The sequence below is a fragment of the Pseudomonas sp. NFPP28 genome (assembly GCF_900115535.1).
Lineage (GTDB): Bacteria > Pseudomonadota > Gammaproteobacteria > Pseudomonadales > Pseudomonadaceae > Aquipseudomonas > Aquipseudomonas extremorientalis.
Window position 1 is genome coordinate 230687 of record NZ_FOWT01000004.1, and the last position, 57671, is coordinate 288357.

A 57671-nucleotide genomic window follows, 5' to 3' on the forward strand; every position below is an offset into this window, starting at 1 on the left:
CACTCCGTGGCAGCCAAGTACGACTTGATGAACGACGTGCTGTCGGGCGGCATGCACCGCCTGTGGAAGCGGTTCACCATCGAGTTGTCGGGCGTTCGCCCCGGCAACCGCGTGCTGGACATCGCCGGCGGCACGGGCGATCTGGCGGCCAAGTTCTCCAAGCTCGTCGGCCCGACCGGCCAGGTGGTGCTGGCCGACATCAACAGTTCGATGCTCAAGGTCGGTCGCGATCGCCTGCTGGATAAAGGCGTGGCCGGCAATATCGAGTTCGTCCAGGCGGATGCCGAGAAGCTGCCATTCCCGGACAACCATTTCGACTGCGTGACTATCGCCTTCGGCCTGCGCAACGTGACCCATAAGGAAGACGCGATCCGCTCGATGCTGCGCGTACTCAAGCCGGGTGGCCGCCTGTTGGTGCTGGAGTTCTCCAAGCCGACCAATGCAGTGATGTCCAAGGTCTACGACACCTACTCGTTCGCCTTCATGCCACTGGTGGGCAAGCTGGTGCTCAATGACCCGGACAGCTATCGGTACCTGGCCGAATCGATCCGCATGCACCCCGACCAGGAAACCCTGAAGTCGATGATGGTAGAGGCCGGTTTCGACCGCGTGACCTACCACAACATGACCTCGGGTATCGTCGCCCTGCATCGCGGCATCAAGCCCTGATGCTGATCAAAGGCCTTCTCGCCAGCGTTGAACACGGCCTCAACCGTGTGCTGCGCCTGGACAGCACCGCCCTGGCACGGCTTGCGCACCTCAACGGTAAAGTCATTGCCGTCGATTGCCGCAGCCCCCGCTTGCAGCTGTTTATCCTGCCCAGCGATGAAGGCCTGATGCTTGCAACCCAGTGGGCCGCCGACGCCGACTGCACGCTGCGTGCGCCGGCATCGAGCCTGTTGCACCTGGCCCTGAGCCGCAACAAGACCGCCATCCTGCACAGCGCCGAAGTCGAGCTGGAAGGCGACAGCTCGGTGCTGATGGACCTCGCCGCCATCCTGCAGGACCTGGAACTGGACTGGGAATACGAACTGTCGCGCTGGATCGGCCCCGTCACCACCCAGTTGATCAGCGGGCACCTGCGCAGCCGTTCGCGCTGGTACCAGCAAGGGTTCGCCAGCCTCAACCAGAACCTCGCCGAATACCTGAGCGAAGAATCGCGCACCCTGGTCGGGGAGCGGGAAGCGCAAGCGCGCTTTCGTGAACTCGACAAGGCCAAAATCGACCTGGAACGCCTTGAGGCGCGCTTCGAGCGCCTGAGCCGTTCCCTTGATCCAAGCGATAACGCATGAAGCTGCTCGCCGTCCGCCGTTTGTTTCGTATCCAGCGCGTCGTAATCCGCTACCGCCTCGATGACCTGCTGTTCGCCCTGCCCCTGCCGTGGTTCCTGCTCGCCGTGCGCTATGTGCTGCCATGGCGCTGGTTCCCGCGCAAACAGCTGGAACTCAGCAGAGGCGCACGCCTGCGCCTGGCCTTGCAGGACCTGGGGCCGATCTTCATCAAGTTCGGGCAGATCCTCTCGACCCGCCGCGACCTGCTGCCCGAAGACATCGCCGACGAGCTGATGCTGCTGCAGGACCGCGTGCCGCCGTTCGACTCCCAGCAATCGATGAAGCTCATCGAAGAGCAACTGGGCAAGAAGATCAGCGACGTGTTCAGCCGTTTCGACGTCGACCCGCTGGCCTCGGCCTCGGTCGCCCAGGTGCACGCCGCGCAACTCAAGACCGGCGAAGAAGTGGTGGTGAAGGTGATCCGCCCCGGCCTCAAGCCGATCATCGGCCAGGACCTGGCGTGGCTGTTCATCCTCGCCCGCGCTGCCGAGCGCTTCAGCGCCGACGCACGCCTGCTGCACCCGGTGGACGTGGTCGCCGACTACGAAAAAACCATCTACGACGAACTCGACCTGCTGCGCGAAGCGGCCAACGCCAGCCAGCTCAAGCGCAACTTCGAAGGCTCGCCGTTGCTGTACGTGCCCCAGGTGTACTGGGACTGGTGCCGCCCGAAAGTACTGGTGATGGAGCGCATCTACGGCGTGCAGGTCACCGACCTCGCGACCCTGGCCGACCAGCGCACCGACATGAAGATGCTTGCCGAGCGTGGCGTGGAGATTTTCTTCACCCAGGTGTTCCGCGACAGTTTCTTCCACGCCGACATGCACCCGGGCAACATCTTCGTGAGCACGGTCAACCCGTGGAGCCCGCAGTACATCGCGATCGACTGCGGCATCGTCGGCAGCCTGACTCCGGAAGACCAGGACTACCTGGCGCGCAACCTGTTCGCCTTCTTCAAGCGCGACTACCGTCGTGTGGCGCAATTGCACATCGACTCGGGTTGGGTGCCGGCCGAGACCAAGCTCAACGAGTTCGAAGCGGCGATCCGCACGGTGTGCGAGCCAATCTTCGAAAAACCGTTAAAAGATATTTCCTTCGGCCAGGTGCTGATGCGCCTGTTCCAGACCGCGCGGCGCTTCAATATGGAAGTGCAGCCACAATTGGTGCTATTGCAGAAAACCCTGCTGAACATCGAAGGCCTGGGCCGCCAGCTGTACCCGGACCTCGACCTGTGGAACACCGCACAGCCGTTCCTCGAACGCTGGATGCGCGAGCGTATGAGCCCGAAAACCATGCTCGGCAACCTGCACAGCCAGATGGAGCAACTGCCGCATCTGGCCAACATGACCCGCGACCTGTTGGAGCGCATGTCCCAACCCCACGCCAAGGACCCGTCGCCGCCCTGGAAGAAGCCCAAGGACGACTGGTTCCTGCGCCTGCTGGGCGCCGCGCATCTGGTCGGCGGCGTCATGCTCGCCATTGGTGGCCCGCTGAACCCACTGGGCCACTGGCCGGCCGGCATCATGGTCGCCGTGGGTGTTTATCTGATCGTGCGTCGATAGCCAATCCGGTTATACACTGTCGCAAATTGCCGGAGCTGAACATGAAAGACTGGCTGGACGAGATCAAGTGGGACAGTGACGGCCTGGTGCCGGCCATTGCCCAGGACTACAAGACCGGGCGCGTGCTGATGATGGCCTGGATGAACCGCGAGGCCCTGAGCCTCACCGCCACTGAGCAGCGTGCCATCTACTGGTCACGCTCGCGTGGCAAACTGTGGCGCAAGGGCGAAGAGTCCGGGCACGTGCAGACCCTGCACGAGATGCGCATCGACTGCGACGCCGACGTGGTGATCCTGATGGTCGAGCAGATCGGCGACATCGCCTGCCACACCGGCCGTCACAGCTGCTTCTATCGCGTGTTCGAGAACGGCGAATGGAAAGTCGTGGAGCCGGTGCTCAAAGACCCGCACGCTATCTACTCGGCAGGACACTAGACATGAGCGATACCCTGAACCGTGTGGCCCAGGTGCTGGAAGACCGCAAAGGCGCGGACGCCGACAGCTCCTACGTCGCCAGCCTGTACCACAAGGGCCTGAACAAGATTCTGGAAAAACTCGGCGAAGAGTCCATCGAGACCATCATCGCCGCCAAGGATGCGCAGCTCAGCGGCGACTGCAGCGATGTCATCTACGAGACCGCCGACCTGTGGTTCCATAGCCTGGTCATGCTCGCCCAACTGGGGCAGCACCCACAGGCTGTGCTGGATGAACTGGACCGTCGCTTCGGCTTGTCCGGGCACGCCGAGAAGGCCTCGCGCCCGTCCACCTGAATAACCAAGACTAGAGGATACGCAGCATGGGCATTTTTGACTGGAAACACTGGATCGTCATTCTGGTGGTCGTGGTACTGGTATTCGGCACCAAGAAACTCAAGAACCTGGGCACCGATGTGGGCGAGTCGATCAAGGGCTTCCGTAAAGCCATGAACGACGACGAAAAGCCGGCCGACCCTGCCGTCAACCCCGTGCCTCCGGCGCAGCCTGTGCACCCGCAGGCGACCCAGCCAATCACCGAGCGTCGTACTTTCGACGTACAGGCTGAGAAAGTCGAAGAGCCGACCCGCAAAGACTCGTGAGCACTGACTAATGTTTGGTATCAGCTTCTCTGAACTGCTGCTCGTCGGCCTCGTGGCCCTGCTGGTATTGGGGCCGGAACGCCTGCCCGGTGCAGCGCGCACGGCCGGCCTGTGGATCGGGCGCCTGAAACGCAGTTTCAACGCCATCAAACAGGAAGTTGAACGGGAAATCGGCGCCGACGAGATCCGCCGGCAACTGCACAACGAGCACATCCTCTCGTTGGAGCAGGAAGCCCGCAAGATTCTGTCGCCCGTGCAGGAGCCTGCCAAACCGGTCGAACCTGCGGCTCATAACAGCATCGCGCCGACCGTTGAAGCCGCTCCCGTGGCACCCTCCGCGCCAACCGAGCCTGCGCCGACGCCTGCCGCGTCGCCCGCGCCCCATGACCCTACATTGCCGCCGCGAGCCCCATGAGCGCTGATAAACCGGAAAACGACCAGCACATGCCGCTGGTCTCGCACCTCACCGAGCTGCGTACCCGCCTGCTGCGTTGCGTAGCGGCCATCTTCATCATCTTTGCCGGGTTGTTCGCCTTTACCCAGCAGATCTACACCTTTGTCTCCACGCCGCTGCGCCAGTACCTGCCGGCCGGCGCGACGATGATCGCCACCGATGTGTCGTCGCCGTTCCTCACGCCGCTGAAGCTGACCATGATGGTCTCGCTGTTCCTGGCGATCCCGGTGATCCTGCACCAGATCTGGGGCTTCATCGCGCCGGGCCTGTACAAGCACGAGAAACGCATCGCGGTGCCGTTATTGGTGTCGAGCATCCTGCTGTTCTACACCGGCATGGCGTTCGCCTACTTCCTGGTGTTCCCGCTGATCTTCAAGTTCTTCGCCGCCGCCACCCCGGCCGGTGTGGAAATGATGACCGACATCACCAGCTACCTCGACTTCGTGATGACGTTGTTCTTCGCCTTTGGCGTGGCCTTCGAGATTCCGGTGGCCGTGGTGCTGCTGGTATGGATCGGCGTGGTCAACGTGGCGTACCTGAAGAAGATTCGCCCGTACGTGATCATCGGCTGCTTCGTGGTCGGCATGATCCTCACGCCGCCGGACATCTTCTCCCAGACCCTGCTGGCCGTGCCGATGTGGATGCTGTTCGAGATCGGCATCCTGTTCAGCAGCCTGATCAGCAAGCGCGGCGAACACCCGGACGACCAGCGCGACGACGACCAGCCGCCAGCGACCCAGCCGTGAACCTGTTGCTGCTGGAGGAGGCCGACTTCATCGCGGCCGACCGCGTGGTGCTGCGTGATCGGCGCCTGGTGCACATGCAGGAAGTCCACCGCGCCGCCGTAGGCGACAGCCTGCGCGTCGGCCGCATCGGCGGGTTGATGGGCAATGCCCAACTGCTGCGCCTGGAGGCCAGTGAAGCCGAGTTGCATGTGAGCTTCGACCAACCGCCGCCGGCCAAACTGCCGCTGACCCTGCTGCTGGCCCTGCCGCGCCCGAAGATGCTGCGCCGAGTGCTGCAGACCGTTGCGGCCATGGGCGTGCCCAAGGTGGTGCTGGTCAACAGTTACCGGGTCGAGAAGAGCTTCTGGCAAACGCCCTTCCTGGAGCCCGAGGCGATTCGCGAGCAATTGATCCTCGGCCTGGAACAGGCGCGGGACACGGTGCTGCCCGAGATCATTATCGAGAAGCGCTTCAAGCCGTTTGTCGAAGACCGCCTGCCGGCACTGGTTGAAGGTACCCTGGGCCTGGTCGGTCATCCTGGCGACTACCCAGCCTGCCCCCGCGGTCTCGACGAACCAGTGACTCTGGCGATTGGTCCCGAGGGCGGCTGGATTCCCTACGAAGTGGACCTGCTGGCCAAGGCCGGCTTGCAGCCGGTACAACTCGGCGCCCGCATCCTGCGCGTCGAAACCGCCGTCACCGCCCTGCTCGCCCGCCTCTTCTGACCGCCTAAGCAACCCTGTGGATTGCAGTGGGTCAGCTACAGATAAGCTGGATGACACACCGCTATCGGGGGCAAGCCCCCTCCCACATGGACACAGCTTCGCTACAGAATTGCGCGTGCTGGCCGATACCCTTTGAATAAGTCCAAGCCTTGTTCCAGGGGAGTTCGCAGCATGTATCGTTGGTTAGCCGAAAAGCTGGGGAATGTCAGCGTCAAAACCAAACTCGGCGTGGGCTTCGGCCTGGTATTGCTGCTCACGTTGATGATCACCTTCACCGGTTGGACCGGCTTGGGGGATGTCACCAGTCGCGGTGACAAGCTGGGTTATATCTCCAGCCTCAACGGGCTGACCAAGGACTTGCGCCTGGCGCGGCTGGACTTCGAAATGCGTCGCGGCGAACAAGGCACGGACGCGGTCAACGGCTTGATCGCCAAACTGGACAGCGGCCTCAAAACCGCCGCCGACCTGATCGAGCAACCCGCCGACAAGGCCCTGGTGGAACAGCAACAGGATGCCCTGAACCAATACAAAAAAGCCTTTGGCGCCATGGTCCAGGCCGGGCTCAAGCGTGAAGGTGCGCGCAGCAGGCTGGGCGACACCGCCGACAACGCCGTGGCCAAGGTCAGTGAGGTGGAAAAATCCCTGCTGCAAGGCGATAGCGTCACCCAGTTCAACAGCGTGGTCGACCTGAGCAAACTGATCCAGCAAGCGCGCTTCCAGGTGCGTGGCTACACCTACAGCGGCAAGGTCGAGGCCGAGCAACCGGCCCTGGATGCCATCGACAATGCCCTGAAGAAAATCACCGAACTCGAAGGACAACTGCCCGCGCAGTACCAGGCCAACCTGCAGGAGGCCAGCACTTCGCTGCAAGCCTACCGCGCTGCCGTCAGCCAGTACCGCGACTCCCAGACGGCCGCCGCTGCCGCGCTGAAAATCATGAGCGCCCAGGGCGACACTCTGCAGAGCCACAGCGAACAACTCACCACGTCGCAAACCGTGGTGCGCGACACCGACGCCGCACATGCCAAGCAACTGTTGCTGCTGGCGACCGTGCTGGCGCTGATCTTCGGCCTGGTGGCCGCCTGGGCCATCACCCGCCAGATCATTCTTCCGCTGAACCAGACGCTGCAGGTGGCCGAACGCGTGGCCTCCGGCGACCTCAGCCACAACCTCACTTCCGTGCGCCAGGATGAACTGGGCCAGTTGCAACGCGCCATGCAAAGCATGACCGTCGGCCTGCGGGAGCTGATCGGCGGGATCAGCGAAGGTGTCACCCAGATCGCCAGCGCCGCCGAGCAGCTGTCGGCCGTGACCGAACAGACCAGTGCCGGCGTCAACAGCCAGAAGGTCGAGACCGACCAGGTCGCCACCGCCATGAACGAAATGGCCGCCACCGTGCAGGAAGTCGCGCGCAACGCCGAGGAAGCCTCTGAAGCGGCCGTGGCTGCCGATCAACAGGCCCGTGAGGGTGACAAGGTAGTGGGTGAAGCCATCGCCCAGATCGAACGCCTGGCCACCGAGGTGGGCAACTCCACCGTTGCCATGGGCGACCTGAAGCGTGAAAGCGACAAAATCGGCAGCGTGCTTGATGTGATCAAGTCCGTTGCCCAGCAAACCAACCTGCTGGCCCTCAACGCCGCGATTGAGGCCGCACGTGCCGGGGAGGCCGGGCGAGGCTTCGCCGTGGTGGCGGATGAGGTGCGCAGCCTGGCCCAGCGCACCCAGAAGTCCACCGAAGAGATCGAAGAGCTGATCGTCGGCCTGCAGAGCGGCACCCAGCAGGTCGCGACCATCATGGACAACAGCCGTGGCCTCACTGACAGCAGCGTCGAGCTGACCCGTCGCGCCGGCAGCGCGTTGGCGAGCATCACGCGCACGGTCTCGACCATCCAGGCGATGAACTCGCAGATTGCCACTGCCGCAGAACAGCAAAGTGCGGTGGCTGAGGAGATCAACCGCAGCGTATTGAACGTGCGCGATGTGTCGGAACAAACCTCTTCGGCCAGTGAAGAAACCGCCGCCTCCAGTGCCGAGCTCGCACGCCTGGGCATTTACCTGCAGACACTGGTGGGGCGCTTCCGCATCTAATCAGCACCTTGTGAAATTTCCTACGCAGTTATCAGCCCAGCAATACTCCGAATCGAATTAGCGTTTCTTTTGTCGCGAAACGCTTTTTCAGATTTGGAGGTTCACCATGCTTCCTCTACTGACCCGTTGGCTGGTCAATGCCAGCGTCCGCCTCAAGCTCGCCCTGGGGTTTGGCCAGGTGCTCATGCTCAGCTTCGCCATCGCCGCGACCGGCTGGCAAGCCCTGAATGCGGTGTTGTTCCGCTCAGGCAACCTGACTGCCTTGAGCCAACTGTCGGTTGTCGCTGAAGCCATGCGTGCGGACCGTATCGTGTACCGGACCCTGGCGGACACGGCCAGCCTGGACAAAATGAAGAGGCAGGTCGTTCAGATCGATGAGCACCTCGGCTTCCTGTCAACCCATCTGAAAGACCCAGCCGACTTGCAGCGCGTCCAGGAAGCGGAACGCCTGTCGGCCAGCTTCAAGGCGGCGCTGGTGGAGCTGCCGCCGTTGATCCAGGCGCGCGAAAACTTACGCTCCCCCCTCCACGCGACAGCACTCCAGGCCAGCGACACGCTCGCACAACTGGCCAGCGAACTGCCTGACCAGCAGGACCAGCAGGCACTGGATGCCATCGAGAACCTGCGCCAGGCTATGGAGCAAGCCGAGGACCGCGCCCGAAGCCCCGCCTGGGCGGAGGAGTCGCTGCAAGCCTACGCCGAAGCCGTCGGCCAGGCCCTCGATGCCCTGGACATTGCCCAAGCGGCCGTGACAGACCTGCCGATCGATTCCACCTTGCTTAAAACCGACCTGGCGAACTATCGCGCGCAGTTGATCAAGCTCAAGGACGCTCAGCTCACCACCGAAACTGCGCAAGGGCGGTTTGAAACGCAGCTCAACCAGTTGCTTGAACACAGCGAAGCGGTGAGCAATGGCCAGATTCTCAAGCGCGGTAAGGAAGCCGACTACACCCGGACACTGCTCATCAGCGTCACGGTGGCTGCCCTGCTGCTCGGTGCCCTTGCAGCCTGGTGGATCGCCCGCCAGATCGCCGTGCCGCTACGCCAGGTGCTGGTGTCTGCCAACCGCATCTCCCAGGGCGATCTCAGCCATGAGATCCAAGTGGAACGCCGCGATGAGTTGGGGCAATTGCTGCGAACTATCAGCGACATGAACCGCAACCTGCGCAGCCTGATCAGCGGCATCGGCGACAGCGCCCGCCAGGTCGCCAGCGCCGCCACACAGCTGTCGGCCGTTACCGAACACAGTCACACCGGCATCAACCACCAAAAAGACGAAACCGATCAAGTGGCAACCGCCATGAACGAAATGCTCGCCACCACACAGGAAGTTGCCCGGCACGCCGAGCAAGCGTCGATCGCGGCGAACGAAGCCGATCTGCAAGCCAGCGCCGGGGAGAAAGTGGTGACCCAGGCCGTTGAGCAGATAAGCCAACTGGCAGATGAGATGGCCCTCGCGGGCCGGGCGATGCTGGCGTTACAGCAAGAAAGCCGGAAGATCGGCAGTGTGCTGGACGTGATCAAATCGGTGTCCCAGCAGACCAACCTGCTGGCGCTGAACGCCGCCATCGAAGCCGCACGCGCGGGCACGGCCGGCGAAGGCTTTGCGGTGGTGGCCGATGAAGTACGCAGCCTTGCACAGCGCACCCAGGAATCGGCCGAAGAAATCGAAGGACTGATCCAGGGGTTGCAGACCGGCACCCAGCAAGTCGCCGACATCATGGACAGCAGCCGCAGCCTGACCGACTACAGTGTCGGGCTGACCCGCGACGCAGGTGACGCCTTGGCGGCGATTGCGCGCACGGTCTCGGTGATCCAGGAAATGAACCCGCAGATTGCCGCAGCGGCCGAACAGCAAAGTGCAGTGGCCGAAGAGATCAATCGCAGTGTGTTGAAGGTGCGGGATGTGTCGGAACAGACCGCCGCCGCCAGCGAGGAAACGGCGGCGGCGAGTGTCCAACTGACCAAACTGAGCCTGGACTTGCAGACGCTGGTCGGCAAATTCAGGCTCTGAGTCTTACAGAACCTGGCGCAGGAACGCCTGGGCCCGTGGGTCTTTGGGTGCATCGAAGAACTCGGCCGGGGCGGCATCTTCGAGCAACTTGCCATGGTCGAAGAACAGCACGCGATCGGCCACCTCACGGGCAAAGCCCATTTCGTGGGTGACGCAGACCATGGTCATGCCTTCCAGGGCCAGGGTCTTCATCACGTCCAATACTTCGCCGACCATTTCCGGATCCAGCGCCGAAGTGGGTTCGTCGAACAGCATCACCTTGGGCTCCATCGCCAGGGCCCGGGCAATCGCAACCCGTTGCTGCTGGCCGCCGGACAGGCGTGACGGAAATTCATTGGCCTTCTGTGCAATGCCGACCTTTTCCAGCAGCGCCAGGGCCTTGGCCTCGCGCTCCTGCTTGCCGCGCTTGCGCACGACTTTTTGCGCCAGGCACAGGTTCTCCAGCACGGTCATGTGGGGGAACAGGTTGAAGTGCTGGAACACCATGCCGACTTCACGGCGATAGGCGTTCACATCGGTCTTCGGATCAGCCAATTGCAAGCCGTCGATGCTCACTGAGCCGGAATCGAACTCTTCCAGGCCGTTAAGGCAGCGCAGGAAGGTGGACTTGCCGGAGCCGGAGGGGCCGATCACCACCAGCACTTCGCCCTTGGCCACATGCGTGGTGACGTGGTCCACCGCGCGGACCACATGGCCGCGGGTGTCGAAGACTTTTACCAGATCGCGGACTTCAATCACTTTGTGCGAGCCTCCGCTCAAGCCGGCTGGCCATTTTCGACAGCGGCAGGTTGATCAGCAGGTACAGGCCTGCAACACAGAACAGGATTTCAAACGGTGAGAACGAGGTGGTGATGACTTCACGACCGCTCTTGAGCAGCTCGGTAATCGCGATCACCGACACCAGGGACGTGTCCTTCACCAGGCTGATAAATTGCCCGGCCAACGGCGGCAGCACACGCTTGAACGCCTGCGGCAACACCACGTGGCGCATCGACTGGCTGGCACTCAGGCCCAGGGAACGGGCAGCTTCGTTCTGGCCACGGGTGATGGACTGCACGCCGGCGCGGACGATTTCCGCCACGTAGGCACCGGTAAACAACGACAGCGCCGCGATGCCGGCAAACTCCCGGGACAGGTTGAGCACCGTGCCGATAAAGAAATAGAAAATGAAGATTTGCACCAACAGCGGCGTACCGCGTACCAGTTCGACGTAGATCGTCGACAGATCCCGCAGGGTCGGGTTGCTGGACAAGCGACACAAACCGGTGGCCAGCCCGATCGCCAAACCGAGGATGCCGGACACCACCGACAACCACAGCGTGGTCCACAAGCCCCACATCAACGGGCCCAACGCCCACTGCCGGGTCACGCCGACCACATCGCCTTCAGCCACATCGTCGCCACGGGCCACCTGCAGGCTGTTGTCGGCCACGGTCAGCTTTTGCTCGGCGCCCGCGTCGTTGCGCAGGGTCACCTCGGCCACATCGCCTTTGCGTACCAGCTCGACCACGGTGGAGATGTCAGCGGCGCGCTGGGACGTTTCGGCTTGGTAGGCGAAGTATTGCGGTACACGGTTCCAACGCCACTCGTAGGACATCAGCGAAGTGGCGTAGTACAAGGCGCCGGCCAGGCCGACCAGCACGACCACGGTCAGCAGGTGCCAGGGCCATTTGGCTTTTTTCTGTTTCATTTGACTTTCCGCGATTTGTGTTGCCTGTGAGGCCGCCATCGCGGGCAAGCCCCCTCCCACATGTTGATGTGTGAACACCGTCAAATGTGGGAGCTGGCTTGCCTGCGATACAGGCAACTCGGTCTGAAGCGTTATTCCATGTCCTTGAGCCACTCGGAGCTCTTGAACCACTTGTCATGGATGCGATCGTAGGTGCCGTCGTTACGGATCTGGTGCAGGAAGTTGTTGATGAAGTTGATGCTGTCGTAGTCGCCCTTCTTCAAACCAAACGCCAGCGGTTCGAAGGTGAAGGGTTCTTCCAGGAACACCAGCTTGCCGTTACCGACTTTCTTCTCGGCGACCACGTTGTACGGCGCGTCATACACAAAGGCATCGGCCTTGCCGTTGACCACGTCCAGCACGCCTTCCTGCTCGTTGTCGTAGCCGTGGTACTTGGCCTTGGAGATCAGCTTCTTGGCGACCATTTCGCCGGTGGTGCCCAGCTTGGAGGTGAGGCGGTATTTCTCGTCGTTCAGGTCTTTGTAGGACTTGACGGTGCCTTCCAGCTCCTTGCGGATCAGCAGGGTCTGGCCGACCACGATGAAGGGTTCGCTGAAGTTCAGGCGCAGGTTGCGTTCCTGGGTCAGGGTCATGCCGCTGCCGATCATGTCGAACTTGCCGGTCAGGAAGGCCGGGATGATGCCGTCGTAGCCGGTGGAGACCAGCTCCAGCTTGACGCCCATGGACTTGGCCATGGCCTTGAGGATGTCGACTTCGAAACCGATGATTTCGCCGCGTTTGTCTGTCATTTCGAACGGCATGTAGGTCGGGTCCATGCCGACCTTCAGCGTACCGCGCTTGACGGCATCGTCGATCGCGCCGGCCTGGGCCGCATTGGCCGCGACCAGCGCGGTGACGCCGAGCAGCAGCATCGAAAGATACTTTTTCATCATCAAGTCCCCTGAACCATTCTTATAAGGTCGGCGCGCAAAAGGGCTGCACCATTTCGGGGTGCGATCCTAACCCACTCGTCTGCCGTCACAAAGGTTTCACGGCTATTTGTTGTCGGCGTATGTCGGAAAAGCCCCACAACACTGCAGCAAAGCGCAGGGGTAGACACTCGCGAAGACAGCCCGGGCAACGGATTGATATGTAAGCAGTTATGACTTTCAGTCGATTTCCACCAGCCAGTCGGTGTCTTTAAACCACTTGTCGTGCAAGCGATCATAGGTCCCGTCCTGCGCTACCTGATTGAGGAAATGGTTGATCCAGTTGAGGCTGTCGAAATCACCCTTTTTCAAGCCGAACGCCAGGGGTTCGAAGGTGAAGGGTTGTTCCAGCGCCAACAGCGTGCGGTTTTCCGGGCGGCTCAGGGCGATCAGGTTGTAGGGGGCGTCATGAATAAAGGCGTCAGCCTTGCCCTGCACCACCTGGCGCACCCCTTCCTCGGGCGTGGCAAAACTGCTGATCCGAGCCGCCCCCAGAAACCGTCGGGCCGCAGCCTCGCCCGTGGTGCCTTCGGTGGCAGCAATTCGGTAGCTGGCGTCGTCAAGGTCTTCGACACCGTTGACCTTGCCCGCAAGGCTTGGGTGCAACAACACCGACTGGCCAACGACGATGAACGAATCGCTGAAATTCAACTTGAGGTTACGTTCCTGGGTGACGGTCATGCCGCTGCCGATCAGGTCGAATTTCTTCGCCAAGAGCCCCGTAACCAGTTCGGTGTAGGGCACCGCGACCAGCTCAAGCTCGACCCCGAGGGACTGGCTCATGACCTTGAGCAGGTCGATTTCAAAACCGACGATGCGCCCCTGTTTATCGGTCATTTCGAAGGGCACGTAAGTGGGTGTGGTGCCGACTTTCAGCACGCCGCGCCGAACGGCGTCATCGATTGCACCGGCCTGGGCCAGGCCCATGTGAATGAAAGCGACAGCGCCGATCAGCAGCGCCGAACCATACCGTTTGATCATGAATCCCCCCGCACCAAGTCAAATTCGGGGGCGATGCTAACGCAGCCACGCGCACGGCAATACGCCTCGAACGAGGGTCTTTTGTTTCGAAAAAACAAGGGGTTAACACAAAGAAGGAAGAACCGGGAAACGCTGTAGGATCAGCGCTTGAAGCACCCCCGAGGTGAGCCCTCGGGGGTATCCGAATCAGGCCGGTTGGGCCTGGGACGACAGCGGTTTCAGCGGCAGCAACGGTGCATGCGGATCTGCCTTGATCGAGTTCCGCCAGGCGGCGAGCCACTCGGCGTGACCTTCGCTCCAGACCTGCTCGTGCAGGCGAGCCAAGGCGACCGGGTCGCTGAGCAACGCCAGGCGCTCGCCGTTGTTGAGGCCGGCAGGGCCGACTTTCAACGCGTGGCGCACACGCTCGGTACGCAGGTACTCGATCGGCTCGGCCTGGGCGTGACGCGAGGTTGCCAGGGCGCAAGCCAAAGCGTTCTGCTGCGGATCGACCACCGAGCGCACAAAGCCGTCATTCAGCGCGTGCCAGCGGTTTTCGTGGGTGTACTTGTCGGTGGACAGCAAGGCTTGCGGCGGGTTGTATTCCTCAGGGATCAGGAACAGGCTCTCGTCGCGAGACTTGAGGCCCAGCCCGACACGGCTGGAAATCACCGACACCGGGATCGACAGCATCAGCGAACCGACGATCGGCACCAGCCACCACAGGAAGCTCGGGTTCAACCACACCACCAGCAGCGCCCACAGGAAGCCCAGCACGGTTTGCGGACCGTGGCGCTTGACCGCCTCGCTCCACGGGGTGGAGTCGTCGTCACGTTGCGGCGAGTTCCAGGTTGCCGCCCAGCCGAGGAATGCGGCGAGCACGAAGCGGGTGTGGAAGATCATCCGCACCGGCGCCAGCAGCATGGAAAACAGCATCTCCAGCAGCATCGACAAGGTCACCTTGAACTTGCCACCGAACTCTTTCGCGCCCTTGGCCCAGATCAGGATGATGCTCAGCAGTTTGGGCAGGAACAGCAGCACGATGGTGGTGGAGAACAGCGCTACCGCCTTGTCCGGATGCCATTGAGGCCACAGCGGGTACAACTGACGGGGTGCCATGAAGTACTGCGGCTCCATCAATGTGTTCACCGCCAGCAGGGCCGTGGACAGCACCAGGAACAGGAACCACAACGGCGCCGACAGGTAGGACATCACACCGGTCAGGAACACGGCACGGTGCACCGGGTGCATGCCTTTGACGAGGAACAGGCGGAAGTTCATCAGGTTACCGTGGCACCAGCGACGGTCACGCTTGAGTTCATCCAGCAGGTTCGGCGGCAGTTCTTCATAGCTGCCCGGCAGGTCGTAGGCAATCCACACGCCCCAGCCGGCACGGCGCATCAGCGCAGCTTCTACGAAGTCGTGGGACAGGATGGAACCGGCGAACGCGCCCTTGCCCGGCAATGGCGCCAGGGCGCAGTGCTCGATGAACGGCTTCATGCGGATGATCGCGTTGTGACCCCAGTAGTGGGATTCACCCAACTGCCAGAAGTGCAGGCCGGCGGTGAACAGCGGGCCGTACACACGGGTGGCGAACTGCTGCATGCGCGCATACAGGGTGTCCATGCCCGACGCACGCGGCGCGGTCTGGATAATCCCGGCATCCGGCGTGGCTTCCATCAGGCGCACCAGGCTGGTCAGGCATTCGCCGCTCATCACGCTGTCGGCGTCGAGCACGACCATGTATTTGTAGTCACCGCCCCAGCGACGGCAGAAGTCGTCGAGGTTGCCGCTTTTACGTTTGACGCGACGGCGACGACGGCGATAGAAGATCTTGCCGAAACCACCGGCTTCGCGGCACACGTCAAGCCAGGCTTGCTGTTCGGCGATGCAGATGTCGGCCTCGTTACTGTCGCTGAGCACGAAGAAGTCGAAGCGATCCAGGTCACCGGTGGCGGCGACTGACTCAAACGTGGCGCGCAGGCCTGCAAACACCCGGGGCACGTCTTCGTTGCAGATCGGCATCACCAGCGCGGTGCGGGCGTCTTTCGGGATCGGCTCGTCGCCGGCACTTTTACCGGAGATGCGGTATTTATCATGACCGGTGAGCAATTCCAGGAAGCCCATCAACGCAGTCCAGAAACCGGCCGACACCCAGCAGAACAAGATGCCGAACATGATCAGGATGCTGGTTTGCAGGGCGTACGGCAGTACCTGGGTCGCGGTTTGCAGCAGGGTCTGGTTGCGGATCTCGTCGAAGTCGACCAGCGACCAGCCCTGGTAAGGCATGATGCCTTTCATGTACCAGCCGGCCACGAGGGTCTGGCCGATCATCAGCACCAGCAGGATGTAGCGGCGGATCGAACCGACGGTACGCCAGCGGGCAGCCGGCAATACGCGCTCGTCCTTCGGCGGGGCCGGCGGGTTGCTGCGCCCGGTGATACGGCGCCAGCCACGCACCAGGATATTGGTACGCCACGGCTCCGGGACCACGCGAGTACGACGGATCGGCGGGGTGGCCTTGAGGCACACGCGGCCTTCGGCATCGAGGGCCAGCATTTCGGCGTCCTGCAGCTCTTCGGCGGTGCTGAGGGTCAACCGCGTGCCCACCGACGCCTGGGCGGCGTCGATGGGCGCGTCGAAGGTCTTCGACGACAAGCGCTCGTGCAACTCGCTGAAGGAGGTGCAGCCCGCCAGTTCGGCGCGCTGCTCAGCGGTCATGGGCAGATGCGCCAGATACTCGGAGAGGGTCTCTGGCTGGATTTGAGAATTACTCATCGGCAGGCAACTGATAGCTCCAGGTTTCGGTCAGGACTTGTTCGGTCTTGATCGGCTCCGGCGTGGCTGGGGCAGCTTCTGGCTGCTTGGCTTCCTTGTCTTTGGCGTCTTTCCTGGCCTGCTTCTCGTGTTGCTTGGCCAGGACCTTGTCGGCCTTGAGCACGTGGCTCGTGTCCTGCTCAGGGGCCGGAGGCGGAACGTCCTGCACCAGCGCTGCGCGCATTTCGGTCGGCTTGCCTGCGTCCTTGATCTTCATGCGCAGGGTCAGGCGCCAGCCTTTGGTGTGCTCGTTGTAGCGCACGCTGTTTTCAACCAGTTCGGCGTTGTCGCTGACGCTCACCTGGCTACGCACTGCGGCATCCGGCGGCAGGGCCTTGAGAGACGGGCCCTCGAAGTCCACCAGGTAGGCCACGCTGCCATCCGGCTGGCGGATCAGGTTCGATTGCTTCACGTCACCGGTGGAACGCAGGGTCTGCTTGACCCAGGCGCTGTCGGCCGGGTGCAGGGCTTTTTCGTCCATGGTCCAGTGCAGGCGGTACGAAACGTCCAGCGGCTGGCCCACTTCCGGCAGTTTTTCCGGGCTCCAGAACGCAACGATGTTGTCGTTGGTTTCATCGGCCGTCGGGATCTCTACCAGGTTGACAGTGCCTTTGCCCCAATCGCCTTCAGGCTCGATCCAGGCGCTTGGGCGCTTGTCGTAGTTGTCGTCCAGGTCTTCGTAGTGGCTGAAGTCGCGACCGCGTTGCAGCAGACCGAAACCTCTCGGGTTCTCGACGGTGAAGTTGCTGACCGACAGGTGTTTAGGGTTGTTCAGTGGGCGCCAGATCCACTCGCCGTTGCCGGCATGGATCGACAGGCCGCTGGAATCGTGCAGCTCACGACGGTAGTTGAGCACCTTGGACGGCTGGTTCGCACCGAACAGGTACATGCTGGTCAACGGGGCAACGCCCAGCTTGCTGACCTTGTCGCGCAGGAACATCTGGGATTTCACATCGACAATGGTGTCGGTGCCCGGACGCAGGATCAGACGGTAAGCACCGGTAGCCCGTGGGGAGTCCAACAGGGCAAAGATCACCAGTTGTTTTTCACCCGGTTTTGGACGTTCGATCCAGAACTCGGTGAAGCGCGGGAACTCTTCGCCGGACGGCAATGCCGTGTCGATCGCCATGCCACGGGCGGACAAGCCATAGGCCTGGCCCTTGCCGACCACGCGGAAGTAGCTCGCGCCCAGCATGGTCATGATTTCGTCTTGCTTGTCGGCCTTGTTGATCGGGTACAGCACACGGAAGCCGGCATAACCCAGCTGTTCGGTGGCCTTGGGATCAAACTTCACGTCGCCGAAATCGAAGCGCGTCGGGTCGTACTTGATTTCCTGGACGCTGTCGGCGGTGACTTCGTTGATTTTCACCGGTGTATCGAAATGCATACCCTGGTGATAGAAGGACAGCTTGAACGGGGTGTTCTGATCAGCCCACTCGGCTTTTTCGTTGCGGAAACGAATCTTCTGGTAGTCCGCGAATTTCATTTCGCGGAATTCATTCGGCAGATTGCTGCGCGGAGCTTCGTATTTCTGTTCGGCCAGCTCTTTTGCCTTGGCCGACACATCATCCAGACTGAATGCCCACAGTTGACCCGCGCCGAACAGGCAAAACAGGGCGGAGCCCGTCACCAGTGCGTTTCGTAACCGTTTGGCAGACAATTTTGGTGCATTACAGGGACTAACAATCACGAGCAACCCTCGCCGAAAACAGATCAAAAAACCAACGGCCAGCTATCTATATGCCAGGTTGGCGAGCATTGTTCCGACTCCCCGGGGGCAAAATGATTCCCCATTGGTTGTCGGACAAGTCTCTACCTAAGTCAAAAATGGACCAAACAACGCTGATCCCCGTAGCGCGCGATTATCTAGTAGCCCGCGAGACAACGCATCAGGGACAACGAAGTATTTGTAGCGAAACCCTGCGTTTTTAGGCATTAAAAGTCGTTTTTAATACATTCACGCCTGCAAGAGGAAGGTCACAGGGCCATCATTGACCAAATGCACCTGCATATCGGCGCCAAAACGCCCCGAGGCCACCCTGCCATGCAATTGTTGCGCTTGTAACAGCAAGTGATCAAAAAGCGCCGCTCCCAGGGCCGGCGGGGCCGCTGTGGAGAAGCTCGGCCGCAGCCCGCTCTTGGTATCCGCCGCCAGGGTGAACTGCGACACCAGCAACAAACCGCCGTCGATATCCTTCAACGACAGGTTCATCTTGTCTTGGTCATCGCTGAACACCCGGTAGTTCAGCAGCTTGTGCAGCAGTTTATCGGCACTCTGCGGCGTATCCGTAGGCTCGACGGCCACCAGCACCAGCAACCCCTGGTCGATGGCGCCGACGATTTCGCCCGCGACCTCCACCCGGGCGCCTCTCACCCGTTGCAACAGGCCCTTCATGCTTCTTCAGGCGGCAGATCGAGCAAGCGACGTGCCATTTGGCTGGTCGCACGCACCAAGGCATCGGTGATGCCGGGTTCGGACGCCGCATGGCCAGCTTCGCGGATCACCTGCAGCTCACTGTTGGGCCACGCCTGGTGCAACTCCCAGGCGTTATCCAATGGGCAGATCATATCGTAGCGCCCGTGAATGATTACGCCAGGCAGATGGGCGATCTTGTGCATATCGCGGATCAACTGGTTGGGCTCAAGGAACGAGTTGTTGGTGAAGTAGTGGCACTCGATTCGCGCAATGGACAGCGCGCGTTGCGGTTCGGAAAAGCGCTCCACATGTGCCGGGCTAGGGCACAGGCCCAGCATGCGCCCTTCCCAGCCGGACCAGGCCTTGGCCGCGTGCATCTGGGCGATCTGGTCGTTGCCGGTAAGACGCTTGTGGTAGGCCGCAATCATGTCGTGGCGCTCTTCCGCCGGGATCGGCGCAAGGTAGTCCTGCCAGTAATCCGGGAACAGGCGGCTCGCGCCCTCCTGGTAGAACCAATGGATGTCCTGCGGCCGAGCCAGGAAAATGCCGCGCACGATCAGGCCATGCACGCGTTCCGGGTGGGTTTGCGCGTAGGCGAGGGACAGGGTCGAGCCCCAGGAACCGCCGAACAGCACCCATTTGTCGATGCCCAGGTGCTCGCGGATGCGCTCAAGGTCGGCGACCAGGTCCCAGGTGGTGTTGTTTTCCAGGCTGGCGCGGGGAGTGGAGCGCCCGCAACCACGCTGGTCGAAGGTGACGATGCGGTACAGGTTCGGGTCGAAATAGCAGCGGCTCTGGGCATCGCAACCGGAACCAGGGCCACCATGGATGAATACGACGGGCAAGCCTTCGGGGGAGCCACTTTCATCGACGTACAGGGTGTGGGTGTCATCGACTGCCAGATCGTGCCGGGCGTAGGGTTTGATCTGCGGGTACCAAGTCTGCATTGCGCGCTCCGTAGGGGGTCGGGTTCATCCCTGGGGGGACGTCTTTTATTTTGCCGTCTGGCACTATAAACCCGAATTGTGCAATGAGCATGTCCTAGAGCGCTTAGACCTGTGTCAGCCCTTCGCTCCCCAGGTAATCCAGCAGGAAATCGTAGAGCCGATCCACCTCCGGCACGTGCCGCCGCGCCCTCAGGCAGCCGTGCACCAGGCCTTTGCCCGGATACAGCACGGTGCTCACACCCGCTGCTTGCAGACGCTCGGCGTAAAGCATGCCGTCATCGCGCAGCGGGTCGAACTGGGCCACGGCGATGAGCGCCCTGGGCAAACCGCTGAAGTCATTGGCCAGCAGCGGCATGGCATAGGCTATGGGCTTGCCACTGCCCTGCAGGTACAGCGCCAGATAACAGTCAGTGTCGGCGCTGCTGAGCAAGGGGGCATCCGCGCAGTCGCGTCTCGACGGCAAGTCAGGCGGGCCGCCCAGCCCCGGGTAAATCAGCACCTGGGCCAGCGGCAGTGGCTGCCGGTCGTCGCGCAACCCCAGGCACAACGCCGCGGCCAGGTTGCCGCCCGCGCTGTCGCCGATCACCACCAGACGTTGCCGGTTGATGGCATGCGGCCCCTGCCCCGCCTGGATCGCCTGCCACACGACGCGGCAATCCTGATAGGCAGCGGGGAACGGATGCTCCGGCGCCAGCCGGTAATCGATGGCGATCACCAGCACCTGCAAGGTACTGGCCAGTTCGAAACAGATGAAATCGTGGGAATCCAGCCCACCGACCACCCAACCACCACCGTGCATATAAAGGAGGCACGGCCAGCCATCCAGGGGCGTGGGGGCAGTGGGCAAATAGCTGCGCACACTCACGCCAGCCAGGGAAAAATCCGCAATCGTCAGCCCCTCGGGCACCGGCGGGGTAAACGCCTGGCACATGCGGTCATAGCCGTTGCGCAACCCAGCCAACGACGTGTCGTCGCTGGTGAAAGACTCGGTCCTCGCTACGAACGCTGCCAGTTCAGGCGAAATCGGGTATGGATTCATTTAAGGCTCGCCTGCACCGCCGCCACACCATCGCCGCCATCAAACGCCTTTACCCCGGCCAGCCAGCGCTGCAAATCCTCGGGATGGTCGCGCAGCCATTGTCTGGCCACGTCCTGCGGCGACTGGCGTTCCATGATCGGCACCATCAGTTGGCTTTCCTGGGCGGCGGTGAAGGTAAGGTTCTCCAACAGGCGGTTGGCGTTGGGGCAACGCTCGGCAAAGTCCGGCGCGGTGACGGTGGACACGGTGGCACGGCCTTCGTCGGGGCCGAACACGTCTTCGCTGCCGGTGAGGTAGGCCATTTTCATGTTGATGTTCATCGGGTGCGGGGTCCAACCGACGAACACCACGAACTCCTTGCGATTCACCGCGCGCTGCACGGCGGCCAGCATGCCCGCCTCACCCGAGGCCACCAACTTGAAGCCGCCCAGGCCGAAACGATTGGTGTCGATCATTTTCTGGATATCGGTATTCGCGCCGCTGCCCGGCTCGATGCCATAGATCTTGCCGCCCAGTTTGTCCTTGAAGCGGGCGATGTCGGCAAAGGTCTTCAAGCCTGCGTCGGCTACGTACTGCGGCACGGCCAGGGTGGCCTGGGCGTCGGCGAGGCTCGGGGTGTCGAAGACCTTGACCTGCCTGGCCGCCAGGAACGGCGCAATGTTGTTGTCCATCGCGGGTTTCCAGTAGCCGAGGAAGATGTCCAGGCGCTTGTCGCGGATGCCGGCGAAGATGATCTGCTGCACCGCGCTGGTCTGCTTGCTGTCGTAGCCCAGGCCATTGAGCAGCACGTCGGCCATGCCCGAGGTGGCGATCACGTCGGTCCAACTGACCACGCCCATGCGGATGCTTTTGCAGGAGGTCGGTTCGGCGGCCATGGCGTGTGCACTGAGCAGTGCGACACAGGTGAGGGGCAACAACAGTTTTTTCATGGGTGAGCACTCACTCGGCTGTTTTTATTAAACAACCTTACGCAGTGAGCATGCATTCAACACGAACTGTGGCGACCGGCAGTTGCACTGGGGCGACGGTGAGACCGCCATCGGGGGCAAGCCCCTTCCCACATTTGACTGGGTTCACCAATCAAAAGGTGGGAGGGGGGGCTTGCCCCCGATAGCTATTTCAGGAGCCCCCCAATTCACCGATAGCGCGCTTGCCCCCAGGCCAATACCCCCTCCAGCAATTGCTTCAACACCACCCGCGTCGGTTCGGCCAAATCAGGGCGATACCGAAACGGTTCAACCTCTTCCATATAAGTGCTCTGGCACAACTCCAACTGCACCGCGTGGACATCCTGAGCCGGATCGCCGTAATGCCGGGTGATGTGGCCGCCCTTGAAGCGCCCGTTCAGTACATGGGAGTACTGCGGGTGCGCGGCGCAAATGGCTTCCAATTGGCTGGCCAATTCGGGATCACACGCGGCGCCATTGAAAGTGCCAAGGTTGAAGTCCGGCAGCTTGCCGTCGAACAGGTGCGGGATCACCGAGCGGATCGAGTGCGCATCGAACAGCAAGGCATAGCCGAACTCGGCCTTGAGGCGCGCCAGTTCTTCTTGCAGGGCACGGTGGTACGGCCCCCAGATTTTCTGGAGGTAGCTGACGCGTTCCTCCGGGGACGGCTCCAGCCCTTCGCGGAACAACGGCACGCCGTCGAACAGCGTTGCCGGGTACAGCCCGGTGGTCGCGCCGGCGTACAGCGGCTTGTCGTCGGATGGCCGGTTCAGGTCGATGACAAACCGCGAGTATTCGGCGGCCAGGGTGCTGGCGCCCAGCTCTTCGGCGAAGTCATACAGCGCAGGAATGTGCCAATCGGTATCCGGCAGGCTTTGCGCCTCGGGGATCAACCCCGCTTCGACCGCAGGCGTCAGGCGCAGACCGGCATGGGGCATGCTGATCAGTAGCGGAACGCGGCCTTGTTTGAAGTTCAGAACCTTATCCACAAGCAGTACTCCTCACACAGTGACGTCGACGCCATGGCGCACGACGCGTTTATCCAGCTCGCCACCCAGCCAGTAGGCGAGGTCGGCGGGGCGATCGATTTGCCAGGCGACAAAATCCGCGACCTTGCCCACTTCCAGGGAGCCGTGGGTGTCGCCCATGCCTAATGCGGTAGCCGCATGTTGCGTGGCACCGGCCAGGGCTTCTTCCGGGGTCATGCGGAACAGGGTGCAGGCCATGTTCAGCATCAGGCGCACCGACAGCGCTGGCGAGGTGCCGGGGTTGAGGTCGCTGGCGATGGCGATCTTCACGCCGTGTTTGCGCAGGGCGTCCATCGGCGGCAACTGGGTTTCGCGCAGGAAGTAGAACGCGCCCGGCAGCAACACCGCGACGGTGCCGGAGGCGGCCATGGCGATGGCGTCTGCTTCGGTCATGAACTCCAGGTGATCCGCCGACAGCGCCTGGTAACGCGCGGCCAGGCTGGAGCCGTGCAGCGACGAAAGCTGCTCGGCGTGCAGCTTCACCGGCAAGCCCAGTTGCTGGGCGACCTTGAACACCCGCTCCACCTGCTCGGTGGAAAACGCCAGGTATTCACAGAACGCATCCACCGCGTCCACCAGCCCTTCCGCGGCCAGGGCCGGCAGCATCTCGGCGCAGATGTGCTCGATGTAATCGTCGGCGCGGTCCTTGTACTCCGGCGGCAACGCGTGGGCCGCCAGGCATGTGGCGCGCACGCTGACCGGCAGGGCTTCACCGAGGCGACGGGCCACACGCAGCATCTTGCGTTCGTTGGCCAGGTCCAGGCCGTAGCCGGACTTGATCTCCACGGTGGTGACACCGTCCCGTAGCAGACTGCGCAGGCGTTTTTCAGCACTGGCAAACAGCTCATCTTCGGTTGCGGAGCGAGTGGCGCGCACCGTGCTGGCAATACCGCCGCCCTTGGCCGCGATCTCGGCGTAGCTCACGCCTTCGAGACGCTGCTCGAATTCGCCGCTGCGGTTACCGCCGAACACCGTGTGGGTGTGGCAGTCGATCAGCCCGGGGGTGACCCATGCGCCACGCAGGTCATGCACCTGGGCGTAATCCGCCGCAGGGACTTGACTGCGCGGGCCGACCCACTCGATGAGCGAACCGGCGGTGACCAGGGCGGCATCCTCGATGATCGAGTATTTGCCCTGGGCCATGGTTGCAATGTGGCAGTGTTGCCATAGCGTTTTCATCAACGCCTCCGTCTGTGGTCGGTGAAACTAATCCCTGTGGGTGGCTTGCCTGCGAAAGCGGTGGTTCAGGCTCAACATCTCCATCGCCAGTGCTGCCGTCTTCGCAGCCTCGCTGGGGCTCGACAGCTCCCACATTGGATCGCGTGCGCAGTTACAGGCTCGGCAGCAACCGAGCTGGCAGCAGCTCGTTGAGGCAGCGAGTGGCGAGCAGTTCGCTGGCGGCATTGATGTCCGGGGCGAAGAAGCGGTCCTTGTCATAGAAGCCCACTTTGGCGCGCAGGATGCCACGCGCCTTTTCCAGCTTCGGCGAAGTTTTCAGGCCTTCGCGCAGGTCCAGGCCCTGGCACGCGGCCAGCCACTCAACCGCGAGAATGCCACGGGTGTTCTCAGCCATTTCCCACAGACGTTTGCCCGCAGCCGGGGCCATCGACACGTGGTCTTCCTGGTTGGCGGAGGTCGGCAGGCTATCGACGCTATGGGGATGAGACAACGCCTTGTTCTCGCTGGCGAGCGCGGCAGCGGTCACCTGGGCGATCATGAAACCGGAGTTCACACCGCCATTGCCCACCAGGAACGGCGGCAGTTGCGACATGTGCTTGTCCATCATCAACGAGATACGGCGCTCACTCAGGGAGCCGATTTCGGCGATGGCCAGCGCCATGTTGTCGGCCGCCATGGCCACCGGTTCGGCGTGGAAGTTGCCACCGGAAATCACGTCGGCTTCAGCGGCAAACACCAGTGGGTTGTCCGACACGGCATTGGCCTCGACCACCAGCACTTCAGCGGCCTGGCGGAACTGGGTCAGGCAGGCGCCCATGACTTGTGGCTGGCAGCGCAGCGAGTACGGGTCTTGCACCTTGTCGCAGTTCTGGTGCGACTGGGACACCTGGCTGCTTTCGCCGAGCAAGTCGCGGTAGGCCGCTGCCGCGTCGATCTGGCCGCGCTGGCCGCGAGCCGCGTGGATACGCGCGTCGAACGGCGAACGCGAACCCAGCACCGCTTCCACGGTGAGGCCGCCGCAGGCCAGGGCGCCGGCGAACAGGTCTTCACCTTCGAACAGGCCACGCAGTGCATAGGCCGTCGACACCTGCGTGCCGTTGAGCAACGCCAGGCCTTCTTTGGCGGCAAGGGTCAGCGGCGTGAGGCCGGCGACTTTCAGCGCGTCGATCGCTTCCAGCCACTCGCCTTTGTAGCGTGCCTTGCCTTCGCCCAGCAGCACCAGGGACATGTGCGCCAACGGCGCCAGGTCGCCGGAGGCACCCACCGAACCTTTCAGCGGAATATGCGGGTATACCTCCGCGTTGATCAGCGCGATCAGCGCGTCGATCACCTGGCGGCGGATGCCGGAGAATCCACGGCTCAGACTGTTGACCTTGAGCACCATGACCAGCCGCACCAGCGCATCGCTGATCGGCTCACCGACGCCGGCGGCGTGGGACAGCACCAGGGAACGCTGGAGGTTTTCCAGGTCTTCGCTGGCGATGCGGGTCGAGGCCAGCAGGCCGAAACCGGTGTTGATGCCGTAAGCGGTGCGGTTCTCGGCGAGAATCTGCTCCACGCAGGCCACACTGGCGTCGATCTGCGCCGTAGCGCTGTCATCCAGACTGAGGGTTACCGGCTGCTGGTAGATGGCTCGCAGCTGGGCAAGGCTCAGTTGGCCTGGAATCAGGTTTAGCGCAGTCACATTCATACTCCTTCTGAATTGTTCTTTTAAAAGTGCACATTCGGTAAATCGGTGTTTTTCAGCAGCTGAGCGGCGGCGGCAATGTCCGGCGCCAGCCAGCGGTCCTGTTCATAGGCCGGGACGACTTCACGCAACAACCGCCAGGCACGGTCGGTGCCGGCGCCGAAACGTTGTTCCTTGAGAAACTCGAACGCCTGGGCCGCCAACAAGTATTCGATGGCGAGAATCTGGGTCACGTTGGCCAGCACCTGGTGCAGCTTGAGCGCGGCATTGGTGCCCATGCTCAGGTGGTCTTCCTGCAGGCCCGAGGTGACGAAGTTGTCGAGCACCGCAGGTTGCGCCAGTTGACGGTTTTGCCCGCACAGGGAGGCGGCGACGTACTGCACGATCATCATCCCGGAGTTGACCCCGGGGTTGCTGACCAGGAACGCCGGCAAGCCGCTGACGTGCGGATTGATCAGGCGGTCCAGGCGACGTTCGGCCACCGAACCGATTTCGGCCATGGCGATCGCCAGCATGTCCGCCGCCAACGCCACGGACTGGCCGTGCGGGTTGGCCTGGGACACCACGCGGTAGTGTTCCGGCGTGCCGAGCACCAGCGGGTTATCGGTGGCGCTGTTGAGTTCGGTCTCGATCTGACGGGTGGCGTGCTCTACCTGGTCGCGGGCCGCGCCGTGGATCTGCGGGATCGAGCGAATGCTCAGGGCGTCCTGGGTACGGATGCCTTTGCTGCTGGCGATCACTTCACTGCCATCGAGCAAGGCGCGCAGATGGGTCCCCACGTGCTGCATGCCCGGGTGCGGCTTGAGCGCGATGATTTCTTCATCGAAGGCATCGATCTGCCCACGCTGGGCTTCGAAACTCATGGCGCCGATCACGTCAGCCCATTGCAGCAAGTGATGGGCGTCGGCCAGGGCCAGGCAGCTCAGGCCGGTCATGCACGGCGTGCCGTTGACCAGGCACAGGCCGTCCTTGGCGCCGAGCGCCACCGGCCGCAGGCCTTCCGCGCTCAATGCGTCTTGAGCCGGAACGACCCGACCTTGGTAACTCACGTTACCCACGCCCAGCACAGCCACACCAACATGGGCCATATGGGTCAGGTAACCCACCGAGCCCTGGGATGGCACTTGCGGCGTGATGCCGTGGTTGAGCAGCGCCAGCAGCGAATGCACCACCTGCGGATGCAGGCCGGATTTGCCGTGACTGTAGTTGATGATGGCGGCGCAGATGATCGCGCGGGTCTGCTCGTCGCTCAGCACCGGGCCGACGCCACAGGCGTGGCTGAGCAAGGTGTTGCGCGACAGTTGGCTGAGTTGCTCGCCCTTGAGCGACACATTGCACAGCGCGCCCAGGCCGGTGTTCACGCCATAGGCGCGCTCACCGCTGGTGACGATGCGCTGCACGATGGCCTGGGCATTGTCGATGCGCGCCCAGGCCTGGCCCGAGAGTTCGAGCACGGCGCCGTGGCGGGCGACGGCGACCACGTCCTGCCAGCGCAGCGGGGTGTCGGCGATGATGACTTTTGTTGCCTGGGGCATGTTCATACTCTCTTCAATTCTTGTGCAGCCTTACCGGCCTTATCGGGGGCAAGCCCCCTCCCACATTTGGAATGCACTCCCCTGTGGGAGGGGGCTTGCCCCCCGATGAGGCCATCAGCCTCACCAACACATCCAGATCAGACCACCGCCGCCCGCCGCTGGACAAACCGATCCACATACTCATCCGCCGGCGAATGCAGGATCTCCCGAGGCGTGCCGACCTGGATCAGCTTGCCGTCCTTGAGGATCGCAATGCGGTTGCCGATACGCACGGCCTCGTCGAGGTCGTGGGTGATGAACACGATGGTCTTGTGCAGGGTCTTTTGCAGTTCCAGCAACTGGTCCTGCATCTCGGCGCGGATCAGCGGGTCGAGTGCGCTGAAGGCTTCGTCCATCAGGATGATGTCGGTGTCGGCCGCCAAGGCGCGGGCCAGGCCGACACGCTGGCGCATGCCGCCGGAGAGCTGGTGCGGGTATTTGTTTTCGTAGCCCTTGAGGCCCACGGTTTCGATCCACTGCAACGCGCGCTCGGCGCAGACCTGCTTGGTTTCGCCACGCACCTTCAGGCCATAGGCGACGTTGTCGAGCACGCTCTTGTGGGGCAGCAGGCCGAAGCTCTGGAACACCATGCTGATCTTGTGCCGACGGAATTGGCGCAGGGCTTCCATGTCCAGTTGCAGGATGTCTTCGCCGTCCACCAGGATCGCGCCGCTGGTGGGGTCGATCAGGCGGTTGAAGTGACGCACCAGTGTGGACTTGCCGGAACCCGACAGCCCCATGATCACAAAGATCTCACCGGTGCCGATGCTCAGGGACAGGTCGTTCACACCGACCACGCAGCCGGTCTCGGCCAGCACCTGGTCCTTGGTCTTGCCCTGGCCGATCAACGACAGCGCATCCTTGGAACGCGCGCCGAAGATCTTGAAGACGTTTTTGACTTCGATTTTGCTGACAGTAGTCATTTGCTCGCCTCATGCCGTGGACGACCATAGGCCTGGGTAATGCGGTCGATGACCACTGCGAGAATCACGATGGCCAGGCCAGCTTCAAGGCCACGCCCGACGTTGAGGGTCTGGATGCCGACGAGTACGTCTTCACCCAAGCCACGGGCGCCGATCATCGAGGCGATCACCACCATCGACAGCGCCATCATGGTGGTCTGGTTGATACCGGCCATGATGCTCGGCAACGCCAGCGGCAGTTGCACACCGAACAGTTGCTGCCAGCGGTTGGCACCGAAGGCGTTGATGGCTTCCATGACTTCACCGTCGACCTGGCGAATGCCCAGGTCGGTGAGGCGAATCAGCGGTGGCGCGGCGTAGATCACCGTGGCGAAAATCGCCGGGACCTTGCCCAGGCCGAACAGCATCAGCACCGGGATCAGGTACACGAAGCTCGGCATGGTCTGCATGATGTCCAGCAGCGGCATCAATACCGAACGCAGGCGATTGCTGCGCGCCGATAGGATGCCCAGCGGAATGCCGATCAGCACCGAGATCACCGTAGCGACCATCATCAGGGCCAGGGTCTGCATCAACTTGTCCCACAGGCCAACCGCACCCACCAGGAACAGCAGGCCGACGATCACCGCCGTGGTCACCACCTTGCGGGTCGCGTGCCAGGCGACGGCGCCGACGATGGCCAGCATCAGCCACCAGGGCGCTGCGCGCAGCAAGCCTTCCAGGTTGACGATGGCCCACAGCAGGGTGTCGGAGATGTGCCGGAACACATCGCCGTAGTTGGTGACCAGTGAGTCCACCCAACCGTTGACCCAGTCGGCGATGGAAAACGTAAAACTCTCAGGAAACATATCGTGCTCTCGATCCAATGGGTTGTGGCCAGGCGCCCGGCCAGCCCCTCAGGGTAGCCGGGCACGCTTGACCTACAAGGCCGCGTCGATTTTCTTGGCTGCGTCGTCGCTCACCCAGGCGTGCCAGACTTCAGGATGTTCCTTGAGGAAAATTTTCGCCAGTTTTGGCGACTCAATTCGCTCCTTGGCCATGCGGCCCAGGTTCTGGTTCAGCAGGTCGATGGGCAGGTTGACCTTTTCCAGCACGGCCACCAATTCAGGGGCTTGCTCGTGGAAGGTCTTGGACAGGCCGACCTTGATGCTCACGCTTTTATCCACGCCGGGTTTTTCTTCCAGCTTGACCAAATCGACCTGGCCCATCAGCGGCGTGGGCGACCAGTAGTAGAACAGGATCGGCTCGCCACGCTTGTAGCTCGACAGCACCGCCGCATCCAGCGCCGGGCCGGTGCCGGGGCGGAAGTTGGTGTAGGTGCTTTCCAGCCCGTAGCTTTTCAGCATCTCGCTGTTGTCGAGCTCGCAGGTCCAGCCGGCCGGACAGTTGTAGAAACGGCCCTTGGAGGGCTCTTCCTGGTCCTTGAACACCGAGGCGTACTTGGCCAGGTCGGCGATGTTTTTCAGGTCCGGGGCCTTGGGTTCCAGCTTGCGCTTGGCGTCGCCTTCGATCACATAGCGCGGCACGTACCAGCCTTCGATAGCGCCCACTACAGGGGCACCGACGCCGACGACTTTGCCGGCCTTCTCGGCCTTGTTCCAGACCTCGCTGCGGCCGACCCACTCTTCGGCAAACACCTGGATGTCATTGCTGCTCAGGGCGTTTTCCATGGTGATGGAGTTGCCCGGCAGGCTGTCGGTTTTGCAGTCGTAGCCTTTTTCCAGCACGGTTTGCAGGATGTCAGTGAGCAACATGCCGCTCTCCCAGTTCAGCCCGGCGAATTTCACCGGTTTGCCGGATTCGCACCAACCGGCTGCCTGGGCGCCAGCGCTGGCCAGCAAGCCCGCAGAGAGCAAGGTAGCCATCAGGGTCTTATGCATTTTCATTGTTGTGACGCTCCCAATCTTGAAATGGATTACGGCAGTCAGTAGGCATCCTGCCCTGTCCACGTCCCATCAGGCCTGTGCAGCCAGCCCGTTTGTTGTGGGTATAGCGCCCTGCTCTGTTGGCAGGATCAGTTGATCGGGCACGGTGCCGTGCCATTTTTTCGCACACAGGTAATACAGCGCTGCGGGCAGTACCAGGCCGATGATCCAGGAGATATCCACATCACCCAGCGCGGCCACCAAGGGACCTGTGTAGAACTTGGTGGAGATGAACGGCAACTGCACCAGCACGCCGAACACGTAGACGCTGATTCCCAGCAGGTTCCAGCGGCCATAGCGACCGTTCGGGTCGGCCAGCGCCGGTACGTCATAGCGCTCGCGGGTGATGCAGTAGTAGTCCACCAGGTTGATCGCGCTCCAGGGCGTGAAGAACGCCAGCAGGAACAGGATGAAGGACTTGAACGCCCCCAGGAACGAGTGCTGGCCGAGCAATGCGATCAGGGTCGCCGTGCCGACAATCGCCAGCACGAACACCAGGCGCTGCAGGCGCGTGACCTCCAGGCGACCACGAAAGCCGCTGATGATGGTCGCGATGCACATGAAGCTGCCGTAGGAGTTCAGCGTCGAGATGGTGACCTTGCCGAACGCGATGCTGAAGTACAGCAACGCAGCGGTAGCACCCGTGCCACTCAAGCCCACGATGTACGCCACTTCATGCCCGGCGAACTGACCGTTGGACATGGCCGCGGCAAACACGCCCAGCACCATGGCCACCTGCGCGCCCACCACCGAACCGGCGCCAGCGGCGAAAAAGGTTTTCACCGATGACGTCTTGCTTGGCAGGTAACGCGAGTAGTCCGCCACGTAAGGGCCGAAGGCAATCTGCCAGGAGGCCGCGAGCGATACCGCCAGCAGGAAACTGCTCCAGCTGAAGTGGCGGATTTGCAGGAGTGCGCCCACATCGGTCTGGCTCACCAGCCGGCTGAACAGGTAGACAAAGGCGACCACGCCAATGACGCTGGCGACGCGGCCAATGAAATGGATCACCCGGTAGCCGAGCACCGTGACCAGCACGATCACACTGGCGAAAATCAGGATGCCCACGCTGTCGCTGACCCCGAACAACTGGCCCAGCGCCTGCCCCGAAAGCACGGTGCCGGTGGCGGTGAAACCCAGGTACATCAGGCACACCAGCACGATCGGAATCGCCGCGCCATACACACCGAACTGCACCCGGCTGGAGATCATCTGCGGCAGGCCCAGCTTGGGCCCTTGCGCCGCATGCAACGCCATGACCCCACCGCCGATCAGTTGACCGATCAACAGACCGATCAACGACCAGAACACATCACCGCCCAGCACCACGGCCAGGGCCCCGGTGACAATCGCGGTGATCTGCAGGTTGGCGCCCATCCACAGGGTGAACTGGCTGAACAGACGACCGTGTCTTTCCGCTTCCGGGATGTAGTCGATCGAACGCCTTTCGATCAACGGGGTGGTGTCATTTGCAGCCATGTCGGTTCAACCTCTGATGGATTGTTTCAGGGTGGTGCTGGCTTACTTGATCATCGGCAGGTTCAAGCCCTGCTCCTTGGCGCAATCGATCGCGATCTGGTAACCGGCGTCTGCGTGGCGCATCACCCCGGTGGCCGGGTCGTTGTGCAGCACACGGGCGATCCGCTCAGCCGCTTCATCGGTACCGTCGCAGACGATGACCATGCCGGAGTGCTGGGAGAAGCCCATGCCCACACCACCACCGTGGTGCAGCGACACCCAGGTCGCGCCGCTCGCGGTGTTGAGCAGAGCGTTGAGCAGCGGCCAGTCGGACACGGCGTCGGAACCGTCCTGCATGGCTTCGGTTTCGCGGTTCGGGCTTGCGACCGAGCCGGAATCGAGGTGGTCACGACCGATCACCACCGGTGCCGACAACTCGCCGCTGCGCACCATTTCGTTGAACGCCAGGCCGAGCTTGGCGCGCTGGCCCAGGCCAACCCAGCAGATACGTGCCGGCAGGCCCTGGAAGCTGATGCGTTCGCGGGCCATGTCCAGCCAGTTGTGCAGGTGCGCGTCGTCCGGGATCAGCTCTTTGACTTTGGCGTCGGTCTTGTAGATGTCCTGCGGGTCACCGGACAGCGCCGCCCAGCGGAACGGGCCGATGCCACGGCAGAACAGCGGGCGGATATAGGCCGGGACGAAACCCGGGAAATCGAAGGCGTTTTCCACGCCCTCTTCCTGGGCCATCTGGCGGATGTTGTTGCCGTAGTCGAAAGTCGGGATGCCTTGCTTCTGGAATTCCAGCATGGCTTTGACGTGCACGGCCATCGACTGCTTGGCGGCCTTGATCACGGCGGCGGGCTCGGTCTTGGCGCGGGCGCGGTATTCGTCCCAGGTCCAGCCAGCGGGCAGGTAACCGTTGAGAGGGTCGTGGGCGCTGGTCTGGTCGGTGACCATGTCCGGGCGCACGCCACGCTTGACCAGTTCCGGCAGGATTTCGGCGGCGTTGCCCAGCAGGGCGATGGAGATGGCCTTGCCTTCCTTGGTGTATTTGGCGATGCGTGCCAGGGCGTCGTCGAGGTCGGTGGCTTGTTCGTCGACATAACGGCTGTTCAGGCGGAAATCGATGCTGACCTGCTGGCACTCGATGTTCAGCGAGCAGGCGCCAGCCAGAGTGGCCGCCAGCGGCTGGGCGCCGCCCATGCCGCCGAGGCCGGCAGTCAGTACCCAACGGCCTTTGAGGTCACTGTTGTAATGCTGGCGACCGGCTTCGACGAAGGTTTCGTAGGTGCCCTGGACGATGCCCTGGCTGCCGATGTAGATCCAGCTGCCGGCGGTCATCTGGCCGTACATGGCCAGGCCCTTGGCATCCAGTTCGTTGAAGTGCTCCCAGCTGGCCCAGTGCGGCACCAGATTGGAGTTGGCGATCAGTACACGCGGTGCGTTGCTGTGGGTCTTGAACACGCCGACCGGCTTGCCGGATTGCACCAGCAGGGTTTCGTCGTCATTCAGGTGGGTGAGGCTCTCGACGATCTGGTCGTAGCACTCCCAGTTGCGTGCTGCGCGGCCAATACCGCCATACACCACCAGCTCTTTCGGGTTCTCGGCCACTTGTGGATCGAGGTTGTTCATCAGCATGCGCAGCGGCGCTTCAGTCAGCCAGCTTTTGGCGGTGAGCTTGTTACCGTGGGCGGCACGGATTTCGACGTCACGGTATTTTGTAGGCCTGGCTTTAGAAAAATCGGTCACGACTGGACTCCTCGGCATGATGCGCGAACATGGATGGTGCGAAGGAGAGTCTTACGCACACATCTTTACTTGTACATACAAGCATATGCAATCAAGCGGCCAACTTTAGAAAGGCGTCGTCGGGATTTTTTGTGAAGGGGTGTGCAAGCCTTGGAAATTGAGGCTTTGAGGCTTGATGAAATTTCTTGCAGACGTTTCTTCCCGGGAGAGGGGTTTGTCACCCCAATGCAGCATTGCGCCGCATTGGGGCATTCGGTAACAAAATGGTGCGCACGGTTGGGAATCGAGGGTGGGCATGCGTAGCAGTGAAATGGCGCGCCTGGCCTGCCAGGTAAAAGGCGCGTCCCAACGACGATTTTTCTGAGTTATCTGTAGCCCAGTAAAAACGGATTTTTTTGTATATTCAGTGGTTTAGAGTCGGCTTTCACACACCCAACACCATGGAAGACTTATCGTGACCACTCTAAAACGGGCAGGCATCTTTATCGTACTCATGGCGACAAGCATGGCTTCAGTCCAGGCCATTGCCGACACCTTTACTGCGACCCTTGATAAAACAGGAAAAATTACTGCGCAGTCACCCAAGTGGATCAAGGACGTGAAACTCACCGCCCAACCTGATTACTTCTCCGATTACAAAGTCAGGTTTGTGCCGGGAGTGTTCAAGGACGCGCCACGGTTTTGCACCGTGTCGGTGACGGACGTCAGCTCCAATGATCACATCTTCTACGGCCACGCCAAGTTGGGGAGCGTCCCGGCGATCAACTACGTCAACGTTTTAACGCTGAAAGTGGGAGACAACAAACCCGCGGGCGATTCTTCGATGGGCTTTCAACTGATGTGCGTTAAGTAAACCCATCTCCCCACGCTGGCTGAGCGCCGGTCATACAAGCGCTCAGCTGTTGCTCAGTTCGATAACACAACAGCGACCGCTCACGGCAACCTCCAGCAGGCCAGTGTTACCGTCCACTTGCAGGCAGTCGTGATGGCCTAGCTTTTGGTCCAGCACCTTCACTTCATCCGCGACACTGAACACCAGCACTGTCTGCGCCGTGCTGAAGAAGCGCTGTTCGCCATCGATCCATTGCAGCCGTGCGTGGTAACGCTGGGGCGAATAGATCAGGTTGAAGTCGCGGATCGGCCCGGTGATCAAACGGCATGACACCTGGCTGTCACCCTTGAACGCAAAAGCTTGCAGCGGCAGCAACCCGCGCTGCTCCTCGCCGTCCACGGTCAAGACCATGCCGGCGCCCTTGATTACGGTGATCACGCGCTGATAGCCGGCAAAGGTGGAGAAACCGCCGGATTCAGCGATATCCGCAATCGACAAGCGCCAGCCAAAGCCATCCAGCCCTGTACCTGCATCACGGGTGATTTCTTCAGTGCTGCCGCCGCCGTTTTTCCACGGCATGCGTACGTACTCAGCGGCGCGCCAGACTTTTACGCTACTCATTTACTGAAACGTCCTTCCAGGCTGTGACGGGAACCGGGGTGGATCAAACGCGCAGCGGTCACCGGCTGGCGACCCGACCAGGTGCGTCGGCGGATCAACAGGCACGGCTCACTGGGCTCGATCTGCAGCAGTTTGCATTCGGCCGCATCGGCGAGGATGGCTTCGACCACATGCTCGCCTTCGGTCAGTGGCGCCACTTGGTTCAGGTAGGCGTAAGGCGTTTGCTGGGTGAAATCCTGCTGCAGGTATTCCGGCGCGACCAGGGCATTGACGAAGCGGTCTTCGATTTGCACGGGAATATCGTTTTCGAAGTGCACGATCAATGAATGGAACACCCGCCCGCCTTCACGCATCTCCAAGGCAACGGCGCGCTCGGAACCGGCGGCCTCTTCACCCAGGGTGATGACCTGGCAGGTATGCCGGTGACCGCGGGAGGCGATCTCATCGGCGATGTTGTGCACCTCGAACAGCGCCGACTGGCTCTTGGGTTCGGCGACAAACGTGCCGACGCCTTGCATGCGCACCAGCAACCCTTCGGCGGTGAGTTCGCGCAGGGCGCGGTTGATGGTCATGCGACTGAAACCCAGTTGGCTGACCAACTCGCTCTCCGATGGCACGCGGTAATGGGGCGGCCAGTTGCCGTTGAGGATCTGCTGGCTGATCATCTGTTTGACGCGGGCATACAAGGGCGCCGGACTTTCGTCCATGTGGGCAGCCAGCGAAGAGTTGGCGGGCGGAGTCGGCACGGGGAATCCTTGCAGGGGAAAAAGATGCATAGATTGCCGGAGTTTACCGAGCAGGCAAACGTCTGTATATGTATATACAAATAAACACACGACCGGGGTGCCTTGATCATGTCCGCTTTCTTCGCCGAACGCGCGCTGCTGCCTGATGGATGGGCCAATGATGTACGTCTTGAAGTCAGCGCCGATGGCCTGCTGACCAACGTTGAGGCCAATGCCAGCGCAGAGGGGGCCGAACGGCTGAGAGGGCCGGTCTTGGCGGGTATGCCGAACTTGCATTCTCACGCATTCCAGCGTGCCATGGCCGGCTTGGCCGAGGTGGCCGGCAACCCGAATGACAGTTTCTGGACCTGGCGCGACCTGATGTACCGCATGGTCGGCAAGATCGACCCGGACCAACTCCAGGTCATCGCGCGTCAGCTGTATATCGAGATGCTCAAGGCCGGCTATACCTCGGTGGCCGAGTTTCACTACGTGCACCATGACGTCAGCGGCCAGCCCTATGCCGATCGCATACAATTGTCGCGGCAGATCAGCCAGGCGGCGGCCAGCAGCGGGATTGGCCTGACGTTGTTGCCGGTGCTCTACACCCACTCTGGGTTTGGCGGCCAGGCGCCCAATGAAGGCCAGCGACGCTTTATCAACAGCACTGAAAATTATCTGGAGCTGCAAGCGCGTCTGCAGCCAATTCTGGCCGCGCAACCCGCACAGCAACTGGGCCTGTGTTTTCACTCGCTACGCGCCGTCACACCGCAACAAATCAACGAAGTGCTGGCCGCCAGCGACAAGGCGTGCCCGGTGCATATCCACATTGCCGAGCAGCAGAAGGAAGTCGACGACTGCCTGGCCTGGAGCGGCAAACGCCCACTGCAATGGCTGTATGACAATGTCGACGTCGATGAACGCTGGTGCCTGGTGCACGCCACCCATGCCGACGCCGATGAGGTGACGCGCATGGCCAAGAGCCGGGCGATTGCCGGTTTGTGCCTGACCACCGAGGCCAACCTGGGTGATGGGATTTTCCCGGCGGTGGACTTCCTCGTCCAGGGCGGACGCCTGGGTATCGGCTCCGACAGCCATGTGTCACTGAGCGTGGTGGAAGAATTGCGCTGGCTGGAATACGGCCAGCGCCTGCGTGATCAACGGCGTAACCGCTTGTATCGCAGTGACCAGCCGATGGTTGGGCGCACGCTGTTCGATGCCGCGCTGGACGGTGGTGCCCAGGCGCTGGGGCAGCCAATTGGCCGATTGGAAGTGGGCAAACGTGCGGATTGGATTGTGCTGGACGGTAATGATCCGTACCTGGCCACGGCGACCGAGGACGGGATTCTGAATCGCTGGTTGTTTGCCGGCGGTGATCGGCAGGTGCGGGATGTGCTGGTGAATGGAAAGTGGGTGGTGCGTGATGGGCATCATGCCGGCGAAGAAGAAAGCAGCCGAGCGTTCACACAGGTCTTGAGGGATTTACTCGGTTAAAAACGGTGGGAGGGGGCTTGCCCCCGATAGCGATGTATCAGAGTCAGATGTGCTGACTGACACACTGCAATCGGGGGCAAGCCCCCTCCCACAATTGGATCGGTGGTGATCCAGAGTTATTGCGAAGTCTTCGCCATCTGCTTGTCCGACGTACGCCAGATCAACCGTGTGGTGTCATACCCCTGCTGTCGCGCCCTGCTCAGCAGGTCTTCGCGGGTGTCCGCATTGACCGTTGGCGTGCGCGAAAGGATCCACATGTAGCGCCGGCTCGGGCTGCCGACAATGGCGGTCTTGTAGTCATCGCTGACATACAGCACCCAGTAGTCGCCCTTGGCGACGCCCGGCAGCAGCGAGGTGAACCAGTTGTTGAATTCCACCCAGAGCTTGTCGGTCTTGCCCGGCACTTGCGGGGTGGCGGTACCCTTGGCTTCCTCCCACTTCCATTCGGTCGTCAGGCAGCGGTTGAACACCGACATGTCGCCGTCGGGCAACAGGGTGTAGCGGGCTTCGGACTGCGCACAGTTGCGCTGGAAGTACATCGGCAATCGGGCCAACTCATACCAGGTGCCCTGGTAACGCTTGAGGTTGACGTTGCTCGCTGTCTTGGGTTGCAGATCATCGCCAGAATGGCTGGCACAGCCCGCCAAAAACAGGCTGGCACAAAGGAACAAAACAAAACGCATCATTCTTCTTCTCCCGCAGGCTTGCGCCCCGGTTTACTTCAGGCCTTGCCCGGAAAACATCAGAACCTTGTCACCGGCATATTGAACGCTGATAAAGCTGTTTTTATCGCCCCAGGTACAACTGGACATGCCCAGTGCGCCGGAACAATCGGTCGGCTTGCCCAGCAACGACTCCACCTCAGCCTTGGCCATGCCAGCCGACAATTTTTGATAGTTTTCTTGGTTGACCTTGCTGCAAGCGGCCAACAGCACGCAAAAAGCCAGCAAAGCGAAACGGCGTAACGACATGGAAACACTCCTGGAGGGACGAAGCAGCGTGGGTATCTGCCAGAAGCTTAGAAGGGAAAAGAGGTGTCTGGTTCCCGATGAGCGAAAACAAAAAAGCCCCGAAAACGCTGAAACGTTTCGGGGCTTCTTCAACGGTGAACCGGCTCACAACAACACCAGTCACTTGTCGCCGCAGCTTACTTCTTGTGGTAAGCCGTCACGCGCTCGACTTCTTCCTTCGACCCCAGGAACACCGCCACACGCTGGTGCAGGCCTTCCGGCTGAATGTCGAGGATGCGCTGATGGCCGTCGGTGGACGCGCCGCCCGCCTGCTCAACCAGGAACGACATCGGGTTGGCTTCGTACATCAGGCGCAGTTTGCCCGGCTTGGACGGCTCGCGGCTGTCGCGTGGGTACATGAACAGGCCACCACGGGTCAGGATGCGGTGCACGTCGGCGACCATCGCGGCCACCCAGCGCATGTTGAAGTTTTTCTTCAACGGGCCTTCCTCACCTTCCATCAACTCGTTGACGTAGCGCTTCACCGGCTCTTCCCAGTGACGCTGGTTGGACATGTTGATCGCAAATTCCTGGGTCGACGCAGGAATGGAGATGTCTTCGTGGGTCAGTACGAAGCTGCCCATTTCACGGTCCAGAGTGAAGCCCTTGACGCCGTCACCCAGGGTCAGCACCAGCATGGTCTGCGGGCCGTAGATCGCGTAGCCGGCAGCGACCTGCTCGGTGCCTGGCTGCAGGAAGGCTTTTTCGTTCAGCGCTTCGTTCTGGCTCAGGTATTCATTCGGGCAACGCAGTACCGAGAAGATGGTGCCGACCGGTGCGTTGATATCGATGTTGGACGAACCGTCCAGTGGGTCGAACACCAACAGGTACGCGCCTTTCGGGTATTTGCCGGGGATCTGGTAGGCATTGTCCATTTCTTCGGACGCCATGCCGGCCAGGTGACCGCCCCATTCGTTGGCTTCGAGCAGGATTTCGTTGGACAGGACGTCGAGCTTCTTCTGCACTTCGCCCTGCACGTTTTCAGTGCCCATGCTGCCCAGGACACCACCCAGTGCGCCTTTGGAAACGGCGTGGCTGATTTCCTTGCAAGCACGCGCCACCACTTCGATAAGGAAGCGCAGATCGGCAGGCGTGTTGTTGCTGCGGGTCTGCTCGATCAAATAGCGACTCAAGGTAACGCGGGACATGTAAGGCTCCGGAGAATGGGGGGCTTGAAAACCCGCGCAGTTTAACGCGAGTCGGGGCGTATTTCCTCCTATCAGAGGATTTAAACCCAATAGAGTTCATGGACTTTATTTAACGTGCCGCCGGCGGCTTGCGCAGCAAACTGTAGGCCATGGCGCCCAGTGCCGCCACGCCGAGCAGCAGTACGGCCCAGAGCCCAAGCTTTTTCCAGTTCGTCCCGGGATCGGCAGCGGCTACCATCGCAACCGGTGTGACCGCGACTTCCCCGACGACCTTGGCCTGCCCCAGCGTCTCGAAGCGCTCGGGTTTGTAGTCCGGGATCAAGGTCGACAGCGGCAAGCTCGCGGCCTTGGCGGACGCATTGCCCAACGCCAGCGTAAACGGTGGCTCCCCCCGCGCCAGGAACACCAACTGCGTGGCACGCACTGCAAAGCGCAGCGCCGGCGCCTCGACGCCCAGACCACCACCGCGCTCATCTACCTGCAATTTGAGCTCGGCCACCGTTTGCCCCGGCAGTTGCAGTTCATCCTGCACCACGTCCTGGCCATTCTGGGTCAGGCGATACAACAGACCATTGCTCAACGGCTGCCATGCCTGCTTGCTGTCCCTTCGACCGGATAACGTCACGGGCGCCAGCGTGTTGGGTTGCTTCAACTCGACGCGCAAGCGTTCGATGCTCACCCCCGCCGACAACTGCCAACTGTATTCCCCGGCGCCAAGCCGCGTACCCGTGAGCGGCTGCGACCATACCAACGGCAGCGGCACGCTGCTGCGGGTAGCGCTCACCAGTTTGGCCGAGGTCAGCAGCGGCGCCGCCTGGCCCTGCCAGACCAGACGCAGGTAGCGCGCCGATTGCCCGGGCAAGTTCACGTCATGTTGCTCGACCCGTTCGTCGGCAAACGACAAGCGCGCCACCTGCCCATCGCCCCAGGCGTCCCAGTGCTGCAAGTCATCACTGGCCTCGATGCTGAAACGCTGGAAGCCCTCCTGTTCGCGGCTCCAGTCCAGGGTCAATTGCTGCAAGGGCGCCTTGATCGCGCTGGCGTCCAACACCCAGCCGCGCAGTACTTGCTTGCCGGGTTTGGGTGCAGTGGATGGGGTGATTTCCACCAAGGTGCCTGTGGTAGAGGCCTTCATCACCACGTCGGGCAACGCTGTTTGAGTGTCGGCGGCGTACAGCGGGAACCACTTCACGTCAGTGACGTTGCGACTCTCGGAGCGTTGCACGGACTGGCGAGACAGCGCATAGGCCTGGGGTTCACCGGCGGCGTTGAACACTCGCACATCGCTGAGATCGGCCTGGCGTGCATTCAGTTGAACCGCCAACGGCAAGTCCAGGCGATACCAGGGGCCAGTGCCGCTCACGGCGAGCGGCACCTGGGTGGCGAAATCAGCCGGCCGCTCTTGAGCAAACGCCACCGAGCACAGCGTCCATATCGATAACCCACTCAGACTCAGCTTGCCTATCAAGAAGACGCTCCCTCAGTTTCAACACGTTTGGGCGGCAACGGTGCAAAATAGCCCACCACCAGCAACAACCCGCCCACGCCGATAAACGACACGATCCGCGCCAGGCCGCCGTGGTTACTCAATTCGACGAAGAACAGCTTGGCCACCACCACCGCAATCAGCGCCGCGCCGATCAGCCACACTTCACGACGATGGCGCAGGTGGCCGCCGATCATCAGGCCGAGGGCGATCAGGGTCCAGACAATCGACAGGCCGGCCTGTACCAGCATCGACTCCAGCAACGCATCCCATTGAAACGGCACGCCGCCCCAATGGTGGGCCGTGCGCATCACCAGCGCGGTAAAGAAGGCGAACAGCGAAAGCCCCGCGACACCTTGGGCGATCGACTCGACACGCGGCCCCCGCTGCGGCGCGGCGCTGCGCGACCACAGGTAAATGCCCAGCAACGCGAACAGCAGGCCCAGGTCCAGCGGATTGAGCATGGGCAGATAGGGCAGCGGCTTGGCAGTGCCGTCACTGAAGATGTTCGCCAGCCAGAACCAACCGAGCATCAGCACCGCCAGCGGCAATGCGGCGAGCACGCGGTATTCCCTTGGGTACGCGGAAACAGGCCACGGCCAGCTGCGCGGCGCGGCGGCCAGCACCAGGTACAGGCTTGGCAGGATCGCCCAGCCCAGCCAGCTCCAGGCGTTGTATTCGCTCGAGAGCATCAGCAAGCCGTAGCGCAGTTCCAGTGCCAGTACGCCGATCAGCATCCAGCAGCCCAGTACATGAGCCGCGCTTAAGACCTTTCCAGGCACCAGTGCCGCCAAACGTCGCAGCGAGATGAAATGCACCCCGAACACCGCCAGCCAGGCCAGCCAGCCGAACTGCGCGGCTGGGTGGTAATGCTCGGTCCATGCGTCCCACAACACCAGGCCCGCCGCAGGCATCAGCAACGTGCTGGCGAGACCCAACGCCACCCAGCGCAAACGCAGCGCCAGTAACGTCCAGATCACCCCGCTCAGCGCAGCCGCCAGCAGCAACAGTGCAGCGTGCAAAGGTACAGGCGCCAAGCGCCACACTTCAATGATCACCGCCAGCGCCCACCACGCCACACCCCAGGCCAGCAGAGCTGAGGACAAACGGCCACGGGGCAAGCGCCAGGCGCCGGGCATTGCCGCCAAGGCAATGATCATCGGCGTCCAGGCATTGCTCACGGGGTCGAGGGCAAACAGCGCGCCCGAAAGGACTTGCACAGCAATGCCACAGCGCACTACCACCGGCGAGCCGATACGCTGGCCCACCCATAGGGTCGCAAGGCCCGCAACTGCCCAACTGACGATGCTGCCTTGGGTTGAAAACAACAGCGGCGCCAGCAGGTAGGCGCAACCCAGGCCGAGTATGGCGAGCCCTGGAGCGCCGAGACGTTCCCAACGCCGGCTCTGCTCCGGCGCGGCTTTGTGTAGTTGGTAAAAACTGAACAACAGTGCGGCGCCCAGCAACAACGCCCCTAATGGAGGGCCCAGCAGCAAGGTGTCCTGGCCATCGCGCAGTTCGCTGAGGAAGGCGAGCAACGAACCCAGTTGCAACAGCAAGGCGAACGCCCGCGCCACGGGGCGATGCTGGCGTAGGCCGAGCCAGAAGATCCCGGCGCCTTCGACAGCCCACGCCGCAGCGGTCCAGCGTGCATCGAGGCCCAAGGGAATGGCCAGGCTGGCGAAGATCACCCCCAGGGCCAGACAGGTTTCCGTCAGGAGCCCGGCGCGCCCGCCACTGAATACACGGGCCAAGACCATGTAAATAATGCCCAGGCCCAGCGCACTGAACGCAGCGGCGAACTCAAGGTGTTGCACCAGCGCGAACTGCAAGCCAAAGCCCACCAGCGGCGGGCCGAACAACAAGGTGCCGTCGACATAGTCGCCCTTGCGCAATTGCGTACCCAGGCTGTCGCCCTCGCCCATCTCCAGCAACTTGCGCCAGGCATACAACAGGCCGATTGCCAGGTACATCGCGAAAAACAGGAGCAGGAATGGCTCGGTGCTCCACAACAGCTCCGGCGTGTAGGAACGCATACCCCAGGCGAAACCGATCCCGAAGGTGCCCACAAAGCCGATCACATTCAGCAGGCGCCAGGCCTTGAACCAGGCAATCGCGAGAATGCCGGCATTGAGCAACGCAAAGTAACTGAACAACGCCACATGGCTTCCGGCGCCGGTCGATACCAGGATCGGTGCCGCAAAACCGCCCAAAGCCGCCGCACAGGCGAGGCCGAGGGCATCCTGGGTGATCGCCAGGATCGCTGAAAATACCGTGACGGCGACCAGCAACCCCATTGCCGCGCCGGGATCGATCAGCAGATGCACACGCATCGCCGCAAACACCGTGAGGTACAACACCGCAATGCCCGCGCCCTGCAGCATCAACCCGTAGTTGCTGTTGCGCAGCCGCAGCCACCAGCCCAGGCCCAGCAGGCCCACCGCAGCCGCAGCCACACCGGCATAACGCAGCTCGATCGGCACCACCATGCCTTCGGTGGCGTAGCGCAGCAGGAACGCCAGGCCGAGAAAGAGCAGCACCACCCCGACGCGCAGCACCGTGTTGCCGCCAAACAGCCAATTGCGTGCACCGTTGAGGGCACGCTCGATAAGGTTGGGGCCACGCGGGATGGCAGGTTCTTTAGGGGACGACGACGCAGCCGGTGCCCACACATCATCCGGCAGCGGCTGGCTCGCTTCGGCGACCATGGTCACAGGTGTCAGCTCGGCAGGCAGCTCCCAGACCAGCTCAGGCGTTTGGGCGACGGGGGTGGGTTCTGCAACGGCGGGCTCGACAAACACGCTGCTGGTTGCAGGCGCAGGCACTTCCAGTTGCCGCAGGCGCTCACCCAGCGCTATCAGCGACTTCTGCGTGGTTTCCAACTGACGCGCCTGTTGGTCCACCTGGGAGGACAGCTTCGCCAGGCGGATCGCCTGGCCAATGCCCAGCCCCAACAGCGCACCGATGCCCGCATCGCTGAACGACTCATCGAGCGTCCAGCCGAGCACCAGGCCAATCAGCATGAAAATCCATTGCATGGTCGATATTCCCTAGGCAAACCGGCGCCCAGTATATCGATGCAGAACCAATGTGGGAGGGAGCTTGCGCCCGATAGCGGTGCACCAGTCGACATATCTGCAAACTGACAGGCTGCTATCGGGGGCAAGCCCCCTCCCACATTTTTGGATCAGCGATGTTTAGTCGAGGGCTTTCCAGATCTCGGTCGCGTACTCCCTGATCGTCCGGTCCGAGCTGAACCAGCCCATGCGCGCCGTATTCAGCACCGCCGAACGCCACCACGCCTTGGAATCATGCCAATGCGCCTCGACCCGCGCCTGGGCGTCCCAGTACGAATCGAAGTCGGCGCACACAAGGAATCGATCGTAGTCGATCAACCCATCGATCAACCCCACGTAGCGGCCCGGATCATCCGGCGAGAACACCCCGCCGCGGATCGCTTGCAGCACATCGTTCAACCGATGGGAGGCGGCGATGTCCGGCCCGGCGTTGAACTCCCCGGCGTGTTTGCGGGCTTCCACTTGCTGCGCGCTGAGGCCAAAGATAAACATGTGCTCGGCCCCCACGCGCTCATGCATTTCAACGTTGGCGCCGTCCATGGTGCCGATGGTCAGCGCACCATTGAGGCCGAACTTCATGTTGCTGGTGCCCGAGGCTTCGAAGCCGGCGGTAGAGATCTGCTCCGACAAGTCCGCCGCCGGAATGATGCTTTCCGCCAGGCTGACGTTGTAGTTAGGCAGGAACACCACCTTGAGCAGGCCGCGCACGGTCGGGTCGTTGTTGACGGTGCGCGCGATGTCGTTGGTCAGCTTGATGATTAACTTGGCCTGGTGGTAACTGGCCGCCGCCTTGCCCGCGAAGATCTTCACGCGCGGCACCCAGTCGGTGCCCGGTTCGGCACGGATCGCCTGGTACAGCGCCACGGTGTGCAGCAGGTTGAGCAGTTGGCGCTTGTACTCGTGGATACGCTTGACCTGCACGTCGAACATCGCCGCCGGGTTCACTGCAATGCCCAGGCGCTCGTGGATGATGTCGGCCAGTGCACGCTTACTGTGTAAACGTTGCTCGGCAAACGTCTTGCGAAATGTCTGTTTCTCGGCAAAGGGTTCAAGCTCCAGCAGTCGCTCTTCGGGCTTGTCGAGAATGTCCGGACCGAGCGCCTCCACCAGCATGGACGTGAGCTTGGGGTTGGCCTGGTACAACCAGCGGCGGAAGGTAATGCCGTTGGTCTTGTTGTTGATGCGCTCCGGGTACAGCTTGTGCAGTTCGGAGAATACGGTGCTGCGCATCAGTTGCGTGTGCAGGCCGGACACGCCGTTGACGCTGTGGGAACCGAGGAATGCCAGGTTGCCCATGCGCACACGGCGGCCGTTATCTTCTTCGATCAGTGAGACGGCGCGCAGCACATCGAAATCGTGGATGCCTTTGGCGCGCAGCGAATCGATGTGCTGGGCGTTGATCAGGTAGATGATCTGCATGTGCCGGGGCAGCATGCGTTCCATCAGGCCCACAGGCCAGGTTTCCAAGGCTTCGGGCAACAGCGTGTGGTTGGTGTAGGAAAGGGTTTCAACGGTGACGTCCCAAGCCGCTTCCCACGGAATATCGTGCAAATCCACCAACTGCCGCATCAACTCGGCCACGGCAATGGACGGGTGCGTGTCGTTGAGCTGGATCGCCGCGTGTTCGCCCAGGCTCAGCACCGAGCCGTGCATGTTCTTGTGACGGCGCAGCAGGTCCTGCAATGAAGCAGAGACAAAGAAGTATTCCTGACGCAGGCGCAGTTCCTGCCCCGCTTCGGTGCTGTCGGCTGGGTAAAGTACGCGGGAGATGCTTTCAGCCCGGGCCACTTCGGCGACAGCGCCCAAGTGGTCACCGGCGTTGAAGCGCTCCAGGTGCAAGTCTTCCACCGCACGGGCGCGCCACAGGCGCAGGGTGTTGACGCTGGCGCCACGCCAGCCGACCACCGGAGTGTCGTAGGCCACGGCCCGGACGGTTTCGTTGGGCGACCACACCTGAATCATCTTGCCGGAGGCATCCGCCAAGGTTTCGACGCTGCCGCCAAAGCCGATCGGGTAAATCACTTCGGCCCGCTCGAACTCCCACGGGTTGCCGAAATCCAGCCAACGCTCGGTCTGCTCCTGCTGCCAGCCATCGACAATCGCCTGGCGGAATAAGCCGTGCTCATAACGAATGCCATAACCATGGCCGGCAATGCCCAGGGTCGACATGCTTTCCATGAAGCACGCAGCCAGGCGGCCCAAGCCACCGTTGCCGAGCGCCGCGTCGGGCTCCAGCAGGCGAATGCGCTCCAGGTCGACACCCAGCTCGGACAACGCTTCACGCGCAATCTCCAGCACGCCAAGGTTGCTCAGACTGTCGTAGAGCAGGCGGCCGATGAGGAATTCCAGGGAAAGGTAATAAACGCGCTTCTGGCCTTTGCGGTAGATACGCCGCGTATGGTCCATCCAGTGGTCGACCATCTGGTCGCGGGCGGCCAGGGCAATGGCTTCGAACCAGTCGTGGTCGAAGGCGTGATCCGGGTCCTTGCCCACCGCGTAGGTGAGTTTGGTCAAGACGGCATCGCGGAATGCGGCTACCTCTGCTTCTCGTGCAAGTGGTTCCTGAGACATCAATTGCGACCTCGGGCGAGATAGAAGGAGTTGCTAGAGCCTAGACGGTCTGACAGGCGGTAGACGCGCTGGTTCGGCAGTTTTTTAACGCATTCACCGTTGCGTGAATTAGATGCAGGGGTCGTGCCCGATCTGCCTTTGAGCTGAAACCCAGAAAATATTGTTCAAAAAATCACCAATCCCGGTATGATCGCGCGCCCGGATACAGCCCCACCTTTTGGAACCCTGATGAAGCCTCAATTGATCGCCGCCGCGGAACTCGACCGTCTTGAAACGTGGCAGAAATATTCCGCGCATATGTGCGGTGGTTGCGTGTCCAGCTGCTGCACGCTGCCGGTCGAAGTGAAGATCAAGGACCTGATCCGCATTGGCATCGTCGATGAATTCGAGCGTGGCGACCCGCCGAAGAACATCGCCAAGCGCCTGCAGAAGGAAGGCATCGTCGAGCGCTTCAATTCCAAATCCGAGATTTTTACCCTGCAGCGCATGAGCAACAACGATTGCCTGTACCTGGATCGTAAGACGCGCTTCTGCACTATTTATGACAAGCGCCCGGATACCTGCCGCAACCACCCGAAGATCGGGCCGCGTCCGGGATATTGCGCGTACAAGCCGAAGGAAGTGGTGCGCGAGACCACGTTCAAGACCCTCGACAAGTTCTGATCAGGGTTTTGCGGGGCTTTCAAGGGCCCTATCGGGGGCAAGCCCCCTCCCACACTTGAAAGTGTTCACAGTTCAAAATGTGGGAGGGGGCTTGCCCCCGATAGGGTCGGCACAGTCACCACAAAACCTGCAGGCATAAAAAAACGCCCCCGGCCTTTCGACCGGGGGCGTTTTTCATTCAGTCTGAGTTAACTCAGTTCTTGGCTTTCTTGGCAGCGCGGGTACGCTCGCCTTCGTCCAGGATCTTCTTACGCAGGCGGATCGACTTAGGCGTGACTTCACACAGCTCGTCGTCCTGGATGAATTCCAGGGCCTGTTCCAGGGTGAAGCGAACAGGTGGAACCAGGGCGATGGTTTCGTCTTTACCCGAAGCACGCATGTTGTCGAGCTTCTTGCCTTTGGTTGGGTTGACGCCCATGTCGTTGTCACGGCTGTTCAGACCAACGATCTGACCGTTGTAGATCTCTTGACCGTGTTCAACGAACAGCTTGCCACGCGCCTGGAGGGTTTCCAGGGAGTAGGTCAGTGCCTTGCCGGTTTCTACCGAGACCAGAACACCGTTCTGACGGCCGGACATGTCGCCGGACTTCATGGTGTCGTAGCGATCGAAGATCGAGGTCAGGATGCCAGCACCGTTGGTCAGGGTCAGGAACTGGTTACGGAAACCGATCAGACCGCGAGCAGGGATGTTGTATTCCAGACGCACACGGCCTTTGCCATCCGGCACCATGTTGGTCAGGTCGCCTTTACGCAGGCCCATCTCTTCCATGACCTTGCCCTGGGATTCTTCAGGGGTGTCGATGGTGACGTTTTCGAACGGTTCCTGCTTCACGCCGTCAACTTGACGGATGATCACTTCAGGACGACCAACGCCCATTTCGAAGCCTTCGCGACGCATGGTTTCGATCAGTACCGAGAGGTGCAGCTCACCACGGCCGGAAACCTTGAACTTGTCAGCCGAGTCGCCTTCTTCAACGCGCAGTGCAACGTTGTACAGCAGCTCTTTGTCCAGACGCTCCTTGATGTTACGGGAGGTCACGAACTTGCCTTCTTTACCGCAGAAAGGCGAGTCGTTTACCTGGAAGGTCATGGAAACGGTTGGCTCGTCAACGGTCAGAGGCTTCATCGCTTCTACCGCGTCCGGGTGGCACAGGGTATCGGAGATGAACAGCGAGTCCATACCGCTGATGCACACGATGTCGCCAGCTGCAGCTTCTTCAACGTCGATGCGGTGCAGGCCGTGGTGGCCCATCAGCTTCAGGATACGACCGTTGCGCTTCTTGCCGTCGGCGCCGATAGCGACAACCGGGGTGTTCGGCTTGACGCGACCACGGGCGATACGGCCAACGCCGATAACACCCAGGAAGCTGTTGTAGTCCAGTGCCGAGATCTGCATCTGGAACGGACCGTCACGGTCAACAGCCGGCGCAGGTACGTTGTCGACGATCGACTGGTACAGCGGGGTCATGTCTTCAGCCATGTCGGTGTGGTCCAGACCGGCAATACCGTTCAGGGCCGAGGCGTAGACGACTTTGAAGTCCAGCTGTTCTTCGGTGGCACCCAGGTTGTCGAACAGGTCGAAGATCTGGTCCAGAACCCAGTCCGGACGCGCGCCTGGACGGTCAACCTTGTTGATGCACACGATCGGACGCAGGCCGGCTTCGAAGGCCTTCTTGGTCACGAAACGGGTTTGCGGCATAGGGCCGTCTTGAGCGTCAACCAGCAGCAGAACGGAGTCCACCATCGACATTACGCGTTCTACTTCGCCGCCGAAGTCGGCGTGGCCCGGGGTGTCCACGATGTTGATGTGGTAGCCGTTCCAGTTGATGGCGGTGTTTTTCGCCAGGATGGTAATACCGCGCTCTTTTTCCTGGTCGTTGGAGTCCATCACGCGCTCGTCGTTGAGCTCGTTGCGCTCCAGGGTGCCGGACTGACGCAGGAGTTTGTCTACCAGGGTGGTTTTACCATGGTCAACGTGAGCAATGATGGCGATGTTACGTAGATTTTCGATCACTTGTGTATCTCGATCAGAGGATTCGGTGTGCTGACAGGTCGTGGCAGCGATTAACAGTAGAGTCAGGCCTTGCCGTTACAGCTTGACGGCAGAGTCGGGGGGCCGGTGACGCAGGCCACAGGCAAACAGCCCCGGGCTCTTAGCTCGGTCGATAAACGCGCACATTGGCATGCCCCTCACTGAGCAAATGGTGGGCATGCAGGCGACTCATCACGCCTTTGTCGCAATACAGCAGGTACTGACGGCTGTTATCCAGTTCCTTGAAACGCGCGTTCAATGCATAGAACGGCAGCGTTTGTACGTCGATGCCGGCGATTTCCAGCGGCTCATCCTCAGCGGCATCCGGGTGACGGATGTCGATGACGATCTGGCCGGCCAGGGCTTCGCTGACTTCTTCGATCTTGATGTCCTGGCCCAGCTCGTCGATGACGCGATCGATCGGGACCAGTTTGGCGTTCTCGAGCGCACGCTCCAGAATCGCCATGTCGAATTCTTTCTCTTCATGCTCCACGCGGTGACGCTTGGCGTGGGTCTTGGGGTTCACCGAGATGACCCCGCAGTACTCGGGCATGTGCTTGGCAAAATCGGCGGTGCCGATCTGCTCTGCCAGGTCGATGATGTCCTGCTTGTGGCTGGCGATCAGTGGGCGCAGTACCAGCTTCTCGGTAACACAATCGATGATCGACAAGTTCGGCAGCGTCTGGCTCGATACCTGGGAGATCGCTTCACCGGTGACCAGCGCGTCGATCTGCAACTGGTCGGCGATCCGCGAGGCAGCGCGCAACATCATACGCTTCAATACCACGCCCATATGACTGTTATCGACTTTGCCGAGAATTTCGCCCAGCACTTCCTCGAACGGCACGCTCACAAATAGCACGCGTTGGGAGCTGCCGTACTTCTTCCAGATAAAGTGCGCAACTTCCATCACGCCCAATTCGTGTGCACGCCCGCCCAGATTAAAGAAGCAGAAGTGGCTCATGAGGCCGCGACGCATGATCTGGTAGGCCGCCACCGTGGAATCGAAACCGCCGGACATCAGTACCAGGGTCTGTTCCAGAGCGCCCAGCGGGTAGCCGCCGATGCTGTTGTGCTGGCTGTGGATCACAAACAACCGTTGGTCGCGAATTTCCATGCGCACTTCAATTTGCGGTGCTTTCAGGGAAATTCCGGCAGCGCCACACTCGCGACGCAGCTTGCTGCCGACATATTTCTCGACGTCCATGGAGCTGAAGCTGTGCTTGCCGGCACGCTTGCAGCGCACCGAAAAGATCTTGCCGGTAAGCGAGTCGCCGTAGTGCTGTTTGCACTTCTCGGTGATGTCGTCGAAGTCGCCCAGCGGGTACTCATCCACCTGCAGGAAGTGCGCGATCCCCGGCATGCAGCTCAGGCGCTCGGTCATGTCCTTCAAGGCTTTGGGCTCGGTGACACGGGTTTCCAGCTCGAGGTTGTCCCACACGCCGTTCACCACCACAGCCGGGTCCAGATCGCGGAGCACGGCACGGATGTTCTTGGCCAACTGACGGATGAAACGCGTCCGTACCGGTCGGCTTTTGATGGTGATCTCGGGGAAGACTTTAACGATTAATTTCATGGAAACAGCGCGCGCCGGGCCTGCTGAAAAAGGGGGGCGCGGATTATAGCGGAAATCGCTCAAGGTTTAACCAGTTAATATGCACAGCAGGCGCAACGCACTAAATGGGTGCACCTGCACGCCTTTGCGCTACATTGAGGTGCGCTATTTTCGGGCTTTTGTCGTAATGCACCGTTATAGGGGCGTTTTTGGAACAGAAAACCCATGTTGGCGCACTGGCATGCAATTTGCTCTCTTGTGAGGCAGGTTGCCATGGCGGAGTATCCGCGCCGGCATCACCCACATTCTAAGGGCTAACTCCACTACCCCAGCCCGAAGCCACCCGGAGGACACTATGTCGAAGTCGGTTCAACTCATCAAAGATCATGACGTTAAATGGATTGATCTGCGCTTCACGGACACCAAAGGCACTCAGCACCACGTGACCATGCCGGCTCGCGACGCGCTGGATGATGCTTTCTTCGAAGAAGGCAAAATGTTCGACGGTTCCTCCATCGCTGGCTGGAAAGGCATCGAAGCTTCCGACATGATCCTGATGCCGGACGACAGCACTGCTGTTCTCGACCCGTTCACCGAAGACCCAACCCTGATCATCGTCTGTGACGTGATCGAGCCTTCGACCATGCAAGGCTACGACCGCGACCCACGTGCGATCGCCAAGCGTGCCGAGGAATACCTGAAGTCCACCGGTATCGGCGACACCGTATTCGTAGGCCCGGAGCCAGAATTCTTCATCTTTGATTCGGTCAAGTTCAAGTCCGACATTTCCGGCTCCATGTTCAAGATCTTCTCCGAACAAGGCTCCTGGATGTCCGACCAGGACGTGGAAGGCGGCAACAAAGGCCACCGTCCAGGCGTCAAGGGAGGCTACTTCCCGGTTCCGCCATTCGACCACGACCACGAAATCCGTACCTCCATGTGCAACGCCATGGAAGAAATGGGCCTGGTCATCGAAGTGCACCACCACGAAGTGGCCACTGCCGGCCAGAACGAAATCGGTGTGAAGTTCAACACCCTGGTCGCCAAGGCTGACGAAGTACAGACCCTGAAGTACTGCGTACACAACGTGGCTGATGCCTACGGCCGTACCGCGACCTTCATGCCTAAACCACTGTACGGCGATAACGGTTCGGGTATGCACGTTCACCTGTCCATCGCCAAAGAAGGCAAGAACACCTTCGCAGGCGAAGGTTACGCCGGCCTGTCCGACACTGCCCTGTACTTCATCGGCGGCATCATCAAGCACGGTAAGGCCCTGAACGGCTTCACCAACCCGTCGACCAACTCCTACAAGCGTCTGGTCCCAGGTTTCGAAGCTCCGGTAATGCTGGCTTACTCCGCTCGCAACCGTTCCGCCTCGATCCGTATTCCTTACGTGTCCAGCCCACGTGCTCGCCGTATCGAAGCGCGCTTCCCGGACCCGGCAGCCAACCCATACCTGGCCTTCGCGGCACTGGTCATGGCCGGTCTGGACGGTATCCAGAACAAGATCCACCCTGGCGACGCCGCCGACAAAAACTTGTACGACCTGCCGCCTGAAGAGGCCAAAGAGATCCCACAAGTGTGCGGCAGCCTGAAAGAAGCCCTGGAAGAGCTGGACAAGGGCCGTGCGTTCCTGACCAAAGGCGGCGTATTCAGCGACGACTTCATCGATGCCTACATCGAGCTGAAAAGCGAAGAAGAAATCAAGGTTCGCACCTTCGTACACCCACTGGAATACGAGCTGTACTACAGCTGCTGATCCGGTAGCGCTGCTTAACGTGGCGTGACGAAAAAGACCTCCTTCGGGAGGTCTTTTTTTTGCCTGGGGTTTAGCTGGCCGGGGGATGGCGGTCGAGCATCTGGCCGACCATCTGCGTGCCCGGCGCACTCAGTTGGTGAATGGCCAGGGTTGTGGATTGGGGGTTGGCTTGAACATTTTCTACATTCCTCAAGTGAGGCCGCCTTCGCTTCGCTACTAAACGAAAGGGTGGCAGCTGCGCGCGGGTTAGTAGACCGGTGAATGTAGAAGCCCGGCGCATCCAAGGATGCCCTGCGCGCAACCACCATCAAGCACAGGCTTTAGAAACCTGATTGATGGAGAATGCACGACCTACAATTCGAATCCAGGCTACTAAACCTGATCGCTGATGAGCAGCGACCGAGCAACCTTAGAGACGACAAGCCAGCCGTACAAGCCGGCGGATTCTGGCGTAACTGCAGGCAAGCACGCAAGTTAAGGTAGCCTCTGCCTGACGCCGCTGTAGACCTGCAAACCCAATCAAAAAAGGTGGGAGGGGGCTTGCCCCCGATTGCAGTGTGTCAGCCAGCCCATCTGGCACTGACACTCCACCATCGGGGGCAAGCCCCCTCCCACGAGGAGATCTTCAATGAAACATAGACTTGTGTTCGCCCTGTTGTTCGCAAGTGCCAGTGCCAGTGCCGCGCCGCCCACCCTGGAGCCGCTGCTCAACAGCATCGCCGAACGCCTGGAGATCGCCGACCAGGTAGCCCTGAGCAAATGGGACAGCCACAAGCCGGTAGAGGACAAAAAGCGCGAACAAGAAGTGATCGCCAGCGTCGTCGCCCAGGCACCGAGCTACAAATTGGCGTCTGCCGCCGTCGAGCAGTTTTTCTCGGCGCAGATCGAGGCGAACAAACTGGTGCAGTACACCCATCTGTCAGACTGGCAGTTCCAGGGCAAGGCACCTGACGATCCACGCCCCGACCTGGTGAAACAGATCCGCCCGCAGTTGGACGAATTGCAAAAACGCCTGCTGCAGCAATTGGCTGACTTCACCCCGCAGCGCACCGATCCACAGTGCCCACAATGGCTGGCCGAAGCCGTGCATGAGCCGCTGAACGATCCGTTGCGTCAGCTGGCGATGATCCGCGCCACGGCCGAACTGTGCACTGGACCTACTTGATTTGAGGACCCGTCCTGCATCTTCACCGAGGCCGGCAGCCATAGCCTGACTGTTCATTTATCGAACAGGATGGAACCATGATCACCCTCAAGTGCTGGATTGCAGCAGCGGTGGGTTTGTCGTTGCTTGGCTGCGGCACCCACCCAAAGAACGCCGTACACATCGAAAAAGAGGTGTTGCTTGAACGCAGCGCGTCATGGGATGGCACACCTTACAAAGCCTACCCCTCAGGTCCGCCGCAACTGACGCTCATACGCCTCAAGATCCCTGCGCACACGCAATTGCCCTGGCACACTCACCCAATGCCAAATGCCGCCTACATCGTTTCGGGAGAGCTGACCGTTGAAACCCGTAAGAGCGGGCTGACGCGCACCTTGAGGCAAGGGCAAACCCTTGCCGAGATGGTAGGCATTGAGCATCGCGGTATTACCGGCAACACCCCGGTCGAGCTGCTGGTCTTTTACGCGGGCCGTCCGGGCATGCCACTTTCCGAACAACACTGATCCATCCCCCACTCCGGATCGTTTTCACCGCGCCCTGAAAACGATCCACTCGCCACTTCCTGAACAACCTTCACAAAACCGCACTATATTGGTGCGATAGGCTGCACCCTTCCCACTTGCCCAGCCCATTTTGGTTCGAAACTTCCCGTGCAAGCTGGCAGAACGCCACAGTTTCGCGCCTGAAACACCCATTTCAGGGCTTTCACGCTTCTTTTCGGAGCCTTGGTTTGGTTTTTGCATTTTCCATGTATCAGCGTGTGCCTCAAGCCCGCGCCTTGCTCCAAAAGAGGTCCTGATGACCATCAGCGATGCACTGCACCGTTTGCTACTCGACAACCTGACCACCGCGACCATCCTGCTCAATGACGACTTGCGTCTTGAGTACATGAATCCGGCGGCGGAGATGCTCCTGGCCATCAGCGGCCAGCGCAGCCATGGGCAGTTCATCAGCGAATTGTTCACCGAGTCGGCCGAAGCCCTGAGTTCGTTGCGCCAGGCGGTGGAGCAGGCACACCCGTTCACCAAACGCGAAGCGATGCTCACCGCCCTCACCGGCCAGACACTGACCGTCGACTATGCCGTGACCCCCATCCTGAGCAACGGCGCGACGTTGCTGCTGCTGGAAGTACACCCGCGCGATCGCCTGCTGCGCATCACCAAGGAGGAAGCGCAGCTGTCCAAGCAGGAAACCAGCAAGATGCTGGTGCGCGGCTTGGCCCATGAGATCAAGAACCCACTGGGCGGCATTCGCGGTGCGGCGCAGTTGCTGGCCCGTGAGCTGCCGGAGGAACACCTCAAGGACTACACCAACGTCATCATCGAGGAGGCCGATCGCCTGCGTAACCTGGTGGACCGCATGCTCGGCTCCAACAAGTTGCCGTCACTGGCGATGACCAATGTGCACGAAGTGCTCGAGCGCGTCTGCCAGTTGGTGGAAGCCGAAAGCCAGGGCTGCATCACCCTGGTGCGTGACTACGATCCGAGCATTCCCGACGTATTGATCGACCGCGAACAGATGATCCAGGCAGTGCTCAACATCGTGCGCAATGCCATGCAGGCCATCAGCAGTCAGAATGAGCTGCGCCTGGGTCGCATCAGCCTGCGCACCCGCGCCCTGCGCCAGTTCACCATCGGCCACGTGCGCCATCGCCTGGTGACCAAGGTCGAAATCATCGACAACGGCCCGGGCATTCCTGCGGAACTCCAGGAAACCATTTTCTTTCCCATGGTCAGCGGCCGCCCGGACGGTACCGGGCTGGGCCTGGCCATCACCCAGAACATCATCAGCCAGCACCAGGGTCTGATCGAATGTGAAAGCCATCCCGGCCACACCACGTTCTCGATCTTTCTGCCTCTGGAACAAGGAGCCCCATCGACATGAGCCGTAGTGAAACTGTCTGGATCGTCGATGACGACCGTTCTATCCGCTGGGTCCTCGAGAAAGCCTTGCAACAGGAAGGCATGACCACCCAGAGCTTCGACAGCGCCGACGGGGTGATGAGCCGCCTGGCGCGCCAGCAGCCCGATGTGATCATCTCCGACATCCGCATGCCCGGCGCCAGTGGCCTGGACTTGCTGGCGCGGATTCGCGAGCAGCACCCGCGCCTGCCAGTGATCATCATGACCGCGCACTCGGACCTGGACAGCGCTGTCGCGTCCTACCAGGGCGGTGCCTTTGAGTACCTGCCCAAGCCGTTCGACGTGGACGAGGCGGTGGCACTGGTCAAGCGCGCCAACCAGCACGCCCAGGAACAGCAGAACCAGGAAGCCCCACCGGCCCTGACCCGCACCCCGGAAATCATCGGCGAAGCGCCGGCGATGCAGGAAGTTTTTCGCGCCATCGGGCGCTTGAGCCACTCCAACATCACCGTGCTGATCAACGGCGAATCCGGCACCGGTAAAGAGCTTGTCGCTCATGCACTGCACCGCCACAGCCCACGGGCGGCCTCGCCGTTCATCGCGCTGAACATGGCGGCGATTCCCAAGGACTTGATGGAATCCGAGCTGTTCGGCCATGAAAAAGGCGCGTTCACCGGCGCGGCCAACCTGCGGCGCGGGCGTTTTGAACAGGCTGACGGCGGCACCTTGTTTCTCGATGAAATCGGCGACATGCCGGCCGATACCCAGACCCGCCTGCTGCGGGTGCTGGCTGACGGTGAGTTCTATCGCGTTGGCGGGCACACGCCGGTCAAGGTCGACGTACGCATCATTGCGGCAACCCACCAGAACCTGGAAACCCTGGTACACGCCGGCAAATTCCGTGAGGACTTGTTCCATCGCCTCAACGTGATCCGTATCCACATTCCACGCATGTCGGACCGTCGCGAAGACATCCCGACCCTCGCCCGTCACTTCCTCAGCCGCGCCGCCCAGGAGCTGGCCGTCGAGCCGAAACTGCTGAAAAGCGAGACCGAGGAGTACCTGAAGAACCTGCCGTGGCCGGGCAACGTGCGCCAGCTGGAGAACACCTGCCGCTGGATCACCGTGATGGCGTCCGGGCGCGAAGTGCATATCAGCGACCTGCCACCGGAGCTGCTGAGCCTGCCGCAAGACTCTGCGCCAGTAACCAACTGGGAACAGGCGCTGCGCCAGTGGGCCGACCAGGCCCTGGCACGCGGCCAGTCGAGCCTGCTGGACAGCGCCGTGCCGGCCTTTGAGCGGATCATGATCGAGACCGCCTTGAAACACACCGCCGGTCGCCGTCGCGATGCCGCCGTGTTGCTGGGCTGGGGCCGCAATACCCTGACGCGCAAGATCAAGGAACTGGGGATGAAGGTCGACGGGGGGGATGATGACGAGGGGGATGAAGCCTGAATCTCGGATCCACTCAAGACCCAATGTGGGAGAGGGCTTGCCCCCTCCCACATTTGGACCTCTACAAGGCTCCAGCACCGTGCACCGCTTCAATGCACCATGAACCGGCATCGGGCATGGATCTGGTAGCGAAAGCCAGAGCCTCACTCAATAGAACCCGCGAACCGAAAACACCAAAGCCCCGTATTCCGGGGCTTTGCGCTTTCTGGCGTAATTTTTTGGCCCATATTGCGAATTTTGGCACGCGCCCTGCAATAACCCTGTTACTACCCAGTTTCGGGGACCTTGGTACAGGCAGGCCGAGAATCCCCTCTTTACACCCGGGGTGCTTGATGCGAATCGCGTCGCGCTCCACACCGCTTTGGGGAACCTCGGTACAGGCAGGCCGGGGATTCCCTCTTTAACACCGAAGCTTTGCAAGCTTCACCCCGTTTTGGGAGCCCTGGTACAGGCAGGCCGGGAACTCCCTCTTTTATTCCTCCTGGAGATGGATCTCCAGCCGCCAACGGCCATCGGCCTTCTCGCCCTTCCACTCCCCACGCAATGGTCGCGCCGCCACGAGGTTCAGCAGCAGGCCGCCATCGGTCTTGCGTACGCGCCAGTTCACGTCCTTGTCATTGACCTTGAGCCGTCCACTCGCGGCCTTGCCCTGGGCGTCGAACAACAGCGCCACAGTGCCGTCGACGTGCTCGCCGTGCAACTTGGGTTCGCCGTTGAACCACACCACCACGCCGTCCCTCGCGGTCTCGACCTGTTGCAGTTCGACCGGCTCCGGGGTGGTCAGGCGACCGATCATCAGGCCGACCATCATGCCGACAATCGCCAAAGAGCCCATGACCCTCGGCATAAGCTTCGGCCTCGGGTCCTCTTCGAGGGTAGAATGCAGCGCATCTTTGCCTTCGGAGCCGTGCATGTTTCACGTCATCCTTTTTCAAC

51 protein-coding genes and 1 pseudogene (2 of these 52 running past the window's edge) are annotated in these 57671 nt (G+C 61.4%); 21 read left to right on the top strand and 31 right to left on the bottom strand.

Going from position 1 to position 57671, the window contains the following annotated elements:
* From ubiE to BM110_RS12510, 12 genes and pseudogenes are all read left to right on the top strand, one after another.
* Nucleotides 1–669 carry the 3' portion of a bifunctional demethylmenaquinone methyltransferase/2-methoxy-6-polyprenyl-1,4-benzoquinol methylase UbiE gene (gene ubiE / locus BM110_RS12460; RefSeq protein WP_016972732.1) on the top strand. 102 nt of this gene lie to the left of the window's left edge, so 669 of the gene's 771 nt are visible here — the last part of the coding sequence; its start codon lies off the left edge, out of view; its stop codon occupies nt 667–669.
* On the top strand, nt 669–1292 hold the full coding sequence (locus BM110_RS12465) for a ubiquinone biosynthesis accessory factor UbiJ (protein WP_093513486.1): 624 nt from the start codon (nt 669–671) through the stop codon (nt 1290–1292). Before ubiE ends, BM110_RS12465 begins: the two co-directional genes overlap by 1 nt.
* The gene (gene ubiB, locus BM110_RS12470; RefSeq protein WP_071492388.1) at nt 1289–2893 is read left to right on the top strand and encodes a ubiquinone biosynthesis regulatory protein kinase UbiB; all 1605 of its coding nucleotides are present in this window, start codon (nt 1289–1291) and stop codon (nt 2891–2893) included. The genes BM110_RS12465 and ubiB overlap by 4 nt, the downstream gene beginning before the upstream one ends.
* 41 nt (nt 2894–2934) lie before the next feature.
* Entirely contained in the window at nt 2935–3327 is a 393-nt protein-coding gene (gene hisI / locus BM110_RS12475; protein WP_058423690.1) for a phosphoribosyl-AMP cyclohydrolase, read from the top strand.
* Between the two features lie 2 nt (nt 3328–3329).
* Entirely contained in the window at nt 3330–3662 is a 333-nt protein-coding gene (locus tag BM110_RS12480; protein WP_093513487.1) for a phosphoribosyl-ATP diphosphatase, read from the top strand.
* Nucleotides 3663–3688: 26 nt separating this feature from the next.
* The gene (locus BM110_RS12485; RefSeq protein WP_016979166.1) at nt 3689–3967 is read left to right on the top strand and encodes a twin-arginine translocase TatA/TatE family subunit; all 279 of its coding nucleotides are present in this window, start codon (nt 3689–3691) and stop codon (nt 3965–3967) included.
* Nucleotides 3968–3977: 10 nt separating this feature from the next.
* Nucleotides 3978–4382: a Sec-independent protein translocase protein TatB gene (tatB, locus tag BM110_RS12490; protein ID WP_093121394.1), complete on the top strand. Its 405-nt coding sequence runs from the start codon at nt 3978–3980 to the stop codon at nt 4380–4382.
* Nucleotides 4379–5167 carry a twin-arginine translocase subunit TatC gene (gene tatC / locus BM110_RS12495; RefSeq protein ID WP_058423693.1) on the top strand — a complete coding sequence of 263 codons (789 nt, stop codon included), beginning with the start codon at nt 4379–4381 and terminating at the stop codon, nt 5165–5167. Before tatB ends, tatC begins: the two co-directional genes overlap by 4 nt.
* On the top strand, nt 5164–5871 hold the full coding sequence (locus BM110_RS12500; protein WP_093513488.1) for a 16S rRNA (uracil(1498)-N(3))-methyltransferase: 708 nt from the start codon (nt 5164–5166) through the stop codon (nt 5869–5871). The genes tatC and BM110_RS12500 overlap by 4 nt, the downstream gene beginning before the upstream one ends.
* 261 nt (nt 5872–6132) lie before the next feature.
* A pseudogene (locus BM110_RS30125) lies at nt 6133–7101 on the top strand (methyl-accepting chemotaxis protein); the annotation flags it as partial.
* Nucleotides 7102–7245: 144 nt separating this feature from the next.
* Complete coding sequence (locus tag BM110_RS30130; protein WP_370468602.1) at nt 7246–7959, top strand: methyl-accepting chemotaxis protein; 714 nt, start codon at nt 7246–7248, stop codon at nt 7957–7959.
* Between the two features lie 106 nt (nt 7960–8065).
* Nucleotides 8066–9973, top strand: coding sequence for a methyl-accepting chemotaxis protein (locus BM110_RS12510; protein WP_093121397.1), 1908 nt, complete (start codon nt 8066–8068; stop codon nt 9971–9973).
* A gap of 3 nt (nt 9974–9976) precedes the next feature.
* Here the strand turns inward: BM110_RS12510 and BM110_RS12515 are convergent, their stop codons facing one another.
* The 19 genes from BM110_RS12515 to hutU all read right to left on the bottom strand — a co-directional run bounded on the left by BM110_RS12515 (nt 9977) and on the right by hutU (nt 33277).
* Complete coding sequence (locus BM110_RS12515) at nt 9977–10711, bottom strand: amino acid ABC transporter ATP-binding protein (RefSeq protein ID WP_071492395.1); 735 nt, start codon at nt 10709–10711, stop codon at nt 9977–9979.
* Complete coding sequence (locus BM110_RS12520) at nt 10704–11663, bottom strand: amino acid ABC transporter permease (protein WP_093513489.1); 960 nt, start codon at nt 11661–11663, stop codon at nt 10704–10706. The genes BM110_RS12515 and BM110_RS12520 overlap by 8 nt, the downstream gene beginning before the upstream one ends.
* 131 nt (nt 11664–11794) lie before the next feature.
* Nucleotides 11795–12592 (bottom strand): transporter substrate-binding domain-containing protein, encoded by a 798-nt coding sequence (locus BM110_RS12525; RefSeq protein ID WP_071492533.1) that lies wholly within the window; start codon nt 12590–12592, stop codon nt 11795–11797.
* A 219-nt stretch (nt 12593–12811) separates the two neighbouring features.
* On the bottom strand, nt 12812–13612 hold the full coding sequence (locus tag BM110_RS12530; protein ID WP_092246342.1) for a transporter substrate-binding domain-containing protein: 801 nt from the start codon (nt 13610–13612) through the stop codon (nt 12812–12814).
* A 186-nt stretch (nt 13613–13798) separates the two neighbouring features.
* A complete protein-coding gene (mdoH, locus tag BM110_RS12535) occupies nt 13799–16369 on the bottom strand; it encodes a glucans biosynthesis glucosyltransferase MdoH (protein WP_093121404.1) in 2571 nt (856 codons plus the stop codon).
* Nucleotides 16362–18098 carry a glucan biosynthesis protein G gene (locus BM110_RS12540; protein ID WP_093513613.1) on the bottom strand — a complete coding sequence of 579 codons (1737 nt, stop codon included), beginning with the start codon at nt 18096–18098 and terminating at the stop codon, nt 16362–16364. The genes mdoH and BM110_RS12540 overlap by 8 nt, the downstream gene beginning before the upstream one ends.
* Nucleotides 18099–18365: 267 nt before the next feature.
* Entirely contained in the window at nt 18366–18803 is a 438-nt protein-coding gene (gene dtd / locus BM110_RS12545) for a D-aminoacyl-tRNA deacylase (protein ID WP_093121409.1), read from the bottom strand.
* Nucleotides 18800–19771: a prolyl aminopeptidase gene (pip, locus tag BM110_RS12550; RefSeq protein ID WP_092246333.1), complete on the bottom strand. Its 972-nt coding sequence runs from the start codon at nt 19769–19771 to the stop codon at nt 18800–18802. The genes dtd and pip overlap by 4 nt, the downstream gene beginning before the upstream one ends.
* A 103-nt stretch (nt 19772–19874) precedes the next feature.
* Nucleotides 19875–20810, bottom strand: coding sequence for an alpha/beta hydrolase (locus BM110_RS12555; protein ID WP_093513490.1), 936 nt, complete (start codon nt 20808–20810; stop codon nt 19875–19877).
* Nucleotides 20807–21739, bottom strand: coding sequence for a choline ABC transporter substrate-binding protein (locus BM110_RS12560; RefSeq protein WP_093121415.1), 933 nt, complete (start codon nt 21737–21739; stop codon nt 20807–20809). The genes BM110_RS12555 and BM110_RS12560 overlap by 4 nt, the downstream gene beginning before the upstream one ends.
* A 206-nt stretch (nt 21740–21945) precedes the next feature.
* Complete coding sequence (gene hutG, locus BM110_RS12565; RefSeq protein WP_093121421.1) at nt 21946–22746, bottom strand: N-formylglutamate deformylase; 801 nt, start codon at nt 22744–22746, stop codon at nt 21946–21948.
* Between the two features lie 12 nt (nt 22747–22758).
* Nucleotides 22759–23964 (bottom strand): imidazolonepropionase, encoded by a 1206-nt coding sequence (gene hutI, locus BM110_RS12570; RefSeq protein WP_093513491.1) that lies wholly within the window; start codon nt 23962–23964, stop codon nt 22759–22761.
* A 151-nt stretch (nt 23965–24115) separates the two neighbouring features.
* A complete protein-coding gene (gene hutH / locus BM110_RS12575; RefSeq protein ID WP_093513492.1) occupies nt 24116–25654 on the bottom strand; it encodes a histidine ammonia-lyase in 1539 nt (512 codons plus the stop codon).
* 20 nt (nt 25655–25674) lie between these two features.
* The gene (hutH, locus tag BM110_RS12580; RefSeq protein WP_093121939.1) at nt 25675–27186 is read right to left on the bottom strand and encodes a histidine ammonia-lyase; all 1512 of its coding nucleotides are present in this window, start codon (nt 27184–27186) and stop codon (nt 25675–25677) included.
* A 137-nt stretch (nt 27187–27323) separates the two neighbouring features.
* Nucleotides 27324–28148: a quaternary amine ABC transporter ATP-binding protein gene (locus BM110_RS12585; protein WP_058423708.1), complete on the bottom strand. Its 825-nt coding sequence runs from the start codon at nt 28146–28148 to the stop codon at nt 27324–27326.
* The gene (locus tag BM110_RS12590; protein ID WP_012721776.1) at nt 28145–28996 is read right to left on the bottom strand and encodes an ABC transporter permease; all 852 of its coding nucleotides are present in this window, start codon (nt 28994–28996) and stop codon (nt 28145–28147) included. Before BM110_RS12590 ends, BM110_RS12585 begins: the two co-directional genes overlap by 4 nt.
* Before the next feature lie 72 nt (nt 28997–29068).
* Nucleotides 29069–30034 carry an ABC transporter substrate-binding protein gene (locus BM110_RS12595; protein ID WP_071492407.1) on the bottom strand — a complete coding sequence of 322 codons (966 nt, stop codon included), beginning with the start codon at nt 30032–30034 and terminating at the stop codon, nt 29069–29071.
* Nucleotides 30035–30103: 69 nt separating this feature from the next.
* Nucleotides 30104–31549 (bottom strand): purine-cytosine permease family protein, encoded by a 1446-nt coding sequence (locus BM110_RS12600; RefSeq protein WP_092246316.1) that lies wholly within the window; start codon nt 31547–31549, stop codon nt 30104–30106.
* Nucleotides 31550–31591: 42 nt separating this feature from the next.
* The gene (hutU, locus tag BM110_RS12605) at nt 31592–33277 is read right to left on the bottom strand and encodes a urocanate hydratase (protein ID WP_242626978.1); all 1686 of its coding nucleotides are present in this window, start codon (nt 33275–33277) and stop codon (nt 31592–31594) included.
* Between the two features lie 454 nt (nt 33278–33731).
* Between hutU and BM110_RS12610 the strand changes: the two genes are divergently transcribed.
* Entirely contained in the window at nt 33732–34130 is a 399-nt protein-coding gene (locus BM110_RS12610) for a hypothetical protein (protein WP_092246313.1), read from the top strand.
* A gap of 42 nt (nt 34131–34172) precedes the next feature.
* Here the strand turns inward: BM110_RS12610 and BM110_RS12615 are convergent, their stop codons facing one another.
* Both BM110_RS12615 and hutC read right to left on the bottom strand, forming a co-directional pair.
* Nucleotides 34173–34730, bottom strand: a complete 558-nt coding sequence (locus BM110_RS12615) for a HutD/Ves family protein (protein WP_092246310.1) — start codon at nt 34728–34730, stop codon at nt 34173–34175.
* Entirely contained in the window at nt 34727–35437 is a 711-nt protein-coding gene (gene hutC / locus BM110_RS12620; protein ID WP_173668614.1) for a histidine utilization repressor, read from the bottom strand. Before hutC ends, BM110_RS12615 begins: the two co-directional genes overlap by 4 nt.
* Before the next feature lie 147 nt (nt 35438–35584).
* Here hutC and BM110_RS12625 point away from each other — a divergent pair, with 147 nt between their 5' ends.
* Nucleotides 35585–36949, top strand: a complete 1365-nt coding sequence (locus BM110_RS12625) for a formimidoylglutamate deiminase (RefSeq protein ID WP_093513493.1) — start codon at nt 35585–35587, stop codon at nt 36947–36949.
* Nucleotides 36950–37065: 116 nt separating this feature from the next.
* On the opposite strand, the gene BM110_RS12630 is transcribed toward BM110_RS12625, so the two are convergent.
* From BM110_RS12630 to BM110_RS12655, 6 genes are all read right to left on the bottom strand, one after another.
* Nucleotides 37066–37635 (bottom strand): lipocalin family protein, encoded by a 570-nt coding sequence (locus tag BM110_RS12630; RefSeq protein ID WP_058423714.1) that lies wholly within the window; start codon nt 37633–37635, stop codon nt 37066–37068.
* 30 nt (nt 37636–37665) lie between these two features.
* Nucleotides 37666–37920: a hypothetical protein gene (locus BM110_RS12635; RefSeq protein WP_092246304.1), complete on the bottom strand. Its 255-nt coding sequence runs from the start codon at nt 37918–37920 to the stop codon at nt 37666–37668.
* A 176-nt stretch (nt 37921–38096) separates the two neighbouring features.
* Nucleotides 38097–39107: a class 1 fructose-bisphosphatase gene (locus tag BM110_RS12640; protein ID WP_003187818.1), complete on the bottom strand. Its 1011-nt coding sequence runs from the start codon at nt 39105–39107 to the stop codon at nt 38097–38099.
* A 109-nt stretch (nt 39108–39216) separates the two neighbouring features.
* The gene (locus BM110_RS12645) at nt 39217–40572 is read right to left on the bottom strand and encodes a DUF3999 domain-containing protein (RefSeq protein ID WP_093513614.1); all 1356 of its coding nucleotides are present in this window, start codon (nt 40570–40572) and stop codon (nt 39217–39219) included.
* Nucleotides 40572–43631, bottom strand: coding sequence for a DUF2339 domain-containing protein (locus BM110_RS12650; protein WP_093513494.1), 3060 nt, complete (start codon nt 43629–43631; stop codon nt 40572–40574). Before BM110_RS12650 ends, BM110_RS12645 begins: the two co-directional genes overlap by 1 nt.
* 159 nt (nt 43632–43790) lie before the next feature.
* Nucleotides 43791–46241, bottom strand: a complete 2451-nt coding sequence (locus tag BM110_RS12655) for a glycogen/starch/alpha-glucan phosphorylase (protein ID WP_071492413.1) — start codon at nt 46239–46241, stop codon at nt 43791–43793.
* A 228-nt stretch (nt 46242–46469) separates the two neighbouring features.
* Between BM110_RS12655 and BM110_RS12660 the strand changes: the two genes are divergently transcribed.
* A complete protein-coding gene (locus BM110_RS12660; protein ID WP_012721764.1) occupies nt 46470–46904 on the top strand; it encodes a YkgJ family cysteine cluster protein in 435 nt (144 codons plus the stop codon).
* 193 nt (nt 46905–47097) lie between these two features.
* On the opposite strand, the gene typA is transcribed toward BM110_RS12660, so the two are convergent.
* Nucleotides 47098–48918, bottom strand: a complete 1821-nt coding sequence (gene typA / locus BM110_RS12665; RefSeq protein WP_058423717.1) for a translational GTPase TypA — start codon at nt 48916–48918, stop codon at nt 47098–47100.
* 139 nt (nt 48919–49057) lie between these two features.
* Nucleotides 49058–50512, bottom strand: coding sequence for a tRNA uracil 4-sulfurtransferase ThiI (thiI, locus tag BM110_RS12670; protein WP_071492415.1), 1455 nt, complete (start codon nt 50510–50512; stop codon nt 49058–49060).
* 334 nt (nt 50513–50846) lie between these two features.
* On the opposite strand from thiI, the gene glnA reads away from it, so the two are divergent.
* Nucleotides 50847–52253, top strand: a complete 1407-nt coding sequence (gene glnA, locus BM110_RS12680) for a glutamate--ammonia ligase (protein ID WP_017529544.1) — start codon at nt 50847–50849, stop codon at nt 52251–52253.
* A gap of 70 nt (nt 52254–52323) precedes the next feature.
* Here glnA and BM110_RS29810 read toward each other — a convergent pair whose 3' ends face one another.
* Nucleotides 52324–52446 carry a hypothetical protein gene (locus tag BM110_RS29810; protein ID WP_256575398.1) on the bottom strand — a complete coding sequence of 41 codons (123 nt, stop codon included), beginning with the start codon at nt 52444–52446 and terminating at the stop codon, nt 52324–52326.
* 435 nt (nt 52447–52881) lie between these two features.
* Here BM110_RS29810 and BM110_RS12685 point away from each other — a divergent pair, with 435 nt between their 5' ends.
* The 4 genes from BM110_RS12685 to ntrC all read left to right on the top strand — a co-directional run bounded on the left by BM110_RS12685 (nt 52882) and on the right by ntrC (nt 56735).
* The gene (locus BM110_RS12685) at nt 52882–53418 is read left to right on the top strand and encodes a chorismate mutase (protein ID WP_093513495.1); all 537 of its coding nucleotides are present in this window, start codon (nt 52882–52884) and stop codon (nt 53416–53418) included.
* Between the two features lie 77 nt (nt 53419–53495).
* A complete protein-coding gene (locus tag BM110_RS12690) occupies nt 53496–53921 on the top strand; it encodes a cupin domain-containing protein (protein WP_092246286.1) in 426 nt (141 codons plus the stop codon).
* Nucleotides 53922–54216: 295 nt separating this feature from the next.
* On the top strand, nt 54217–55302 hold the full coding sequence (gene glnL, locus BM110_RS12695; protein WP_056860661.1) for a nitrogen regulation protein NR(II): 1086 nt from the start codon (nt 54217–54219) through the stop codon (nt 55300–55302).
* The gene (gene ntrC, locus BM110_RS12700; protein ID WP_025859464.1) at nt 55299–56735 is read left to right on the top strand and encodes a nitrogen regulation protein NR(I); all 1437 of its coding nucleotides are present in this window, start codon (nt 55299–55301) and stop codon (nt 56733–56735) included. Before glnL ends, ntrC begins: the two co-directional genes overlap by 4 nt.
* A gap of 472 nt (nt 56736–57207) precedes the next feature.
* On the opposite strand, the gene BM110_RS12710 is transcribed toward ntrC, so the two are convergent.
* Nucleotides 57208–57648 carry a hypothetical protein gene (locus BM110_RS12710; protein WP_071492417.1) on the bottom strand — a complete coding sequence of 147 codons (441 nt, stop codon included), beginning with the start codon at nt 57646–57648 and terminating at the stop codon, nt 57208–57210.
* On the opposite strand from BM110_RS12710, the gene BM110_RS12715 reads away from it, so the two are divergent.
* On the top strand, nt 57647–57671 hold the 5' portion of the coding sequence (locus BM110_RS12715; protein ID WP_003171120.1) for a tRNA (cytidine(34)-2'-O)-methyltransferase. Its footprint extends 431 nt past the window's final position; 25 of the gene's 456 nt are visible here — the first part of the coding sequence; its start codon is at nt 57647–57649; the stop codon falls past the right edge of the window. The genes BM110_RS12710 and BM110_RS12715 overlap by 2 nt on opposite strands.

Excerpts from the sequence above, each read along its gene's own strand:
- BM110_RS12465 (WP_093513486.1), top strand. The coding sequence starts at position 669 with ATGCTGATCAAAGGCCTTCTCGCCAGCGTTGAACACGGCCTCAACCGT.
- ubiB (WP_071492388.1), top strand. The coding sequence starts at position 1,289 with ATGAAGCTGCTCGCCGTCCGCCGTTTGTTTCGTATCCAGCGCGTCGTA.
- hisI (WP_058423690.1), top strand. The coding sequence starts at position 2,935 with ATGAAAGACTGGCTGGACGAGATCAAGTGGGACAGTGACGGCCTGGTG.
- BM110_RS12480 (WP_093513487.1), top strand. The coding sequence starts at position 3,330 with ATGAGCGATACCCTGAACCGTGTGGCCCAGGTGCTGGAAGACCGCAAA.
- BM110_RS12485 (WP_016979166.1), top strand. The coding sequence starts at position 3,689 with ATGGGCATTTTTGACTGGAAACACTGGATCGTCATTCTGGTGGTCGTG.
- tatB (WP_093121394.1), top strand. The coding sequence starts at position 3,978 with ATGTTTGGTATCAGCTTCTCTGAACTGCTGCTCGTCGGCCTCGTGGCC.
- tatC (WP_058423693.1), top strand. The coding sequence starts at position 4,379 with ATGAGCGCTGATAAACCGGAAAACGACCAGCACATGCCGCTGGTCTCG.
- BM110_RS30130 (WP_370468602.1), top strand. The coding sequence starts at position 7,246 with ATGAACGAAATGGCCGCCACCGTGCAGGAAGTCGCGCGCAACGCCGAG.
- BM110_RS12510 (WP_093121397.1), top strand. The coding sequence starts at position 8,066 with ATGCTTCCTCTACTGACCCGTTGGCTGGTCAATGCCAGCGTCCGCCTC.
- BM110_RS12520 (WP_093513489.1), bottom strand. The coding sequence starts at position 11,663 with ATGAAACAGAAAAAAGCCAAATGGCCCTGGCACCTGCTGACCGTGGTC.
- BM110_RS12525 (WP_071492533.1), bottom strand. The coding sequence starts at position 12,592 with ATGAAAAAGTATCTTTCGATGCTGCTGCTCGGCGTCACCGCGCTGGTC.
- BM110_RS12530 (WP_092246342.1), bottom strand. The coding sequence starts at position 13,612 with ATGATCAAACGGTATGGTTCGGCGCTGCTGATCGGCGCTGTCGCTTTC.
- mdoH (WP_093121404.1), bottom strand. The coding sequence starts at position 16,369 with ATGAGTAATTCTCAAATCCAGCCAGAGACCCTCTCCGAGTATCTGGCG.
- dtd (WP_093121409.1), bottom strand. The coding sequence starts at position 18,803 with ATGAAGGGCCTGTTGCAACGGGTGAGAGGCGCCCGGGTGGAGGTCGCG.
- pip (WP_092246333.1), bottom strand. The coding sequence starts at position 19,771 with ATGCAGACTTGGTACCCGCAGATCAAACCCTACGCCCGGCACGATCTG.
- BM110_RS12555 (WP_093513490.1), bottom strand. The coding sequence starts at position 20,810 with ATGAATCCATACCCGATTTCGCCTGAACTGGCAGCGTTCGTAGCGAGG.
- BM110_RS12560 (WP_093121415.1), bottom strand. The coding sequence starts at position 21,739 with ATGAAAAAACTGTTGTTGCCCCTCACCTGTGTCGCACTGCTCAGTGCA.
- hutI (WP_093513491.1), bottom strand. The coding sequence starts at position 23,964 with ATGAAAACGCTATGGCAACACTGCCACATTGCAACCATGGCCCAGGGC.
- hutH (WP_093513492.1), bottom strand. The coding sequence starts at position 25,654 with ATGAATGTGACTGCGCTAAACCTGATTCCAGGCCAACTGAGCCTTGCC.
- hutH (WP_093121939.1), bottom strand. The coding sequence starts at position 27,186 with ATGCCCCAGGCAACAAAAGTCATCATCGCCGACACCCCGCTGCGCTGG.
- BM110_RS12585 (WP_058423708.1), bottom strand. The coding sequence starts at position 28,148 with ATGACTACTGTCAGCAAAATCGAAGTCAAAAACGTCTTCAAGATCTTC.
- BM110_RS12590 (WP_012721776.1), bottom strand. The coding sequence starts at position 28,996 with ATGTTTCCTGAGAGTTTTACGTTTTCCATCGCCGACTGGGTCAACGGT.
- BM110_RS12595 (WP_071492407.1), bottom strand. The coding sequence starts at position 30,034 with ATGAAAATGCATAAGACCCTGATGGCTACCTTGCTCTCTGCGGGCTTG.
- BM110_RS12600 (WP_092246316.1), bottom strand. The coding sequence starts at position 31,549 with ATGGCTGCAAATGACACCACCCCGTTGATCGAAAGGCGTTCGATCGAC.
- BM110_RS12615 (WP_092246310.1), bottom strand. The coding sequence starts at position 34,730 with ATGAGTAGCGTAAAAGTCTGGCGCGCCGCTGAGTACGTACGCATGCCG.
- hutC (WP_173668614.1), bottom strand. The coding sequence starts at position 35,437 with ATGGACGAAAGTCCGGCGCCCTTGTATGCCCGCGTCAAACAGATGATC.
- BM110_RS12625 (WP_093513493.1), top strand. The coding sequence starts at position 35,585 with ATGTCCGCTTTCTTCGCCGAACGCGCGCTGCTGCCTGATGGATGGGCC.
- BM110_RS12630 (WP_058423714.1), bottom strand. The coding sequence starts at position 37,635 with ATGATGCGTTTTGTTTTGTTCCTTTGTGCCAGCCTGTTTTTGGCGGGC.
- BM110_RS12635 (WP_092246304.1), bottom strand. The coding sequence starts at position 37,920 with ATGTCGTTACGCCGTTTCGCTTTGCTGGCTTTTTGCGTGCTGTTGGCC.
- BM110_RS12640 (WP_003187818.1), bottom strand. The coding sequence starts at position 39,107 with ATGTCCCGCGTTACCTTGAGTCGCTATTTGATCGAGCAGACCCGCAGC.
- BM110_RS12650 (WP_093513494.1), bottom strand. The coding sequence starts at position 43,631 with ATGCAATGGATTTTCATGCTGATTGGCCTGGTGCTCGGCTGGACGCTC.
- BM110_RS12655 (WP_071492413.1), bottom strand. The coding sequence starts at position 46,241 with ATGTCTCAGGAACCACTTGCACGAGAAGCAGAGGTAGCCGCATTCCGC.
- BM110_RS12660 (WP_012721764.1), top strand. The coding sequence starts at position 46,470 with ATGAAGCCTCAATTGATCGCCGCCGCGGAACTCGACCGTCTTGAAACG.
- thiI (WP_071492415.1), bottom strand. The coding sequence starts at position 50,512 with ATGAAATTAATCGTTAAAGTCTTCCCCGAGATCACCATCAAAAGCCGA.
- glnA (WP_017529544.1), top strand. The coding sequence starts at position 50,847 with ATGTCGAAGTCGGTTCAACTCATCAAAGATCATGACGTTAAATGGATT.
- BM110_RS12685 (WP_093513495.1), top strand. The coding sequence starts at position 52,882 with ATGAAACATAGACTTGTGTTCGCCCTGTTGTTCGCAAGTGCCAGTGCC.
- BM110_RS12690 (WP_092246286.1), top strand. The coding sequence starts at position 53,496 with ATGATCACCCTCAAGTGCTGGATTGCAGCAGCGGTGGGTTTGTCGTTG.
- glnL (WP_056860661.1), top strand. The coding sequence starts at position 54,217 with ATGACCATCAGCGATGCACTGCACCGTTTGCTACTCGACAACCTGACC.
- ntrC (WP_025859464.1), top strand. The coding sequence starts at position 55,299 with ATGAGCCGTAGTGAAACTGTCTGGATCGTCGATGACGACCGTTCTATC.
- BM110_RS12710 (WP_071492417.1), bottom strand. The coding sequence starts at position 57,648 with ATGCACGGCTCCGAAGGCAAAGATGCGCTGCATTCTACCCTCGAAGAG.